Source organism: Ralstonia mannitolilytica (assembly GCF_000954135.1).
Lineage (GTDB): Bacteria > Pseudomonadota > Gammaproteobacteria > Burkholderiales > Burkholderiaceae > Ralstonia > Ralstonia mannitolilytica.
In genome coordinates this window covers 1,866,571-1,923,141 of the sequence record NZ_CP010799.1, presented here as the reverse complement: position 1 = coordinate 1,923,141, position 56,571 = coordinate 1,866,571, and the positions used below count along the sequence as shown (strand labels likewise).

Here is a 56,571-nt window from a genome sequence, read left to right as displayed (position 1 = left end):
GGAACTGCTCGCCGAGGTGTTTGGCGAGGCCGGCAAGCACGCCCGCAGCGCGTTCGGCGTCGCGCAGATTCCGCTGGGCGCGTGCGTCGAGATCGAGCTGATTGCAGAAGTCGCCTGAGCACCGCTTCGGGCCGGCAAGGCCGGGCCGTTGCCTGCTATCCTCCCCGTTTTGCCCACCTGTGGCGCCTGCTCACGAGGTGGGCGCTGCGCAACACTAGGACCACACCATGGACCACGCTTCCTGTACCTTCTCCAGCCGCGCTCAGAAGCTCACGAGCTCGGCGATCCGGGAAATCCTCAAGATCACCGAACGCCCCGAGGTGATTTCGTTTGCCGGCGGCCTGCCTGCCCCGGTCACCTTCCCGGTCGAAGCGATTCAGGCGGCGTGCGCCCGCATGTTTGCCGACAACCCGCAGGCGTCGCTGCAGTACACGCCCACCGAGGGCCTGTCGACATTGCGCGAATGGATTGCCCAGCGCCACGGCACGACGGCCTCGCGCGTGCTGATCACCACGGGATCGCAGCAGGGCCTGGACCTGCTGGGCAAGATCTTCATCGACCCGCAAAGCAAGGTGCTGGTCGAAACGCCCACGTATCTGGGGGCGCTGCAGGCGTTCTCGCTGTTCGAGCCGGCCTATGCGTCCGTGCCGACCGACGACAAGGGCCTGCTGCCCGACGCCCTGACGCCCGAACTGGCGGCCGGCGCACGCTTCTTCTACACGATCCCGAATTTCCAGAACCCGACCGGCCGCCGCCTGCCGCTGGACCGCCGCCACGCCCTGGTGGCCCGTGCGAAGGAACTCGGCGTGCTGCTGGTGGAAGACGACCCATACGGCGAACTGAGCTACACCGGCGACCAGCTGCCCTCGCTGCGCTCGCTCAACCCGGACGGCGTGATCTACATGGGCTCGTTCTCGAAGATCCTCGCGCCGGGTATGCGCCTAGGCTACATCATCGCGCCCGAGCCCATCCACTTCAAACTCGTGCAGGCCAAGCAGGCTTCCGACCTGCATACGCCCAGCTTCACGCAGCGCGTGGCATACGAAGTGCTGAAGACCGGGCTGCTCGACTCGCATATCCCGACGATCCGGGCGCTGTACGGCAAGCAGTGCGAAGCGATGCTCGAATCGCTCCAGCGCCACATGCCGGCCGGCGTGCACTGGAACCGCCCGGAAGGCGGCATGTTCATCTGGGTGGAAGTGCCCGAGGGCATCGACACCATGACCTTGCTGGAAAAGGCCGTCGCGCGCAATGTGGCGTTCGTGCCCGGTGCGCCGTTCTATGCCAACGCGCCGCGTCGCAATACGCTGCGCCTGGCATTCGTGACGGTGCCGCCGGAGCGCATCGAACAAGGTATTGCGGTGCTGGGCGAACTCATCCGCGCAGAAATCGCGGCGCTCACGCCGAAGGCCGCCTAAATTTACGTCACGACTTGAGAAAGGAGCCGTCGTCGATGTTGCGGATCTGGGGAAGACTCTCTTCGGTCAACGTGCAGAAAGTGGTCTGGTGCGCGCATGAGCTGTCGCTGGACCACGAGCGCATCGACGTCGGCGGCGCCTTCGGAGGCGTCAACACACCCCAATTCCTGGCAATGAACCCGAACGGCATGATCCCCGTCATTGAAGACGGCCTGGACGATGCCGGCGACAGCCGCTTCGTGCTGTGGGAATCGAACGCCATCGTGCGGTATCTGTCGGCGCGCTACGGCCCGGGCACGCTGTATCCGCTGGAGTTGCACGAACGCGCCGATGCCGACCGCTGGATGGACTGGCAGACCACGTCGTACAGCCCGGCGATGGTCGACGCGTTCATGCAACTCGTCCGCACGCCCGAGGATGAGCGCGACGCCGAACGCATCGAGCGCTCGCGCAAGTCGGCCGAACGCGCAACGGCCATCCTCGACACGGTGCTTGCCAAGCAGCCCTACGTAGCCGGCCAGCGCTTCACCATGGCCGACATTGCCTGCGGCTGCGCCACGCACCGCTGGCTGGGCTTGCCGATGGACCGCCCGTCCCGTCCCAACCTCGAACGGTGGATGGCCGAGCTGCGCGATCGGCGTGCAGCGCGTTCAGTGCTCGCGCTGCCGGTCGTGTAAGCGGCCCCCAAAGCAACTGCGGTAGCATCACCCACCGCGCACGGCACCCGGGCCGGCGCGGTTTTTTTTCGTTTTCACCGAGGGAAACCCGGATGCCACTGAACCGCCCTTCCACCACCGTCGCCACCGTCCTGTGGGGTGCGCTGTACCTGGTTGCCGCCATCGTGTCGCATCGGCTGAACGGGCCGGTCGACATGACGGGCTATCTCTGGCTGCCGGCCGGCGTGACCATGGCTGCGTTCATGCTGCGGCCGTACCGTGAATGGCCGGGACTGGGCGCCGCGTTTGCCGTGGCGCAGTTGGCGCTGGCGGCCATCGAGCGGACCAACCCCGCACACGCAATGCTGTTCGTGCTCGACGAGGCCGGCAGCGCAGCCCTGGCCGTGGCCCTGGTGCGGCTGGCGCGCGTGCCGCTCGAGGGCCTGTACTTCCTGCGCGCGATGCTGGCGGCCGGTGCGTTCAGCGCCCTGCTCGGTGCGCTGTTCGGCGCGGCATGGTTTGCGTGGTCGCAGGATGGCGCGTTCGGGCACGTGCTGCGCATCTGGGCGGCCTCGGACTTCCTTGGCGTGCTGATCGTCACGCCGGTGCTGGCCGCGTGGTCGCGCTTCCGCGCCTTCCGCTCGGGCGGCACGGACCGCACCGACTTCCTGCTCGGGCTGGCAGCGTTCATCGCGCTGGCGCTGTCGGCCTACCTGATCTTCGATGGCAACAGCGTCATGAAATTTGGCGCCGGCGTTGGCTTTGCGCTGACGTACGTGCCGCTGTTCTTTGCCGTGGTGGTGGCGCTGCTGTGGGGCGGACGCGGCGGCTCGCTGGCGGTGCTGCTGCTGACGTTGACGGCGCTGACGCAAACCGCCGAGGGCGACGGCCCGTTCGCCGTGCTGGACCAGCATTATGGCCAGTCGCTGCTGGAAGCGCAGCTGTATCTGGGCATCGCCGCGCTGCTGGTGCTGCTGGTGAGCGCGCTCAAGACCACGCGCGAGCAACTGCACGAGCAAAGCGCGCAATGGCAGAACCGTGTGGAACTGGCGCTGGCGGCATCGAGCCAGCTGGTGTACACCATCGACCCGGCCAGCGGCCGCATCGACTGGGGCGGCGACGTGGTGCTTGCCTTCGGGCACGACGCGGCCAGCATGGCCTCGGTGTCGACCGTGCTGCAGCTCGTGCATCCGGACGACCGTGATGCGCTGCGCGCACGCTGGCTCGGCGCGGCACCGCTGGACGATGAAGCGGCGACGCCCGCACGCCGCCAGACCCTGCGCATCACCGCCCGCGACGGCACGCTGCACACCGTCGTCGATACCGGCGGGCCGCTCACGGATGCAATGGGCAATACGGCGCTGGTGGCCGGCACGTGGTCGATTGAGACGGCGCTGTGACGATGCAGCGTGGCAGCACGGCGGTGCTGCTGATCCACGGCCTGGGCGGTACGGCCTATGACCTGGGCGTGCTACAGAAAGCGCTGCGCAGTGCCGGCGCGGCAACGCACGCGCCGACCCTGCCCGGACACGGCACGCATCCGCAGGACCTCGTCGGCACGGTGGCCGAAGCGTGGCTGGAAACACTCGCGCGAGCGTACCGCGAGCTCATTGCCGAGCATGCAACCGTACACATCGCGGGCATGTGCATGGGAGCGTTGCTGGCGCTCGTGCTGGCGCACCGTGTCCGCCACGGCATCGACCGGCCGCAGGACCGCCTCGCCTTGCTGGCCACGCCCATCCATATCGACGGCTGGTCGACGCCGTGGTATCGGGAGCTGCGGCACGCGGTGTATCGCATTCCCGGCATGGCAGCGCGCATGCGCGTGGAAGAAGACGAGCCGTTCGGCATCAAGAACCCACTGTTGCGGCGGATCATCAAGGCCAAGCTCGCGCGCGGCGACAGCTTCCACTACCCCTGGGTGCCGCTGGCCTGCATCCGGCAGGTCGACCGCCTGCGGCGCTGGGCACGGGACGCGGCGCCCGGCACGCGGTGCGAGACGCTCATCATCCACGCGCGCGAAGACGAACTCACCAGCCTGCGCTCCGCGCAGACGCTGCAGGCGGCGCTGCCCCGCGCGCGCACCGTGGTGCTGGAAAACAGCTACCACATGATCTGCGTGGACAACGACCGCGATCAGGTCGCAGCGGAGGTTCTCGGCTTCTTCGGCTTCGACCCAGCTGTAGGCACAGCCAGGCGCAAGAGCATCGCCACTGCCGAGTGATCAGGCCGCGGGCCCGCGCCCCGTCACCTCGTGCTCGTGTGCCGCATCGAGCCGGCGCTGCCGCTCGCTGCCCTCGAACACGCGCCGCACGACCACGAAGAACACCGGCACCAGGAACACCGCCAGCACCGTTGCCGTGATGATGCCGCCCAGCACGCCCGTCCCGATGGCCCGCTGGCTGGCCGATGCCGCGCCGCTCGCCATCGCCAGTGGCACCACGCCAAATGCAAATGCCAATGACGTCATCACGATCGGTCGGAAGCGCAGCCGCGCGGCCTCCAGCGTGGCTTCAATCAGGCCCATGCCTTGCGCCACCAGATCCTTGGCCACTTCGATGATCAGGATCGCGTTCTTGGCCGACAGGCCGATGGTCGCAATGAGCCCGACCTTGAAGTAGATGTCGTTGGGCAGGAAACGCAGCGTGGCGCCCAGCAGCGCCCCCAGCACGCCAAGCGGCACGACCAGCATGACGGCCAGCGGAATCGACCAGCTTTCGTACAGCGCCGCCAGGCACAGGAACACCACCAGGATCGACAACGCAAACAGCGCCGGCGCCTGCGCACCCGACAGGCGCTCTTCGAACGATTGGCCCGTCCACTCGTAGCCGAAGCCGTCGGGCAGCGCGCGTGCGATCGACTCCATCGCCGCCATGGCCTCGCCGGAGCTATGGCCGGGCGCGGGCGAGCCGGTGATCGTCATGGCGGGGAACCCGTTGTAGCGGTCGAGCTTGAGCGGCCCGACGACCCACTTGGCCGTGGTGAAGGCGGAGAGCGGCACCATCGCACCGGCCGCGTTGCGCACGTGCATGCGGCCGAGCTGCTCGACCGAGACGCGCTGCTTGCCGTCGGCCTGCACGATCACGCGGCGCACCTGGTTGCGGTAGACGAAATCGCCCGCATAGTCCGAGCCGAACATCACTGCGAGCGTGCGGTTGATGTCCTCGATCGACACGCCCATCGACAGCGCCTTCTTGCGGTCTACGTCGATCAGCACCTGCGGCGCATCGCCCTGGCCTGCAAACGTGACTTCGGCCAGCGCCGGGTGCTTCGCGGCTTCGGTGAGCATGCGCTCCCGTGCCTGCACGAGGCGCTCGTAGCCGGCGCCGCTGCGGTCCTGCAGGCGCAGGTCGAAGCCGGGCTTGCTGCCCAGCTCCGGCAGCGCGGGCGAGTTCATCGCCATGACGGTCGCGCTCTTGATCTTGCCGAAGGCGGCATTGGCGCGCTCGACCACGGCATCGACGTGCTGGTCAGCGCCGTTGCGTTGCTTCCAGTCCTTGAGCGTCAGGAACAGCATGGCCGCGTTCTGGCCGTTGCCGTACAGACTGAAGCCCGTGATGGCGAGCGTGGACGCCACCGCCGGCTCCTGCGTCATGAAGTAATGCTCCGCCTGCCGCACGACGTCGAGTGTCTGCGCCTGCGTGGCGCCGGTCGGCAATTGCACGATGGTCATGAACTCGCCCATGTCTTCCTCGGGCAGGAAGGCGGTCGGCAATCGCATGAAGAGCAGCACCGCCACGCCAATGACGGTTCCGTATGCGATGAGCGCGCGCCCCGTGCGGTTGAGCAGCCTGGCGACGCCGCCCTGGTAGCGGGCCGTCAATCGCGCAAAGCCGCGGTTGAACGCGCCAAAGAAGCCCTTGCGTTCGGCGCCATGCCCGTGCACGGGCTTGAGCACGGTCGCGCACAGCGCCGGCGTCAGCGTGAGCGCCAGGAAGGCCGAAAACACCATCGACACCGCCAGCGACAGCGAAAACTGCCGGTAGATATTCCCCACCGCGCCGCCAAAGAACGCCATCGGCACGAACACCGCCGTCAGCACCAGCGAGATGCCGACGATGGCCCCGCTGATCTGCCGCATCGCCTTGGCCGTCGCCTCGCGCGGAGAAAGCCCATCTTCATGCATCACGCGCTCGACGTTTTCCACCACCACGATGGCATCGTCGACGAGGATGCCGATGGCCAGCACCAGGCCGAACAGCGTCAGCACGTTGATGGAGAAGCCCAGCGGGAGCATCACGGCAAACGTGCCCAGCAGCGCGATGGGCACCACCAGCGTCGGGATGAGCGTCGCGCGCAGGTTCTGCATGAACAGCATCATCACCAGGAACACCAGCACCACGGCTTCGAGCAGCGTCTTGAGGACCTGCTCGATCGCGATGCCGACGAAACGGGAGCTGTCATAGGCGACCTCGTAGCGCACGCCGGGCGGGAAATGCGCCTGCGCTTCGTCCAGCACCGCGCGCACGCGCGTGGCGACGCCCACCGCATTGGCACCCGGCGCGAGCTTGATGCCGATGGTCGTCGCCGGCTTGCCGTTCAGGCGCGAGAGGTACAGGTAGTCGTTGCCGCCCAGCTCCACGCGCGCCACGTCGCGCAGCAGCACCATGCGGCCCTGCGCGTCGGCACGCAGCGGAATCTCGCCGAACGCCTCCGGTGTGGTCAGGCCGTCGTCGCCCGTCACGCTTGCGTTGATCGGCGCGCTGTTCGGCACCGCGCCACTGCCGATCTCGCCCACGGTGATGCGCGCGTTGTAGCGGCGCACGGCATCGCTCACATCCCCGGCGGTGAGGCCGAGTGCAGTCAGCTTGTCCGCATCGGGCCAGATACGCATGGCGTATTCGGCATCGAACAGCTGCGCGGTGCCGACGCCCGGCACACGGCGCAGTTGCGGGATCAGGTCGGACGACGCAAGGTCGCCCAGATCGATGCCGTCGAAGCGCCCGCGCTCGGCCGACAGCGACAGATACATCATGTAGTTCTCGGCCGCCTTCTCGATGCGGATGCCGTTGCGGCGCACCACTTCCGGCAGCCGTTCCTCGACGATCTTCAGCCGGTTCTGTACCTCCACCGCGGCAAGGTCAGGGCTCGTACCCTGCTTGAACGACAGGTTGATCGACACATTGCCCGCCGCATCGGACGACGACGACATGTACAGCAGCCCCGGCGCGCCGTTCATCTCGCGCTCGATGATGGCGGTCACGGCGCTTTCCACCGTGCGCGCGGAGGCGCCCGGATACGTGGCCGAAATGCTGACGTTGGGCGGCGCGATGTTCGGGTACTGCGCCACCGGCAGGCTCGGCAGCGCGAGCACGCCGGCCAGGATGATGGCCAGCGCAATCACCCAGGCAAAGACCGGGCGGTCGATAAAGAAGCGTGCCATGGTCAGCCCTTCTGCGGCTTGGCGCCCGTGCGCTCGCCTGTCGGCACCGGCTTGACCGCCATGCCAGCCCCCAGCGTCTGCATGCCGGGAATAGCGATACGTTCGCCGCCGGAGAGGCCGCTGGTCACGAGCCATTGGTCGCCGGCCAACGTTTGCGCAGTCACCGCGCGCATGGCCAGCGTGTCGTCGGCCTGCACGACGAACACCGATGCGCCGTGGCGATCGCGCTGCAACGCGCCCTTCGGGACCGCCACCGCGCCCTGCTGCACGGCATGCGACAGCCTCACGCGCACGTACATGCCCGGCAGCAGCAGGCCATCGGGGTTCGGCAGCACGGCGCGCATCGAGACGTTGTCCGTCGCGCGGTCCACAGCCAGGTCCGAGAACAGCAGCTTGCCCGGGCGCTCATAGGCCACGCCGTCGCTCAGGATGATCTGCACGCCGATGTCCTTGGCGGCCAGCGCGGCGGCCTGGCCGGTCTTGAGAGCGCGTTGCAGGGCCAGCACCTCGGCGGCGGGCTGCGCGAAATCGACGTAGATGGGGTCGATCTGTTCGACGGTGGTGAGCGGCGTGGCCGCGTCTTCCTTGACGAGCGCACCTTCGGTGACCTGGGCGCGACGCGAACGGCCCGTGATCGGTGCCGTCACGGTGGCGTAGCCGAGGCGCAATTGCGCCGTTTCCAGCGCAGCGCGCGCCGAGATGACTTCCGCCGCAGCCTGGCGCTCGGCGGCCTGCGCTTCGGCGTATTCGAGTTCACTGACGGCGTGCGTGGCGGCGAGGCCCTTGTAGCGCGCCGCCTTGTCACGGGCGATGGACAGCTGTGCCTGCGCACGGGCCAGCGCCCCTTGCGCGGCATCCACCTGCGCCTTGAGCGGTGCGGGATCGATGCGGAACAGCACCTGCCCGGCCTTGACGACCTGGCCTTCGTCATAGGTGCGCTTGAGCACGATGCCGTCCACACGCGCACGTACTTCGGCGGTGCGATACGGCTCGATGCGGCCGGGCAGTTCCGTCACCAGCGGAGCATCGGCGCGCTGCGCAACGGCAAACTCGATTTCCGGCGTGCCTGCCGGCCTGGCGGCTTCATCGGCATGCCTGCCGCACGCCTGCAGCGTGGCCAGCGCGCATGCGCACAGCAACGACGTGGACGAACGGACACCACGGGACAACACGGAGAACATCATGGGAGGGGGGCTGGGCGCGTCCGCGCCCGAGGTCTTGAGAAGCGAAGCGGAAGGCTAGCACGCACACCTGCCCCTGGCTGTCCGATTGATTTGCCAATCTGAACAAGACCTTACGATTGTCCACAATCAGGCAATGCCCGCCCGTTCCGGGGCGTCACGGCTTGCGTCAGAACACGCGGCCGAGCTGCAGATAGACGTTCCACACACCTTGCGGCGCCACGGCAAAACCGAAGTACAGCGGCCCGATCGGGCTGTTGCCGCCAACGAACAGGCTGCCACTCTTAAGGTAAGCCCCCCGGCCGAAGTTGTTGCGCAGCTGCCAGACGTTGCCGGCCTCGGCACTCGCTCCGAACACCGGCGCCCGCAAGCCGAGCAGATCGTTGATGCGCAGATCGTACAGATACGTCAGCCGGCCGTAGAGCAGGTACTGACCGTTGAACTGATCCTGCGCATAGGCAGAAAGGTGCTGGAAGCCGCCGAGATAGAAGCCTTCGTTGGCACCGCTGCCGCTGTTGCCGCCGTTCTCGCGCGTGGGGCTGTTCGCCCCGAACTGGCCGGCGCCCTCCAGCGCCACGTTGAAGGTATGGCGCCCGTAGCTGGTGGCCCACAAGCCCTTGGCCTGCGCGGTGTTGTACTTCTTGTCCAGCGAGCCGAAGCCGGCTTCCACGCTGCTGTACAGGTAGTAGCCGCTGCGCGGGAACAACGGATCGTCAAGTTGATCGAGCGTGAGCTGGGCGCGGAACGCCGGCTGTTTGGCGCGCACCGTCGGCAAGTCCATCGCACCCATCGGCACACCGGTTTCGTCGGTTTCCAGCAGCAGGTAATTGAACGTCGCGCTCTTGCTCACGTAGTTCACGCCCAGGCGCAGTTCGCCCTTGCGGCCCAGCGGAATGCCGAGGTCGACGCCAGCGCGCGCCGTCTCGATCGTCAGGTTGTTGAACGGCTTGACGTCCTTGGTGGGCGGCAGGTCGTCAAAGTAGATGTCCGAGCGGCGGCGCGAGTATTCGGCGTACGGCGCGATGTAGAAGCCGCGCGCCTGCCACAGCGGCTGCCGCAGCTCCGTGTGGACGCTCGCGCGGTTGCTGCCCAGCACGAGGTCGTTGCGCCATTCCAGCCCGCTCTGCGTGAGCCACGGATACCGATGCCCAAGGTTGACGTTGAACGCGCCGCGGCCATCGAAGTTGGTCGACATGCCGAGCCCGAACAGGAAGAACTGGTTGCCCCACGATTTCTCGTGCGCGTCGATCCGCAGCGTGTGCACGCCGTTCTCTTCCACCAGCCGCTGCGTCACGCTCTCGAAGTCCCCCGTGGTGGACAGCGCCGAGAGGTCGCGGTTGAGCTGTTCGGCGTCGTACGGGTCGCCCTCGTGCACGTTGAGCATCTGCCGCACGCGCGCGGCCGGCACGCGGCCGTTGGTCGTCACCGCAATGGCATCGATGCGCGTGCCGCTCGCCAGCGTGCCGCGCGGAGTGTGCTCGGCCCGGTAGGCGGCATAGGCCTGCGGCGAGAGCGACAGCGCGGCCAGCCGCGCCTGCACGCCCTGCGCGGCCTTCTCGCCCTGCAACACGCCCTGCGGGCCCTTGGCGAAATCGGTGAACGACAGATCGCGCAGCTGCGGCTCGATCAGCACGTCGTCGCCGCGCAGCAACGCCTTCTGTGCGCGCACGTTCTGGCCCACGAGGATGGTGATCATCTGCTGCGTCACGGCCGCTGGCGAGGCGAGGTCTTCCGGCCGCAGCAAGTCCGAGCCGATGTTCACGGCGATGATGATGTCCGCGCCCATGTCGCGCGCCAGCTGCACCGGCAGGTTGCTCACCAGCCCGCCATCCACGAGCGTGCGTCCGTCCACCTCGATCGGCGCGAACAGGCCCGGCACCGCCATGCTGGCGCGCATGGCCAACGGCAGCGAGCCGTGGTCCAGGATCACGGCGTCGCCGGTCGCAAGATCGGTCGCCATGGCCTTGAACGGAATCGGCAGGCGCGCGAAGTCCGTGTTGTCTGGCCACTGCGCCGTCCAGTTCTTGAGCAAGGCAAGCAGCCGGTTGCCCTGCACGAGCCCCGTCGGCAGCTTCAGGCGGCCGTCGCCGTAGCCCGCCGACAAGCCGATCGGATACTGGAAATCGTCTTCCCGCAGCGATTGCGGCAGCTTGGCGCGCTCGTTGCGGTCGAAGGCGATGTCGCTCAAGTCCACCTGCGAGAGCTTCTGCTCGAGTTCATCGGCGCGCAGTCCGCTGGCATACAGCCCGCCTACCACGGCGCCCATGCTGGTGGCGGCAATCACGTCCACGGGGACGTGCATGCGCTCGAGCATCTTCAGCACGCCGATATGCGCGTAGCCGCGTGCGCCGCCACCCGACAGCACCAGCCCGATGCGCGGCCGTGCGGCCTGTGCCCGGCTGCCGGCGGAGTCGGCCGCCTGCGCATGCACCGCCGGCGACAGCGCAATCAGCATCGCCAACATGGCGAGCGCCGCGGCGGCCCGTCGGGACGCGCAGCGGCAAAGCGAAAGAGCCAGGAAAGCCATAGACCGGGTGCGATGTTTTCTTGTTGGGCGACGTTGCAGGCGCAATGATTCCACAACCCGGATTTACCCGGTGCAATCGCGTGCGCCGCGCCACGGCGCCCTCGGGCACCGATGAATACTTTTCAGTATGAAAGTGACAGAATATTGCCCGGACCCGGACACGCTTGTTCCTACAATCCGCGAGTGTCCTTTTCACGGGGCAACAGAAGACGTTCGGTGACCGAAGCACCTTGCTCAAGAAACTGAAACGCCCAGAACCAGGAGGAGATCAAGATGTGGAATCAAGTCTATGACCCGCTCGGTAACGCGGTGTGGTCCACCATCGCCGCCGGGATACCGGTCGCGGTACTGCTGTGCTCGCTGGCATTTTTCCATGTGCAGGCCCATCTGGCCGCGGGGCTCGCGCTCATCGTCGGGGTGGGCATCGCCTCGTTCGTGTTCGGCATGCCGGCTGCCATGGCGGGCAAGGCGGCGGGGCTGGGCATCGTCTCCGGGCTGTTCCCGATCGGCTGGATCGTTCTCAACATCATCTTCCTGCACCGGCTCACGACGCTGAATGGATCGTTCAAGGTCTTGCAGAGCTCCATCTCGGGCATCACCGAAGACCGCCGCCTCCAACTGCTGCTGGTGGCGTTCAGCTTTGGCGCGTTCTTCGAGGGCGCGGCGGGCTTCGGCACGCCGGTGGCCGTGACGGGCGCCATCCTCATCGGCCTGGGTTTTTCGCCGCTGGCCGCATCGGGCCTGGCACTGATCGCCAACACGGCGCCGGTGGCCTACGGCGCGCTGGGCGCACCGCTGATCGGGCTGGCCTCGGTCACGGGGTTGGACCTGCTGCAGCTCTCGGCCATGGTGGGCCGGCAGCTGCCGTTCTTCTCGGTGCTGGTGCCGTTCTGGCTGATCTGGGCGTTTGCGGGCTGGCGCGGCATGCTGCAGATCTGGCCCGCGATTCTGGTGGCGGGCGTGTCGTTCGCCATTCCGCAGTATCTGGTCTCGAACTTCCACGGGCCGTGGCTGGTGGACGTGATAGCGGCGCTGGTGTCGATGGGCTCGCTCACGCTGTTCCTCAAGGTGTGGAAGCCCAAGACGATCTGGACGTCGACCGCCCTGCGCAACCGCGAAGACAACTCCCGCGTCGACCCCGAAGCCGCCGCGGAAGCCCGCGAAGCCACCACCTCCACCGACGGCAAGATCACGCGCGTGCAGGCGTGGCTGCCGTGGGTCATCCTGACCGTGTTCGTCTTCATCTGGGGCGTGCCGCAGTTCAAGGCGTTTGCCGACGGCCTGTGGGCGTTCAAGTTCGCCATCCCGGGCCTCGACAAGATGGTGCTCAAGGGCCCGCCGGTGGTGCCCAAGGTGATTGCCGAGGGCGCGGTGTTCAACTTCAACGTGCTGTCGATGGCGGGCACGGGCATCCTCGTGTCGGCCATCGTGGGCGGCCTGCTGATGGGCTATTCGGTGCCGCGCCTGCTCAAGGAGTACTGGAACACCATCAAGCTCACGCGCTATTCGCTGCTGACCATCTGCGCGATGTTCGGCATCGGTTATCTCACGCGCTATTCGGGTCTGGACGCCACGCTCGGGCTGGCCTTCGCCCACACGGGCGTGCTGTATCCGCTGTTCGGCACGATGCTGGGCTGGCTGGGCGTGGCGCTCACCGGCTCCGATACCGCATCGAACGTGCTGTTCGGCGGCCTGCAGAAGACCACGGCGGAGCAGCTCGGCCTGTCGCCGATCCTCATGTCGGCGGCCAACAGCTCGGGCGGCGTGATGGGCAAGATGATCGACGCGCAGTCCATCGTCGTGGCCTCCACCGCCACCAAGTGGTACGGCCACGAGGGCGACATCCTGCGCTACGTGTTCTTCCACTCGATCGCGCTGGCGTTCCTGGTGGGCCTGCTGATCACGCTGCAAGCCTACGTGGAGCCGTTCACGCGCATGGTCGTGCATTGACTAGGCCCCGCCTCACGGCAAGAGCCCCGCTCCACGCGGGGCTTTTTCTTTGCCTGGAGGCAGGGCTTAGGCCAAGCGGCGCCCCAGCGTTTCCGGCACCATCGCCAGGCCGATCAGCGACACCAGCCCGCAGCCGATGACATAGAGCGCCGGCGCATTCGCGTTGCCCGTCAGGTGGATCAGCTCGGTCGAGAAGAACTGCGCGAAGCCGCCAAAGATGGCGATGGCGACGCAATAGGCGATCGACAGCCCGGTCGCCCGCAAACGCTGCGGCAGCACCTCGCTCACCAGCACCATCGACGCGGGCGAGGTCATCGACATCGGCACCGAGAGGCAGCCGACCACGACCAGCAGCCGCGCAAGCGAGGGCTCGGCGTTGATCAGCGCGAAGGCCGGATAGATCATCGCCAGCAGCGCAACACGCGACCACAACACCACCTTCCGGCGCCCGATACGGTCCGCCAGCCTGCCGGCAGACGGCGACAGCAGCACCTGCACCAGCGCCGCAATGCACGCCGCCCAGATGCCCAGCGACAGCGGCATGTGCAGCACGCTCACGGCGTAGTTGCTGAGGTAGTAGACGATGATGTACGTCGACGAAGCCACGCCGATCATCAGCAGGATGCTGGCCACCAGCGCGCTGCGGTGCTCGCGCAGCAGCGGCAGCATCGCCCCGGTCTCATGCGTGCTCGGCGGTGCGGCCGTTTCTTCCAGCCGGCGGCGGATCACGAGGCCGACCGGAATGACAAGAATGCCGATCAGGAAGGCGAGCCGCCAGCCCCACGACTCCAGCGACGCCGGCGCCAGCACGTTGCTCAGCAGCAGGCCTACCAGCGCGCCGAAGAGCGCCGCCAGGCCCTGGCTGAACGGCTGCCAGCTCGTGTAGAAGCCGCGCGAACGGTCATCCGCGTATTCGAGCAGCAGCGCGGTCGAGGCGCCCATCTCGCCGCCGATCGCAAACCCCTGCACGAGCCGCGCCAGCACGACGAGCACCGGCGCCACGATGCCGATCTGCGCATACGTCGGCGTCACGACAAAGATCAGCGACGACAGGCCCATCAGCCACAGCGTCAGCGCCACGGCGGGCTTGCGGCCGGCGCGGTCCGCATACATGCCGATCAGCAGGCCGCCGAGCGGCCGCATCAGGAAGCCCACGCCAAATGTGGCGAACGACATCAGCAGCTGGCCGGTCGCGTTGCCGACCGGAAAGTACAGCCGGCCGATCAGCGTGGCAAAGAAGCTGTACACCACGAAATCGTAGAACTCGAGCCCATTGCCGATCGTGATGGCGGCAATGGCGCGCGTGCGCGAAAGTGGCCGAGCAAGCGCCGGCGCCCGAACATTGGCGGGGGCGCCGTAGGACGGGGCGGTCGTGTGGTTGGGCATGAGTGGTCTCCGGGCGTGCTTTCTGATGGGGCCGGCCGCGCGCCCCCCGGCCTGGCGGGATGAAAAAGACATCGCGGCACGGCTGTGATGACGGTTGCGTCGACGGGGCCGATTCAGGCGCCGCGCGGCTCTTCGGCGAGGCTGTCCGTTGCGGCCGGCCTCACGCGCACGTACCAGGCCGCAGACATGAGCGCGACCCAGCCGGCGCCGACGTACAGGGCCACGCGGGTGTCTTGCATGTAGCCGAGCACGCCGATCACGAACAGCATGAACGCGATGGCCAGCGCCGGGCCCACCGGCCACAAGGGCACCTTGAACTTGAGCGCGCGCAACTCTTCGGCCGACAGGCGGCGGCGCATGGCCACCTGCGACAGCAGGATCATCAGCCACACCCACACGGTCGCGAACGTGGCGATCGACGCGATGATGACGAAGACGTTCTCGGGAATCAGGTAGTTCAGCACCACGCCGCCCAGCAGCGCGCCCGCCATGGTGAGTACCGTGACCCACGGCACGCCGTGGCGCGACGTCGCCGCAAAGACGCGCGGCGCCTGGCCTTGCTCGGCCATGCCGTACATCATCCGGCCCGCGCCGAAGATGTTGCTGTTGATGGCCGAAATGGCCGCCGAGATGACGATCAGGTTCAGCACCGCCGCCGCAGACTGGATGCCCAGTCCCGAGAAGATCTGCACGAACGGGCTGCCCTGCCCGTCGATGCCGGTCCAGGGGAAGATCGCCATCAGCACGCACATCGTCAGCACGTAGAACAGCAGGATGCGCGCCGGCACGGCGTTGATCGCCTTGGGGATGACCTTGTCGGGGTCCTGCGCCTCGCCGCCGGTAATGCCGATGATCTCCACGCCGCCATAGGCGAACATGACGACGGCGAACGAGGCGATCAGGCCGCCCACGCCGTGCGGCAGGAAGCCGCCGTGCGACCACAGGTGGCTCAGGCCGGGCGCATGGCTGCCGTTCAGTTGCACGCCGAGGAAGAGGATCACGATGCCGCCGGCAATCATCGCGCCGATCGCCACGATCTTGATGAGCGCGAGCCAGAACTCCATCTCACCGAACACCTTCACGTTGCACAGGTTCAGGCCGCAGATGAGCAGGACGATGCCCAGCACCCAGATCCACTGCGGCACCTCCGGAAACCAGAAGCCCATGTAGATGCCGAAGGCGGTCACGTCGGCCAGGCAGACGATGACCATCTCCAGGATGTACGTCCACCCGGTCAGGAAGCCCGCAAGCGGCCCGAGGTTGTCCCGCGCGTAGCGGCCGAACGAGCCTGAGACCGGCTGCCGCACCGCCATTTCGCCCAACGCCCGCATGACCATGTACACGGCCGCGCCGCCAATGATGTACGCGAGGATGACCGCCGGCCCGGCCAGCTGGATGGCCGATGCGGACCCGTAAAACAGGCCCGTACCAATGGCCGAGCCGAGCGCGAGAAAGCGGATATGCCGCGCGCGCAGGTTGCGTTGCAGGTGGTTCAAACTGCCTCCTCTCTGGATGGGAGCCCCCCCGCGGGGCTCGTCGCCGGGGCGTGCGGATCTGCGTCCGGTGATGCCGGGGCGACGTGGGGCGTGAGCTGCGGTACGGCTGCGGGCGGCATGGCCTCCAAGCGATCGATCGCCGTACATACAACACATCGATAACGACAATCTTCTTGTATATACATATCGAGACAAATTAGGGCATTCCCGAAGTTGCGCGAACGGCAGCCCACTTCGGCCCTGCTGTGTGAGGGCCATGCATGCGGAAAAAGCGAAAGGAAATTGCCGCCCGGGAAGCGTCGGCGGCGCGGACGTCAGCCGGCCGTTGTCACACCCAGCCCAGCCCGCCGGCCAAGGCGCCAAGGCCTACCAGAATCAGCGGATGGACGCGGGTGAAGGTGCACGTCAGAACCGTGGCGACCGTCAGGGCGATGGTGCCGAAGCTGTTGTCGGCACCGCGCGCGAGGATCCAGCCGGTGGAGAACAGCAGCCCGATGGTGAGCGGCGCAAGGCCACGGCGCACCAGCGCGATCCAGCGCGCATCGGGGGAGCGGTGCATGACGCGCGCGATCACCGCCGCAATCACGCACGACGGAAGGCAGATGCCCACCAGCGAGGCGATCGCCCCCGCCAACCCCGCCGCCTGCCAGCCGAACAGTTCGACGAACAGCACGTTGGGGCCCGGTGCCGCCTGCGAGATGGCATACATGGCGCTCAACTGCTCGCTGGTCATGTAGTGGCGGGTATCGACCAGAAACCGGTGCATGTCGGGCAGCGTCGAACTGGCCCCGCCGATGGACAGGAACGACAACACCAGGAAGTGCCAGAACAGGTCGAAGGCGGTGGCGAGATGGCTCATCGCATCGCCCTCCACTCGAGCACGAGCGCGAGCGGGATCAGCACCAGCATCACCCACACCAGCGGCCACTGCAGCACGCCGATCGTCAGAAACACCGCCAGGCCGACACCGATGGCGCGCCACGTGCGCGACTGGCCCTGCGCCAGCTTGACGGCCGTGGACAGCACCAGCCCCGCCGCCACGGCCGCCATGCCCTTGAGCAGGTTCTGCACCAGCGACAGCCCGCTGAAATGGTCATACAGCAAGACGATCAGCAACAGCAGTACGGCCGGCGTGAACACCAGCCCGCTCAGGGCCGCCGCCGCACCGCGCACGCCGTGGTAGCGGTAGCCGAGCATCACCGAGAGGTTGACGACATTCGGGCCCGGCAGCACCTGGCCCAGGCTCAGCAACTCGGCGAACTCGGCATTGGAAAGCCAGCGGTTGCGATCGACGATGCCGGCGCGCGCAAACGGCAGCACGCCGCCAAAGCCCGACAGGCCCATGCGCGCAAACTCGGTGAAGAGCTTGCGGCAGGAAGGAGCATTGGCCGCCGGCTCGGCGTGCGGGTCGGTCATCGCGTCAGGCCGCTTCCGGTGCGGGCTTGGGCAGCGAGAGCTTCGGATCGCGCAGCTTCGGCTCGAGCACCTTGCCTTTGCGTGCACGCTTGCCGGCGTACGGCTCCTGGGCGCGCGTGGTCATCGTCGTTTCGCTGACCTTGCCGCCCCGCGGGCCGGCGCCCGTCAGCACGAACCCGGCTGGGCCGAAGGCGAGCGCCTGTGCGAGCGTTTCGTTCTTCTCGAGCTCCATCAGGATCACGCCGCGGCCGCCGCTGGAGAGCGTCTTCAGTTCGGCAATCGGGAACAGCAGCAGGCGCCCGTTCGCCGACAGGCACGCCACGCCGTACGCGTCTGCGGGCACCGGCGCCGGCTTGTTCGGCTGGTCGCCTTCGTCCAGCGTCAGGAACGCCTTGCCGGCCTTCTGACGGCCGACCATGTCGCCCACCTTGGCCATGAAGCCGTTGCCGCCGCGCGTGGAGATCAACACGTTCTGCTCGACGTTGCCGGCGAAGGTGTGGGCGATGTGCGTGCCTGGCGCGAGCTCGATCAGCGTGGTCAGCGGCACGCCATCGCCACGGCCGCCGGGCAGGTTCGCCACGGCCACGGAGTAGACGCGGCCGGTGCCCTTGTCGTCGCGCGTGCCGAAGATGAGCAGCGCATCGGTGGTTCGGCACTCGAAGGTGTCGTACAGCGCATCGCCCGCCTTGAAGCCGAACTGCGTGGCGTCGTGGCCATGGCCCTGGCGCGTGCGCACCCAGCCCTTCTGCGAGACGATGACCGTGACGGGTTCGTCGATCACCTTCACTTCGGCGGCGGCGCGGCGCTCCTCCTGGATGAGTGTGCGGCGGTCGTCGCCGTATTGCTTGGCGTCGGTCTCGATCTCTTTGATGATGCGACGGCGCATCATGGTTTCGGACTTCAGCAGCACGTCGAGGTCGGCCTGTTCTTCGCGCAGGCTCTTCAGCTCCTGCTCGATCTTGATGGCTTCCAGGCGCGCGAGCTGGCGCAGGCGGATTTCCAGGATGTCCTCGGCCTGACGCTCGGTCAGGTTGAAGGCCTGGATGAGCGCAGCCTTGGGCTCGTCGCTCTCGCGGATGATGCGGATGACCTCCTCGATGCGCAGCAGCACCATCTGCCGGCCTTCCAGGATGTGGATGCGGTCTTCCACCTTGCCCAGGCGATGGCGCGTGCGGCGCGTGACCGTGGCGAAGCGGTAGCTGATCCACTCGCGCAGGATCTCGGCCAGGCCCTTCTGGCGCGGCCGGCCGTCCATGCCGATCATCACCAGGTTGATGGCCGCCCCCGACTCCAGCGACGTGTGCGCCAGCAGCGCGTTGGCAAACTCCTGCTGGTCGATGTTCTTGCTCTTGGGCTCGAACACGAGGCGCACCGGCGCATCCTTGCCCGACTCGTCGCGCACCGCATCGAGCAGGCCGAGCATCGTCTGCTTCATCTGCAACTGGTCCGGCGACAGCGACTTCTTGCCCGCGCGCACCTTCGGGTTGGTCAGCTCTTCAATCTCTTCAAGCACCTTCTGCGACGAGGTGTTCGGCGGCAGCTCCGTCACCACGAGCTGCCACTGGCCGCGCGCGAGGTCTTCGATCTTCCAGCGCGCGCGCACCTTGAGGCTGCCGCGCCCGGTCTCGTACACCTGTGCAATATCCGTCGCCGACGAGATGATCTGCCCGCCGCCCGGAAAGTCCGGGCCCGGCATGTACTGCATCAGGTCGGTGCTGGTGAGCTTGTCGTCGCGGATCAGCGCCACGGCAGCATTGGCGACTTCGCGCAGGTTGTGCGACGGAATCTCGGTGGCCATCCCCACCGCAATGCCCGATGCACCGTTGAGCAGCACGAACGGCAGGCGCGCCGGCAGCAACTTCGGCTCTTCCATCGAGCCGTCGTAGTTCGGCACGAAGTCGACCGTGCCCTGGTCGAGCTCCTCGAGCAGCAGGCGCGAGATGGGCGTGAGGCGTGCTTCTGTGTAGCGCATCGCCGCCGCGCCATCGCCATCGCGCGAGCCGAAGTTGCCCTGGCCGTCGATCAGCGGATAGCGCAGCGAGAAATCCTGCGCCAGGCGCACCAGCGCGTCGTAGGCCGACTGATCGCCGTGCGGGTGGTATTTACCGAGCACGTCACCGACCACGCGCGCGGATTTGACGGGCTTCGCGTCGGCGCGCAGACCCATCTCGTGCATCGCAAACAGGATGCGGCGCTGCACCGGCTTCTGGCCGTCGGCCACCTCGGGCAGCGCGCGGCCCTTGACCACGCTGATGGCGTAGTCGAGGTAGGCGCGCTCGGCATAGGCGCCAAGGGTGAGCGCTTCGGCCGGCTCGCTGGGGTCGAAGAGGATGTCTTGTTGTTCCATGGAGGCTCAAGCGAAAGCGGCGCGCTTCAACGTGGCGGCGCCGCCAGGATCAATGTTGGGGAATGTTCTTGGCCACGCCGGTGGCCGGGTCGAGTACGAGTTCGATGCGCGCCGGGCGCCCCGTCCGGCCGGGCTTGCGCGTGGCCATGACGCCGTCGGCGCTCGCGTTCATCATCCCGGGCGCGGCGCCCACCGGGTTGTAGTAACGATAGAACTGCAGCACCGTCTTCACGTAGTTCTGCGTCTCGGCGTACGGCGGGATGTCGTTGCCATGCTTCTGCACCGCGCCCTCGCCGGCGTTGTAGGCAGCGAGCACGAGTTCGAGGTTGCCCGAGAACATGCGCAGCAGGTCGCTCAGGTAGCGCACGCCGGTGGTGATGTTGGTCTTGGGGTCGGCCAGCTTCTGTGCGGCGCTGCGGCGCGCGTCGCTCGTCACGCCGTAGCGTGCGCCGGTGTCCGGGATCACCTGCATCAGGCCGATCGCGCCCTTGGGCGACATGGCCTGCGGGTTGAAGCCGGATTCGGCGGCAATCACGGCCTTCACCAGGGCGGGATCGACGCCGTGCCTGCTTGCGGCTTGGCGAATCAGCGGCTCGACCGTCGGCACGTTGGGGTGCTGCAGCACGGCGCGCACGAGGCGCTGCCGCATGCCGGTGCCGTTGTCGAGCGCATCGCGCTTGCTGGCGTTGAGGTAGGCGTCGGCATCAGGCAGTTCCGTGGCGGGCAGCGCGATGGCGGTGTCGGCCTTGTCGCCGGCCTTGTCAGCATTGCCGCCCACGGCGGCGCCCTTCATGAACAGCACGTAGCGGTCGTCCAGCCGCTCGGACGCGAAATGCGCAAGACCGTTTTCGTCGATGTAGCCGTAGACGTCTGCGCGCGCCGGCTGGCCGGCCAGCAGGGCCAGCGCCGTGAGCACATAAGCGAAACGTCGGAACAGCATCATCGTTGTCGGTTGGCTATCAGATATCGGCTTCGACCTCGTTGCCGCGTGCCTCGAGCCATGTGCGGCGCGCGCCGGCTTCACCCTTGCCCATGAGCATGTTCATCACGCCCACGGTCTGCTCCATGCCCAGGTCGCCCAGCGACACGGGCAGCAGGCGGCGCGTATCGGGGTTCATGGTCGTTTCCCAGAGCTGCTCGGCGCTCATCTCGCCCAGGCCCTTGAAGCGGGAGATCTGCCAGGCGCCTTCCTTGACGCCATCCTTGCGCAGCTTGTCTTCAATGGCTTCGAGCTCGCCGTCGTCCAGCGCGTAGAGCTTCTGCGCGGGCTTCTTGCCGCGCGCCGGGGCATCGACACGATACAGCGGCGGACGGGCCACGCACACGTGCCCGCGATCGATCAATTGCGGGAAGTGCTTGAAGAACAACGTGAGCAGCAGCACCTGGATGTGCGCGCCGTCCACGTCCGCGTCGGACAGGATGCAGATCTTGCCGTAGCGCAGGCCCGACAGGTCGACCGCCTCGTTCGGACCGTGCGGGTCCACGCCGATGGCGACTGCAATGTCGTGCACTTCATTGTTGGCGAACAGGCGGTCGCGCTCGGTCTCCCAGGTGTTCAGCACCTTGCCGCGCAACGGCAGGATGGCCTGGAATTCCTTGTCGCGGCCCATCTTGGCCGACCCGCCGGCCGAGTCGCCTTCCACCAGGAAGAGCTCGTTGCGGGTGACGTCGTCCGATTCGCAATCGGTCAGCTTGCCGGGCAGCACGGCCACGCCGGAGCCCTTCTTCTTCTCGACCTTCTGCGCCGCGCGCGTGCGCGCTTGCGCCTGCTTGATGACGAGTTCGGCCAGCTTCTTGCCGTGTTCGACATGCTGGTTCAGCCACAGCTCCAGCGCCGGACGGCTGAAGGTCGACACGAGCCGCACCGCATCGCGGCTGTTCAGGCGCTCCTTGATCTGGCCCTGGAACTGCGGGTCGAGCACCTTGGCCGAGAGCACGAACGAGGCACGCGCAAACACGTCTTCGGGCATCAGCTTGACACCCTTGGGCAGCAACGCATGCATCTCGACGAAGCTCTTCACGGCCTGGAACAGGCCTTCGCGCAGGCCGGATTCGTGCGTGCCGCCGGCGGGCGTCGGGATCAGGTTGACGTAAGACTCGCGCACGGGCGAGCCCTCTTCCGTCCAGGCCACCACCCACGACGCGCCTTCTCCGTAGGCGAAACCCTCTTCGCCGGGCTTGTCGGGGTCGGCAAAATGTTCGCCCTCGAACAGCGGGATGACGGGCTCGGCACCGCTGCCCTGTGCGAGCGATTCGACGAGGTAGCCGCGCAGGCCCTGGTCGTATTGCCATTCGAGCGTCTCGCCGGATTTTTCCAGCGTGAGCGTGACCTTCACGCCCGGCAGCAGCACGGCCTTGCTGCGCAGCAGGCGCTGCAGCTCGGCCTGCGGGATGTTCTCGGAATCGAAGTACTTGGCGTCGGGCCACACGCGCACCCGGGTGCCGCTCTTCTTCTCGCCGCGCTCGGCTTTGCGGGTCGTCAGCTTCTCGATAACGTCACCGCCCGAGAACGCAAGCGTCGACACATTGCCGTCGCGCCACACCGTCACTTCGAGCCGCGTCGACAGGGCGTTCGTCACCGACACGCCCACGCCATGCAGGCCCCCGGAGAACGCGTACGCGCCGCCACGGCCCTTGTCGAACTTGCCGCCCGCGTGCAGCCGCGTGTAGACGATCTCGACCACCGGCACGCCCTCTTCCGGGTGGATGCCGACGGGAATGCCGCGCGCCTCGTCTTCCACCGTCACGCTGCCGTCCTTGTGCAGCGTCACGGCGATCAGCTTGCCGTAGCCGCCCAACGCCTCGTCGGCGGCGTTGTCGATCACTTCCTGCACGATGTGCAGCGGGTTGTCGGTGCGTGTGTACATGCCCGGCCGTTGCTTGACCGGTTCCAGGCCCTTGAGGACCTTGATCGACGATTCGCTGTATTGGGAGGTTTTGCTCATGGAAGGCGGAAAGACAGGCAGGCTCAGGGTTGCCCCGAGCACCGGAATGCAGCGCGCATTGTAAAGGAAGCTGTCTTTGACAATGCGGAGGGATGGTCAGCGCCCAAATGCGACCCCGAGCCGACATTGGGCCGACATCCCGCTGACATCCAGGCGGTTTACACGTTGCCGGCGCGCTTGCCTTCGAGAGCTTCCCAGCGCTCCAGCGCCTCCAGCAGTTCCAGCTCGATGGCTTCGTGGCGTTCGGCCAGCTTCTGTGCGCGTTCCGGGTCGCGGGCGTAGATCGTGCCGTCCTCGAGTTCGGCGCCGACCTGCTTCTGCTCGGCTTCCAACGACTCGATCCGTGCCGGCAGCGCATCCAGCTCGCGCTGCTCCTTGTAACTGAGCTTGACGGTGGCGCGCTCGCGCGGCTTGGCGGCCTCGGGCTTCTTCTCCTCGGCGACGGGCCTGGCGGCCTGCACGATCTGCGCCGAACGCGCCGACTGCGTCTGCCAATCCGAGAACCCGCCCACGTATTCGCGCCAGCGGCCTTCGCCCTCCGCCGCAATCACCGACGTGACGACGTTGTCGACGAACGCGCGGTCGTGCGAAACCAGAAACACCGTCCCGCTGTATTCCTGCAGCAGTTCTTCGAGCAGTTCGAGCGTGTCGATGTCCAGATCGTTGGTCGGCTCGTCCAGCACGAGCACGTTGGCCGGCCGCGCAAACAAGCGCGCGAGCAGCAGCCGGTTGCGTTCACCGCCCGACAGCGATGCCACCGGCGAGCGCGCCCGTTCCGGCGGAAACAGGAAGTCGCCCAGGTAGCTCATCACGTGCTTGCGCTGGCCGTTGACTTCGATCCAGTCGCTGCCTGGGCTGATGGTGTCGGCCAGCGAACGGTCGAGATCGAGCTGCGCGCGCATCTGGTCGAAATACGCCACCTGCAGGTTGGTGCCGTTGCGCACCGTGCCGGAGTCGGGCGGCAATTCGCCGAGGATCAGCTTGAGCAAGGTCGTCTTGCCGACGCCGTTGGCGCCCAGGATGCCCACCTTGTCGCCGCGCAGGATGGTGGCGGAGAAATCGTCGACGACGGTCTTGTCGCCGTAGCGCTTGGTCACGTCGATCAGCTCGGCGACGATCTTGCCGGAGCGATCCCCCTGCGAGACCTCGAGCTTGACGTTGCCCTGCACCTCCCGGCGCGCGGCGCGCTCGACGCGCATCTGCTCCAGGCGTGCCACGCGGCCAACGCTGCGCGTGCGCCGCGCTTCCACACCCTTGCGGATCCACACCTCTTCCTGCGCGAGCAGCTTGTCGAAGCGGGCATTTTCGAGCGCCTCGGCTTCGAGCTGCTGCGCCTTGCGCGTCTGGTACGCCGTGAAGTTGCCTGGATACGAGCGCAGCTTGCCGCGATCGAGCTCGATGATGCGCGTGGCAACGCGGTCGAGGAACGCGCGATCGTGCGTGATGAACAGCACGCTGCCGCGAAACGCGAGCAGCAGGTCTTCGAGCCAGCGGATGGACTCGTAGTCGAGGTGGTTGGTCGGCTCGTCCAGCAACAGGATGTCGGGCGCGCCCACCAGCGCCTGCGCCAGCGCGACGCGCTTGGTCAACCCGCCCGACAGCGAGCCGATGCGTGCGCCAGGCTGCAGGCCGAGTTGCGCGATGGTGGTTTCGACCCGCGTACGCAGTTGCCACGCGTCGGCGGCTTCGAGTTGCGCGTGCAGGGCATGCAGCGTGTGCAGCGCGGCTTCGTCGTGCGAATCGCCCATCGACGTGATGAGGGCTTCGTATTCCGCCAGCAGGCCCGCCGCATGCGGCACACCCATCGCGACGGCTTCGGCCACGGTCTGGTCCGGATCGAACACGGGCTCCTGGGGCACGTAGGCCGAGGTCACGCCGCTCTGGCGGGCGATCAGGCCGTCGTCGGGCGCGGTCGTGCCGGCCACGATCTTGAGCAGCGACGATTTGCCCGTACCGTTGCGGCCGATCAGGCCAACACGCTCGCCAGCTTCCAGCGAGAAATCGGTGTGATCGAGCAGCGCCACGTGGCCGAACGCCAGTTGCGCATCGGTAATGGAAAACAGGGCCATGCCGGATAGAAGAAAGATGCGGGCCGTGTGCGGCCAGAAGGCGCGTATTGTAGTCGCCCCGCCCGGTATTGGGCCGGTGGCGCATTGCGCTCGGACATCGCGGTGCTATAACGCTTGTGCCGCCGGGCGCGCTTTGCCGCTCCGGCCGAGGCCACCCACTCGTCATCCAAGGAAACACGATGCGCGGACTATTCGGCTTGTTGATCGCCCTGATCATCGTAGGCATTCCGGTGCGGCAGATCCTGTTGCGGACCGGCTTTTCACAATGGTGGGCGCTGCTGGTGCTGGTTCCGGTGGCCAACCTGGTCGGCCTGTGGATCTTCGCGTTCTCCAAATGGCCGCGGCAGTCTGCGCAGCCGAACGACGTGCTGCCCCACCAGGGCTGAATCCGGGATACCAAAGAAAACGGCCCGCTTTCGGCGGGCCGGAAGAGTCTCTCCTCGATGCCTTGCGAACAAGACATGGGCGGAGCATAGCGCCCCTTCTCCATCTCGGGCAGTCAGGACAAACCCGGTAAGGACAAACGCGTAACGCCAAGGCCGGCGCGGCTTCGCACCGCAACAACGCATGCTGCGTCAACGATGGGCAGCATGCACCGCAGGGCTCGCCTGCGCAGCGGGTCGATGGTGCAACCCATCCCGATACGCACATCGGGTGTGCGTCGCGCACCACTGGAATGCACATCCGCGCCGCGGCATCTCAGCGCAAACGATCCGCACCTGCTGCCTGCTTACAACACCCCGGCCAGGCCCGGCCTCCACATGGCCCCATCGCACCGTATCATGCGGCAGGCCCTTCCGGTCACGAGCCGGACATAACGATAAGGCGGGCCGCGATTTTTCTCCGGGGGATACAACCATGCTGTTCTTCAAGCGCACGCTGCCCGCCGCAGCGCTGCTCTCTGCCGTGCTGTCCACGCTGGTGCCGGGCACTGCCCTGGCCTCTTCCACACCGGTGCTGGACCGCATCCGCGATACGGGCACCGTGCGTGTCGCATATCGCGAAAGCTCCGTGCCGTTCTCGTTCTACGACGCCGACAGGAAACCCGTCGGCTACGCGATGGACCTCTGCCTGCGCGTGATCGACAAACTGCGCGCCGACCTCAAGCGGCCCGACCTGAAAGTCCAGTACGTGATGGTCACCTCGTCCAACCGCATTCCGACGATCACCGAAGGCAGGGCCGACCTCGAGTGCGGCTCGACGACGAACAACCGCGAACGCCGCGAAAAGGTGGCCTTCACCATCCCGCACTACATCGCCGGTATCCGCATGATCGTCAAGACGTCATCGGGCATCCGCAAGTGGGAGGACCTGCGCGACAAGACCATCGTCACCACCAAGGGCACCACCAGCGTGGCCGAGCTGCGCAAAATGAACGACGTGCGCGTGCTGAACATGAAGTTCATCGAGGCGAAGGATCACGCCGAATCGTTCGCGATGGTCGAGGCCGGCAAGGCCGATGCCTTCCCGATGGACGACGTGCTGCTCTACGGCTTTCGCGCCAACGCCAAGAACCCCGGCGACTACGCCGTGGTGGGCGACATGCTGACGGTCGAGCCCTACGCGATCATGCTGAGCAAGGACGACGCCGAGTTCAAGCGCCTCGTCGATCGCGCGATGACCAACATCATCCTCGACTACGAAGCCGAGAAGCTCTACAAGAAGTGGTTCCAGCAACCGATTCCGCCGCATGGCGCGAAGCTGGACATCCCGATGAGCTTCCTGCTGCGCGATTCGTTCAAGTACCCGAGCGACAAGGTCGCCGACTGATCGAGAACGTCCGAAGCTCCACGCCGCCGTCTTGAACGGCGGCGTTTTTGTTTGCGGTCGGTCAGTGCCGCGGAAGCATCGGTCTGCCGAGCATGCGCGAGAGCACGGCCTCCGGCGAGTGCGTGCGGTCGGCAATCGCGGCCGGGTCCAGGTAGAACGTCTGCTCCACCATCGCGCGGCCGCGCATGGCCGCGTGCAGCGCCTGATCGCTGAAGACGACCCACGTGGCACCCGGCGCGAACTCGAAGGTCTGCTGCGGGGCGCTGCGCTGGTATTGCAGGTCGGCCTTGGCCAGATCGTGCAACTGGAGCATGCGATGGTCGTATTCCGAGCGCGGGCGCTTGGTGATGTGCAGCTTGTCCATCAGCCACGACTGGCCCGGCCACATCCCATGCGTCTTCGGCACGAAGCGCTGGGCAAAATCGGCAAACGGCTCGCCGATGCGCCATACGCGCGGCGCATCCGGGTCGACGTTGTGAAACACGCGCAAGAGCCGCTGGCCGTGCAGCGGGTTCGACGGAAAGGAATCGACATGCAGGCGCGTATCGTCCTTGCGCCAGCTCACGGGGCGGCCGGCAATCTGCGCCGGGCGCAGCGACGTGCCCGCCCGCTTCAGGTGCGGGCCGTAATCTGGAAACAGCGTGAGGACGAGGCGCTCCGCGGCATCGGCATAGCGGCGGATCAGCGCTGCGAGATCAGCCAGGTCTGCCGGTTCGCCCACCGCGCCGCGCACGGCGGTCTCGTTGGCGCGCAGGTTGATGTTCTTGGTTTTGCCGTCAGACCAGCGCGCGTCGAGAAAGCGCTGCTCGCGCGCATCGAGCGGAAAATCCAGATCGGGAAAATGCAGCACGTTGCCGCGCTCGAGCGCAGCGCGCATGGCAACGGCTTCATCGGCCGTGACATGGGGCGCCCATTCCCGCACCGGCCAGGGCACCACCATGTCGAGGCCGGCGGCTCGGCGGACGTTGCCTGGGCGGGATGGCGATGCTGTACCGACGCGTCCGTCGGCATCAAACCCTGCTGCGTGCTTCTCATGACCTGATCAATCGCTGATTGAAATAATCGCGAATGATAGAACGGCGGCCTGCTCAGCGCATCGTCAGCGAATGCAACGTCGTATGTCATACGGCCGTATTGGGCGGCCGGGGTTTAGGTCAACAGTAAAGCCGGAGCCGTTACAGGAAGTGCTTGACGACCTGTTCTTCCAGCCCGACAAACCGCACGAGCTGGCGCGAGCCGTCGGGAAACTGCTTGATGACGTGGCCGTCCGGCGTGTCGGTGTGGCGGAAGTAGATGGGGCGATCGACCGTCGCTGCGCGATGGGCCGGCAGGAAGCCTTGCAGCGATGATTCCACCGTCCACGGATCGTCCCGTTCTTCGGAAATCAGCATGTTGGTCGCCTGGAGGTTTCTTGCTTGGGAAAGGAAGCATAACGTTCGGCCACAATCGTGCAAAGTTCGTAATACTTAAATCTGGCTTCTTCGACCGATCGTTCGTTCGATTTACCGTTTGCGGCGGGGCGCGCCCGCGCACATTGTGGGGCGCGCCCGACAAAACCCATGCCATCATCAATGTTTCACAGTGTTCTGATCGCAGCCCGCGCCGGCGGGCTTGCCGCCCTCGATGCGTGACGCCTCCCGCTCCTGGTTTTCCGCCGTGCGTGTTCGCATGTTGCGCGCGTTCGAGCGCAAGCTCCGGCAAGCGTCGCGCATGTCGCGCAATGGACTGCGGTTCACGATCTTCCTGGCCGGCGCGATGGCCGTCGCGGTGTTTTCGCTCGTGTTTTCATGGCTGGCAGACACTGCGCTGGCGTGGCAACGCGCGTTGCACACGCACACAGCGTGGGTCGCGTGGGCCTTGCTGCCGCCGGGCCTGGCCGCGGTGCGTTGGCTGACGCTCCGGGTGGCGCCGCAGGCGCGCGGCAGCGGCATTCCGCAGGTCATCGCCACCCAGCACCTGCCGCCGTTTGGCCTGGCGCAGACCACGCTGGCGTCCTTTCCGCAGGCGCTCTGGAAGATCGCGCTGACAGCCGTGGCGCTGTTCCTCGGGGCCTCGGTGGGACGCGAGGGGCCGTCGGTGCAGGTCGGCGCGGCGGCCATGCTGGCGTGGGGCCATTGGTGGCAGCACCGCGCCGGCGTGCGTGTCGGCTTCCATGCCCAGGCGCTCCTGACGGCCGGTGCGGCCGGCGGCCTGGCGGCGGCGTTCAATACACCGCTGGCCGGGGTGGTCTTTGCCATCGAGGAGCTGGGCAAGGGCGCTGCGCTGCGGTGGGACCGGCTGGTGCTGGCCGGCGTGCTGGCCTCGGGCTTCCTGTCGCTGGCGGTGGTGGGCAACAACCCGTACTTCCGCGTGCACGAACCGATTCTTTTTCTGCGCGAGGCGTGGCCGTGGATCGTCATGGCGGCGCTCGTCTGCGGCGTGTTCGGCGGGCTGTTCGCCAAGCTCTTGCTGAGCGGCGTGGCGGGTGTGCTCCCTGTGGCCATCGGCCAGCGCGCGCAGCGTCATCCGGTCTGGACGGCGTTCGGATGCGGTGTGCTGATCGCCTGCATCGGCGCCGCCACCCACGGCGACACCTACGGCACCGGCTACGAGCAGGCGGCCGCGCTGCTCAACGGACAGCCGATCGAGACCCACTGGTTTGGCGTGGCCAAGCTCGCGGCGGCGGTCGTGTCGTACTTTGCGGGCATTCCAGGCGGCATCTTCACGCCGTCGCTGGCGATTGGTGCGGGCCTCGGCCAGCATCTGTGGCTGCTCACGGGCGGCCTGGCCGATGAACGGGTGCTCGCGCTGGTGTCGATGGCAGCCTTCCTGGCCGCCGCCACGCAGGCCCCCATCACCGCCAGCGTGATCGTCATGGAAATGACGCGCAGCCAGAACATGATGTTCCATTTGCTCGCCGCCACCCTGCTCGCTTCGTTCGTGGGCCGCCAGTTCTGTCCGCGACCGTTCTATCACGCGGCGTCGCGCGGTTTCCGGCGGGAAGCGCTGGCCGTCGAAGCCGCCTCCGAAAAGGCCGCCAAGGCCTAGCCCGGCTGGCCTTGGCGGCCCAAATTGCGTAGAATCGCCGCTCGCTCGGGCGGCCGTTGGCGTCACCCGGCATAGGTCACTCGCCGTAGCACAATGGATAGTGCACGCGCCTCCTAAGCGTGAGATACAGGTTCGATTCCTGTCGGCGGGACCACCGGATGCGGCAAAGCCAGGCAGCGTGCCTGGCTTTTTTGCTTGCTGGGTGCACAACGAACGACGAGGCCCGCCACCAGCGGGCGGGCCTATGGCTGCGGATGGCCCCGGGCCGTCTAGGTCAGCACCGGCAGAGCTTCGAGCACGAGCAGCCCGATCAGCACCCCGATGACCGTCAGCAGCACGCGGATCCCTACCCGCGCGCCTCGGATCACCAGTGGCGCAGACGCCAGTCCGATCACGCCCGCAACGCACACGGCGAGCAACAGATAAAGGTTGGAGAAGGCCATCGGGAATTCCATCATCCGCCCCTTTCCCGGCCGTGAGCGTGGCCGGTGTTTCGAGTATAGGACGCGACCCCGATCCGGCAAGCGGTGTCACGGCGGTTTGACGCACTGCAAAAAATCGTGCTATAGTTCGTGACTTGGCTGCTTACTGCCCATTGCGGTTGGCCGATGTGCTGGCTCAGGCCTGCGTCCATCGCCCATGACTCTGCCCCAAAAGCATGCGCAGCCGATTGCCATTGTGCTTGGCATCGTCTCCGATCTCCCGCGTGGATTTACATCACGCCGAAGGGACCGCCGCCCCACCTCGCTGATCCATGTGATCCACATTCAGCTTGAGGCCGGCCCACTCCCCCGCCTTGTCCGTTCTGCAGCCCGTCTGTCGAACCGGCCTTATTCGATTGGCGCCGACGCCCGTGATTAACCGGTCGCCGTATCCCCTTTCCGTCGTTCGCGTCAGTTGATGCGGCCGGCGCGGCAGCCTTACTTAAAAGCTATTCGACATGACGCAGCCTCAAGACGGCAGCGGCGCCATTGCGCACGCTGAAACCGCCACCACCACCGATCTCATCGCCAACGCCGCCACCCGTGCCAGCGCTTTTGCACAGCTGGGCCTGGACGAACGCATCGTCCGCGCGCTGGGCGAAGTGAACTACACCACGCCGACGCCGGTGCAGGCGCAAGCCATTCCGGCCTGCCTGCTGGGCCGCGACCTGCTGGTCACGAGCCAGACCGGTTCGGGCAAGACCGCAGCCTTCATGCTGCCGGCCATCCAGCGCATCAGCGAGCAGCCCGAGCCGCACCGTCCGCGCATGGACGGCCCGCCGCAGCGCATGAAGGGCCGTCGCCCCCGCCCGGCCCCAGCCAAGCCGTCGCTGCTGGTGCTCACGCCCACGCGTGAACTGGCCCTGCAGGTGACGACCGCCGCGTCGCAATACGGCCGCCACATGCGTCGGATCGTCTGTGCGAGCATCCTGGGCGGCATGCCCTATCCGAAGCAGCTCGACATGCTGGCACGCATGCCGGACATCATCATCGCCACGCCGGGCCGCCTGCTCGACCACATCGACTCGGGCCGCATCGACCTGTCGGCGCTGAACATGCTGGTGTTCGATGAAGCCGACCGCATGCTGGACATGGGCTTCGCCGACGACATCGAAGCCATCGTCGGCGCCACGCCGCAGTCGCGCCAGATGCTGATGTTCTCGGCCACCATGGACCGCCGCATCGAGCAGCTCGCCGAACGCATGATGCGCGACCCGCAGCGCATCGAGATCGCCGCCGCCAAGGTCGACCAGAGCCACATCGAAGAGCGTCTGCACTTTACCGACGACGTCTCGCACAAGGAGCGCCTGCTCGACCACCTGCTGCGCGATGCCACGCTCAAGCAGGCGATCGTGTTCACGGCCACCAAGCGCGATGCCGACTCGCTGGCCGAACGCCTGACCGAGACGGGCTTCTCCGCCGGCGCGCTGCATGGCGACATGCACCAGGGCGCCCGCAACCGCACGCTGACGGCGCTGCGCCGCGGCCAGCTGCGCGTGCTGGTAGCCACCGACGTGGCAGCACGCGGCATCGACGTGCCCGACATCACGCACGTGGTGAACTTCGACCTGCCCAAGCAGGCGGAAGACTACGTGCACCGCATCGGCCGTACGGGCCGCGCCGGCCGCAGCGGCATCGCCATCAACCTGGTGAACCACAACGACACGTTCCAATGGCGCCGCATCGAGCGCTTCGTGGACCGCCGCATCGACGCCAGCGTCATCGAAGGCCTCGAGCCGAAGCGCACGCCCAAGCCGCGCACCGGCGGCCCGCGTGCCGGCGGCGACCGTGGCGGCTATCGCGGTGGCAACGGCGGCGGCAACTGGCGCGGCCAGCGCGACGGCCATGCCGCGCGCCAAGGCAGCGGCGGCAGCAACGAAGGCCGCTTCCAGCGCAGCTTCGGTGGCGACCGCGATGGTTTCGCACCGCGTCGCGACGATCGCGGCGACCGCAACGGCGGCTACCAAGGCGGCCAGCGTGAATGGAACCGCGACGACCGCGCCCCGCGCCAGGCGTACGGCCAGCAAAACCGCGGCGACTGGCAACAGCGCCCGGCCCGCACGCAAGACGGCAACCGCGGCTACGGCAACGGTGGCGGTTATGGCAGCCGCGACGGCAACCGTGACGGCGCACCGCGTCGCTTCGGCGACAGCAACGGCAACCGCTTCGGCAACGACAACGGCAGCGGCGCCCCGCGTCGCGGCTACGGCAATCGCGATGGCAACCGTGACAGCTACGGCAGTAAGGGCCGCTCGCGCGACTTCGACCGTTGATCGGCTGAACACACCGCCGCCATGAAAAAACCCCACGTTCAAGAACGTGGGGTTTTTGCTTTCTGGGACGAGACCGATCTCCCTGCCGCGCGACCGCGCTCAGAGCGCACAGGTTCGGAAGCCGACAAAGATGTCGTCACGCTCGGGCAGCAGGAAGCCGCGGAAGCGCGGATGGCGTGCACGCTGCGGCGTATGCGCGGCGGCCCCGCGCACGGTCTGCATCGTCATGAAATGCGGCGCCGACAGGCTCGCCACGCGGCCGCGCGGCACGCCGGGCACGAAGTCCGGATACGGCTCGAATGGCGATGACGTCCATTCCCACACCTGGCCCCAATGGAAGCCGGCCCGGCCCTGCACCGCGGCCATCTCCCATTCGTCTTCGGTCGGCAGGCGGCGTCCGGCCCAGCGGCACCACGCCTGCGCTTCGTACAGGCTCACGTGGCGCACGGGTTCGTCGCGGTTGAGCGTGCGCGCCTGGCCGTAGCGCTGTACCTGCCACGCACGCGTGGCCGGTTCCCGCTGCCAGCCGAGAGGCGCGGAGCGCTCCTGCATCATCAGCCACTCCATGCCGGCTGGCGACCACCATTGCGGATGGTCATACCCGCCATCCTCGATGAACTCCAGATACTGGCCGTTGGTGACCGGCTGCGCGTCGATCTCGAACGCGGGCACATACGTCCGATAGGGCGGGCACTCGTTGTCGAAGAAGAAGCCGTCGGCATCCGGCCAGCCCATCTGGAATCGACCGCCGGGCAGCGACAGCATCTGCGCGGCCGGCACGGGAACGGCAGCCAGCGGCGGCTGCCCCGCCGGTTGCAGGCCAAGTATCTGCAGCAGGCCGTGCAGGTGCTCGGCGCGCAGGTCTTCATGGAAGACCGCCCACCGGAACGGCTCCAGCGCCGCATCATCGTCGGTGCCGAGCGTCGCGAGCTTGCGCAGCACGCGGTCGAGCACGTCATGTGCGTATTGCTTGACCGCGGCGATGCCGGGCAGCGTGAGTTCCCAGCAGGCGTCAGGCGGCATGCGGTCCATGTCGAAGAAGGTATCGGCGCCGTCCAGTGCGGCGGGCAGCGTGGCCTGCCAGCGCGCGAGATCCCACTCCGTACCGGCACCGTCTTCGATGGTGTCGCTGCCGCTGCGGCGCGGCTCGCGCAGGCACCAGAATTCGGCAAACCAGGCCAGTTGGCCCAGTGTCCAGAGCGGCGGCGCGTGGTGCGGCACGCGCTCGATCTGCCAGCCGCGCTGCGTATCGCCGAAGGCCGACAGCAGCGCAAGCGTGCGATTGCGTGCATCGACCAGGCTGTGCGCGATGCCCTGGCGTGGCAGGCGGCGGCCGTCGGTCCAGTCGGGAAGCGATCCAATGAAGGTCGGATCGGGAAGCATGAAGAATTCAGCCATCGCGGCACACCTCGGGCGGGAATCGATCCATTATCGCACCGCCCTCCGGGCTCGCGAGCCGCGCTAGCGGCTGATGCTCGCATGGCACACGGCAAAGTCGCTGGCGGCATCGGTCCATGCGTGCAGGTCGTCGAAGCCGGCATCCGCAAACAGCTTGCGCAGGCGGGGCAGATCGTATTTGACCGAATTCTCGGTATGGATGCGCTCGCCGGCGGCAAAGGCGCGCGTGTGCTTGCCCCACCGCACCGTCACATCGCGACGGGCTTCGAGGTGCATCTCGATCCGGTGCACGTCGTTGCGGTACAGCGCGAGATGGCGCCAATCCCGCACATCAAAGTCGGCACCGAGCAGCCGGTTCAGGTTGCGCAGGATGTTGAGGTTGAACGCGGCCGTCACGCCCAGCGGGTCGTCGTACGCGGCTTCCAGCCGGCGTGGATCCTTGATCAGGTCGATCCCGATCAACATGCTGTCCCCCGGCGATGAAGCCTCGCGCAGGCGACCGAGGAAGGCGCAGGCTTCGTCAGGCGTGAAGTTGCCCAGGCTCGATCCCGGATAGAACCACACGCGCCGGCCCGAACCCACGGCGTCGGGCAGGGCCAGCGGCGCGCACAGGTCTGCGCCGATACCCACCATCGGCAGATGCGGATGCTGACGCGCCAGCGCGCGCAGCGTGTCGCGCAGAAAATCCGCCGAGATGTCGATCGCCACATAGCGCGAGGGCGCCAGCGTGCGGAACAGGCGCGCGGCCTTCTCGCAATTGCCGGCGCCCAGGTCGACGAGCGTGGCGCCGCGCCCCACGCGCAAGGCGATCTCGGCGGCATGCAGGCTGAAGATCGCGGCTTCGGTGCGGGTCGGGTAGTACTCCGGCAGATCGGTGATCGCCTCGAACAGGCGCGAACCGAGCGCGTCGTAGAAGAACTTCGGGCTCACGCTGGCCGTGGGCGCGAGCAGGCCGGCTTCGGCCTCGGCACGCAGCGCAGCATCGTCTTCGGTAAAGAGTTGGTAGAACGTCAGGCCTGCGCCGACGGCGTCGACGGTGGCCGGCGGCTGGATCAGTCGGGCCAGCGCGCGGCGGGCATAGGCATCGGCGGACGGCTTGGTGGCCTGCATGGTGTCTCCCGTTGGAGTGGAACGGCACGGTGCTGCATGGTCTGAAAGCCGTAGGCAGCGAGAAATGTGCCATGGGCTCCGCACTGGTGACGCATCGACGAGTTTGCAGCGTAGACGCCGCTTTGTGACAGCGCCACCGTTCTTTCACCCGAGCCCCTGGCAATGCCGCATCCCGCCGAACGTAAAAATCACCTGCCTCGCTGAAAAAACCGCGCATGTGGCGATGCGACGCCATGGCTACGCTTGCGCACCGCAACATGGCAGGAGTGCGCTACAATGCGGGCTTCCTCAAAGGGGAGTAGCTCGGGGGTTCTTCAGCCCCAGGCACGATCGTCATGACGAAGCATGCGCTTCCGGTCGTGCCGGCATCGGCAGGTTGCCAGCCTGCCCGTGTCGAGCAAGACCTTTGCAACCGGATTCATGGTCTGCAAAGCGTCTCGCCCCAGCATTCCATGCGGTTCGGTCCACCGGTTTTTCACTGTTGTTTGACCTGGAGCCACCATGGAATGGTTGTCTGACATCTTCACCATGCAGTTTGCCGCGGCGCTGGCATCGATCATCGTGATCGACCTCGTGCTTGCAGGCGATAACGCCATCCTCATCGCGCTGGCCGCGCGCAACCTGCCGGCCGAGTTGCAGAAGAAGGCCATCCTCTGGGGCGCCGCCGGTGCCATCATCGTGCGGGCGCTGATGACGCTGGCGGTGGTGTGGCTGCTGAAGATCCCAGGCCTGATGCTGGTGGGCGGCCTCGCGCTGGTATGGATTGCGTGGAAGCTGCTCGCTGACGAAGGTCAGGGCGATGACGAACACGGCCCCGGCAGCACCACGCTGATGGGTGCCATGAAGACCATCATCATCGCCGACGCCGTGATGGGCATCGACAACGTGCTCGCCATTGCGGGCGCATCGCACGGCAGCTTCCTGCTGGTGGTGCTCGGCCTCCTGATCAGCGTGCCCGTGGTCGTGTGGGGCAGCGGCGTGGTACTGCGCCTGATCGAGCGCTTCCCGATCATTGTCTACGGTGGTGCGGCGGTGCTGGCCTATACCGCCGCGCACATGATCGTGGCGGAGCCCGTTCTCAAGCCGTTCTTTGCGGAACGGCGGCCGCTGATGTGGGCCGTGTACGCGCTGGTGTTCGCGATCGTGCTGGGCGGCGGCTGGCTCGTCCAGCGCCGCCGCCAGCAGGCCGCCTAAGCCTGGATCGGCTGGCCGGCGAGGACTCGCGCCAGCATGGCGCGGTCGATGTTGCCGCCGGTCAGCGGCAGGCCGATGCGCAACCCGGCCAACTGGTCCCGCTGCTGCCATGCGCCCGCCAGGGCCGCGGCGGCAGCGCCCTCGGCCACATTGTGCGTGGTGGAGAAGTACAGGCGGATGGCCTCGGCCACTGCATCGTCCGTCACGGAAACGACCGCGTCGACGCCGGCCCACATCACCTCCAGCGCCGGGGCGTCCGGCGTGCGGACGGCCAGCCCATCTGCGAGCACCGTCGACACTGGCGCCGAGACCGGGGCGCCACTCGCGAACGAATGCGCATAGCACTGTGCGTGCGCAGACACCACGCCCACGATGCGGGTCGACAACCCCAGCGCATCGCGCGCCCGCACCGCCGCGCAAATACCCGAGCCCATGCCGATCGGCACGTAGACGACGTCCAGCGGCACGGCCTCGAAGAACTCCAGCCAGTAGCTCGCCACACCCACGACCAGGTCTTCGTGATACGAAGGCACGTAGTGCAAGCCTCGCTCGGCCGCGAGTTGCGCAGCCACCTCGCGGCTGGCCTGGAAGTCCTCGCCCACCTCGATCAGCTCGGCACCCAGGCCGCGCATGGCGGCGTTCTTCTCGACGCTGTTGCCATGCGGCACGACGATGGTGGCGGCCAGGCCGCTTCGGCGTGCGGCCAGGGCGATCGACTGACCGTGATTGCCACGCGTTGCGGCAATCACACCGCGCAGCCTGGGCTCGCGGCTGCGCAAGGCGTGCAGATAGGTCAATCCGCCGCGCACCTTGAACGCACCCACCTCCGTATGGTTCTCGTGCTTGACCCACACGGCGGCTCCCAAGGCTTGCGACAACAGAGGCCAGCCATATTGGGGCGTCGGCGGAATCACCGCGTGGACGACACGTGCGGCGGCGCGCAGGCGACGCAGTTCAGCGGCACGGTCGAGCGAGGGGGCGGGGTTCACGGGCGACATGGCAATCTCCGGCAGACAGTTGGCAGCGATGAGCGCATCTTCCCAGGCGATTCTGCCCCGCAACATCGACAATTCCGCGGTTTGTCAGTCCAACTGTTCCGCCCCGCCAGCCGGGCCAGTTTGCGGACACCGCCAGTACAGTCGGGCCGTGGCCGCCCACGTTACAATGCGGCTCAACCGATTTCCGACGCCCTGCTCCACGAATGCAGCCCTATCTCGATCTGATGCGCCATGTCTACGAACATGGCACCGACAAAGCCGACCGCACCGGCACCGGTACGCGCTCCGTGTTCGGCTACCAGATGCGCTTCAACCTGCAGGACGGCTTCCCGCTGGTGACCACCAAGAAGGTCCACATCAAGTCCATCGTCTATGAACTGCTATGGTTCCTCCAGGGCGCGACCAATGTGCGCTGGCTGCAGGACAACGGCGTGACGATCTGGGACGAGTGGGCCGATGCCGACGGCGAGCTGGGCCCCATCTATGGCTATCAGTGGCGCTCGTGGCCGACGCCCACCGGCGAGCACATCGACCAGATCGCCGAGCTGATCGCGCAGATCAAGCGCAATCCGGATTCGCGCCGATTGATCGTCTCGGCCTGGAACGTGGCCGACATTCCGCGCATGAAGTTGCCGCCCTGCCATGCGTTCTTCCAGTTCTACGTGGCCGACGGCAAGCTGTCGTGCCAGCTGTACCAGCGCAGCGCCGACATCTTCCTCGGCGTGCCGTTCAATATCGCCAGCTATGCGCTGCTCACGCACATGATCGCGCAGCAGACCGACCTGGACGTAGGCGACTTCGTCTGGACCGGCGGCGACTGCCACCTCTACAACAACCACTTCGAACAGGTCGAAACGCAGCTCGCGCGCGAGCCGCTGCCGCTGCCCAAGCTGCACATCAAACGCAGGCCCGAGAGCATCTTCGATTACCGGTACGAAGACTTCGAGATCGTCGGCTACCAGAGCCATCCGGCCATCAAGGCGCCTGTGGCGGTGTAACGGCATGACGATCCTCACGCTCATCGTCGCCCGCGCCCGCAATGGCGTCATCGGCCGCGACAACGCCCTTCCCTGGCGCCTGCCCGAAGACCTCGCGCATTTCAAACGCACCACCATGGGCGCGCCCATCGTGATGGGCCGCAAGACGTACGAGTCGATCGGCCGACCGCTCCCGGGCCGCCGCAACATCGTCGTCACGCGCAATGCCAAGCTGGAGTTGCCGGGCTGCGAGATCGCATATTCGATGGAAGACGCGCAGCGCCTGTGCGTGGGCGCCGAGCAGATCTTCCTCATCGGCGGCGCGCAGCTGTATGCGGATGCCCTGCCGAGCGCCGATCGCCTGATCGTGACCGAGATCGACGCCGACTTCGAAGGCGATGCGTACTTTCCGGCGCCCGATCCCAAGGTGTGGCGCGAAGTCGCGCGCGAGACGCACCACGCCACACCGCCCAACGATTTCGACTACGCCTTCGTGACATACGAACGGCCTCCCTCGGACGAGCAATAAGCCAGTAGCGGCCACAAAGAAAAACGCGCTCAGTTACGAGCGCGTTGTTTGTTCCTCGCTGCGGCAATTCACTCGCCGGCAATCGTCATCTGCTCGATCAGGATGGAGCCGGTTTCCTTCGTGCCGCGCACCAGTGCATCCGCGCCGATGGCGACGATCTGGCGGAACATGTCACGCAGGTTGCCCGCGATGGTGATCTCTTCCACGGGGTATTGGATCACACCGTTCTCCACCCAGTAGCCCGACGCACCGCGCGAGTAGTCGCCCGTCACGTAGTTCACGCCCTGACCCATCAGTTCAGTCACCAGCAGGCCCGTGCCCATGCGGCGCAGCATGCCTGCAAAGTCGTCTTCAGGCCCGGTCTTGTCGGAGAACAGCGTCAGGTTGTGCGAGCCCCCCGCGTTACCCGTCGTCTGCATGCCGAGCTTGCGCGCGGAATACGTCGACAGGAAGTAGCCCTCCACCACGCCGTTCCTGACCACATCGCGGCGCTGGGTACGCACGCCTTCCTCATCGAACGGCGCGCTGCCCATGCCGTTCAGAACGTGCGGGTCTTCCTTGATCTGCACGTGCGGCGCAAAGACTTCCTTGCCCAGCGAATCGAGCAGGAACGTCGATTTGCGATACAGTGCGCCGCCCGACACCGCCTGCACGAACGCACCCAGCAGGCCCGCCGCCAACGGTGCCTCGAAGAGCACCGGGCACTTGCGGGTGGTCAGCCGGCGCGCGCCCAGGCGTGCCAGCGCACGCTCCGCGGCGTACTTGCCGATGGCCTCGGGCGCAGCGAGATCCTTGGGCGATCGCTTGGAGGAATACCAGTCGTCGCGCTGCATATGCGCGCCCGAGCCGGCAATCGGCGCGGCCGAAATGAAGTGCCGCGAATACGGATAGCCGCCCATGAAACCACGCGAAGTGGCCAGCACGAAGTGCGAATGCTGCGCCGAAATGCTCGCGCCGTCGCTGTTGCGGATCTTCGGGCTCACGGCAAAGGCGGCGGCCTCGGCGGCGCGGGCGATCTCGACGGCGGCTTCGGCATCGATCGTCCACGGGTGGTAGAGCTGCAGGTCTTGCGGGTGCTTCTCCAGCAGTTCCTCTTCTGCCAGGCCCGCGGCATCGTCATCGGCCGTAAACCTAGCGATGTTGTAGGCTGCTTCCACCGTTGATCGCAGTGCGGCCGGCGAGAAATCCGACGTGCTGGCGTTGCCGCGCTTCTTGCCCAGCATGACCGTCACGCCGACGACCTTGTCGCGGTTCTGTTCGATGGTCTCGATCTCGCCCTTGCGCACCGTGACCGACAGGCCCTGCCCTTCGGAGATTTCCGTTGCGGCGTCGGTGGCGCCGAGCTCGCGTGCAATGCGCAGCACATCGGTGGCCATCTCCTGGAGCTGTTCGCGGCGATACGCGAAAACGGAACCGGTGGTGGAATCGAGCGTTTGAGACATAGGCGAAGAGGAGAGAAACTTGGGCCCGTGCGGGGCCGTTTTTGGCGGAAACGCCCATCATAGCAAGATACAATGCGCGCCATGAGCCGAGCATCCCGACACAACCCCACGTATCTGCAGCCTGTCGTGCGCACCGACATCGGTGACGAGGACGACCCGGATACGCCCAAGAGCAAATCGCAGCGCAAGCGCGAGGTCAACGCCCTCCAGGACCTCGGCAGCGCACTGGAAGCGCTGCCCAAGGACAAACTCGCCAAGGTGCCGCTGCCCGAAACGCTGGCCGACGCCCTGCGTGAGGCCAAGCGCATCACGAGTCACGAGGGCAAGCGCCGCCAGATGCAGTACATCGGCAAGCTGATGCGCGCTCTCACCGACGAAGACGTCGAAGCCATCCGCCGCGTGATGGCCACGTTCGTGGGTGCTTCCAAGGCGGAAACCGCGCGCCTGCACGCCATCGAGCGCTGGCGCGACCGGCTGATCGCAGGCGACGATGCTGTCACCGAGTTCATCGCCGCGCATCCAGATACCGACGTGCAGGCTCTGCGGACACTGGTGCGCAACGCGCGTAAGGAAGTGCAACTGGCCAAGCCGCCCAGGTCGTCGCGCGAGTTGTTCCAGATGGTCAAGCAGACGCTGGCCGGCAATGACCGCAAAGACGAATCCGACCAACCCGAAGCCGAAGACGACCGCGCATGACTGCCTCCGCCCCGCTCACCCGCCGGCACGCCGACGAACTGATCGTCGGTTTTGTATCGATTTCGGACCGCGCCTCAGCCGGCACGTACCAGGACGAAGGGATTCCGGCACTGCGCGACTGGTTTGGCACCGCGCTGTCGTCGCCATGGCAAGGGGTGGAACGACTGATTCCGGACGATCGGGCGACGATCTCCGAAACGCTGATCGACCTCGTCGACCACGCCGGCTGCGACCTGGTGCTCACCACTGGCGGCACCGGCCCCACGCGCCGCGACGTCACGCCCGAGGCCACGCTCGCTGTCGCCACGAAGGAGATGCCCGGTTTCGGCGAGCAGATGCGCCAGATCAGCCTGCAGTTCGTACCGACGGCGATCCTGTCGCGGCAGGTGGCAGTCATCCGCGAAACGCCGACCCGCGCAGCGTTGATCATCAACCTGCCTGGCCAGCCGCGCGCCATCAAGGAAACGCTCGAAGGCCTGAAAGATGTGGAGGGCCGCGCTACGGTGCCGGGCATCTTTGCCGCCGTGCCGTACTGCATCGACCTGATCGGCGGCCCGTACATTGAAACGTACGACAGCGTGGTCAAGGCCTGGCGACCCAAGCACGCCGTCCGCGCGAAGCCGCTGCAGGCTTAAGGCGCGACCGACGAGGCCAGCGCCTCGGCCTCCGGCGTCTGGCGCTCATCGCGGATGAAGTGCTCGCGGTAGTAGCGCAGCTCCTCGATCGACTCGATGATGTCCGCATACGCGGTGTGCTGCTGACGTTTCACGAAGCCCTTGGCAATGGCCGGCTGCCAGCGCTTGCAGAGCTCCTTGAGCGTGGAGACGTCCAGATTGCGGTAATGGAAGTACGCCTCGAGCTTGGGCATGTAGCGCGCCATGAACCGGCGGTCCTGGCAGATGGAGTTGCCGCACATCGGCGATTTGCTTTTCGGCACCCACTTCTTGAGGAATTCGAGCAATTCGGCTTCGGCTTCGGCTTCCGTCGTGGTCGAAGCCTTGACCTTGTCGATCAGGCCCGAGCGGCCGTGCGTGCCCTTGTTCCATGCGTCCATGCCGTCGAGCAGCTCGTCGGACTGGTGAACCACGAGCACCGGACCTTCCGCGAGCACGTTCAGTTCCGAATCGGTCACCACCACGGCCACTTCGATGATGCGGTCGTTCTCGGGGCTCAGGCCGGTCATCTCCATGTCGACCCAGACCAGGTTGTTGTCGCTCTTGGCGGCAATCCTGGCGGGGGCGGCGCTGGTGGAGGATGCAACGGGCTGGGAAACAGGGTTACTCACGCGAAGGCCTTGAGAAAATGACTGAAGGCTATAATTTTCGCATATTCGATAGGGTTTCCCCCACATGCCAGCCTTTACCGTTGTCTTTCTGGTCGCTCTCGCCCTGATGTCCGCCACACGCCTGTGGCTCGCGGCCCGGCAGATTCGCCACGTGGCGCGTCACCGCAACGCCGTGCCCGCGCAGTTTGCCGAGGCGATCACGCTCGACATGCACCAGAAGGCCGCCGACTACACCATCGCCCGTACCCGCCTGGCGATGCTCGAAGTGCCGGTGCAAGCCGCGCTGCTCATCGCGCTGACCCTGTTCGGCGGGCTGAACTGGATCAACCAGGCCTGGCTCGGCGTGTTCGGCCCCGGCTATGCGTATGCGGTCGCGCTCATTGCGTCGGTCATCGTCATCAGCAGCGTGGTCGAGCTGCCATTCTCGCTGTACGCACAATTCGTCGTCGAGGAACGCTTCGGCTTCAATCGCATGACGTGGAAGCTCTGGGCGGTCGACCTGATCAAGGGCATCCTCATCGGCACCGTGCTGGGCCTGCCGCTGCTGCTCGCCGTCCTCTGGCTGATGGACAAGATGGGCGCGCACTGGTGGCTCTACACCTGGATCGTCTGGATGGCGTTCATGCTGTTCGTGCAGGCCATCTACCCGAACGTCATCGCCCCGCTCTACAACAAGTTCACCCCGCTGCAGGACGAAGAGATGCGTACGCGCATCGAAAGTCTGCTCAAGCGGTGCGGGTTCGCCAGCAAGGGCCTGTTCGTGATGGATGGCAGCCGCCGCAGCGCGCACGGCAACGCCTACTTCAGCGGCTTCGGCGCGACCAAGCGCATCGTCTTCTTCGATACGCTGCTCGAGCGCCTGAATGCTTCCGAAATGGAAGCCGTCCTGGCGCATGAGCTCGGGCACTTCAAGCGCCACCACATCACGAAGCGCATCGCCGTCACGTTTGTGTTGAGCCTCGGTGCGCTCGCGCTGCTGGGCTGGCTGATGACGCGGACGTGGTTCTACCTCGGCCTTGGCGTCGCCCCCAATCTTGGCGCCGACAACCACGCGCTGGCGCTGATGCTGTTCTTCCTGGTGCTGCCGGTGTTCACGTTCTTCGTGTCGCCGCTGGCGAGCCTGTCGTCGCGCAAGGACGAATACGAGGCCGACGCGTTTGCCGCCGAGCACGCGGATGCCAAGCAACTCGTCTCGGCCCTCGTCAAGCTGTTCCAGGACAACGCCTCGACGCTGACGCCGGACCCGGTGTACTCGACCTTCTACTACTCGCACCCGACCGCGTCGCAGCGCGTGGCGCGTCTCGTGCAGGCCGGGGCATGACGCGCGGCAAACCGGGCCGCGCCCACAAGCAGGCTGCGACGGGCGAGCGCGGGCTTGTCATCGCCGCGCACGGCCGTCACTACCTGGTCGAACGCGAAGGCGGCGGCTTGCTGCAGTGCTTTCCGCGCGGCAAACGCAGTGAATGCGCCGTCGGCGATCACGTCATCTATGAGGCGACCGCGGTCGACCAGGGTGTCGTCGTGCGCGTGGAAGAGCGGCGCAATCTGCTCTATCGGTCCGACCAGTTCAAATCGAAAATGCTGGCGGCCAACCTGGACCAGGTCATCATCATGCTCGGCACCGAACCGAGCTTCTCCGAAGACCTGCTCGGCCGCGCGCTCGTTGCGGCGGAGTCCCTCGGCATCGCGCCGCTGATCCTGCTCAACAAGATCGACCTGACGGCGCGGCTCGAGACAGCACGCTCGCGGCTCGCGCTGTATCGGGAGCTCGGCTACACGATCGTGGAACTGTCCGTGCACGGTGCCGCCGAAGCCGCACACGCGGCACTGCAGCCGCATGTGGCCGGGCGCGCGTCCATCCTCATCGGGCAATCCGGGATGGGCAAGTCATCGCTGCTGAATCTGCTGATTCCGGGCGTCGATGCGCAGACGCGCGAGATCTCCGAAAAGCTCGATTCCGGCAAGCACACGACCACGTTCACGCGGCTCTACCATCTCCCTGCAGACTGGGGCCGCGACGGTGTGCTGATCGATTCGCCCGGCTTTCAGGAATTCGGCCTGCACCACCTGACCGAAGGCATGCTCGAGCGGGCCTTCCCGGAATTCCGCCCGCATCTGACCGCATGCCGCTTTTACAACTGCCGCCACCTGCAGGAACCTGGCTGTGGCATTCTGGGAGCGATGGAGGAAGGCAAGATTGATCCGCGCCGACACCAGCTCTACGCGCAGTTGCTGCACGAATCGGAGCAGCAGAAGCCCTGGTAGCGGCAGATGGACGTTCGGGGAGGCTGTGAGATGAAACTGTTGATCAGCAGTCCGTCGCTCGGCATGGCCGCGCATTGGCAGAACGTGCTGACCGCGGCCGGCATCCGCACCGAACTGCGCAACATTTACCTCAGCAGCGTGGCGGGTGACGTTCCGCCGCAGGATTGTGCGGCCCAGGTGTGGCTCGTGAACCCGGCGCAGGAAGCCCAGGCGCAGGCAGTGCTCGACCAGGCGCAACATCCGCCCCCCGGCTCGGCCTGGCGCTGCACGCACTGTGGGGAAATGCACGAACCGCAGTTCGCCCAGTGCTGGCGCTGCGGAAAAGACCGCGAGGACGCGGCCTGACGGGTCAGATACCGTGCCCGGTCAACCGAGCCACACGGCTATCGACAGCATCGCGAGCAGCAGCATCCACAGCACCACCGCACGCCACACCAACCCCACCGCGGACTGCAGGGTGCGCACGTTCGGCTCTTGGCCGACTTCCATCGGATACGCCGCGTCTTCGTCGGCGAGGCTGTCTGCCGAATCGCGTTGCGGAATCGGCGTGCCAAGGCGTACGCCCAAGGCCCCCCCGCCAGCGGCCAGCAAGATACCGTTGACCTCGTCGCTCCATTTGGCCGCCCGATTGCGCCAGGCGTAGATGGCGTCTTCAAAATTACCGACGATGGCGAAGCCGATAGCGGTCAGGCGCGAGGGAACGTAATCGATGACGAAGAACGCCTGGCGCGCAAACAGGCCAAGGGCGGGGCTGCGCGTCGACGAGGTATCGCTCCAGTGGCGGGCAAGATATTCTGCGCCGCGATACAGCACGACACCCGCCGGGCCGATCGGCACCAGAAACCAGAAGAACACCCCAAACACATGGCGATGCGCCGCCACGATCGCGCATTCGAGCGTGTGACGGACGATCTCGTTTGCCGGCATATCCGTCGTGTCGCGCCCCGACCACTCGTTGAGCAACAGGCGCGCGGTGACCACGTCATCGCTGCGCAGCGCCTCGTGGATATCCGTGAAATAGTGGCTGAACTGGCGGAAGCCGAGGGTCAGGTAGACCATCAGCACGTTCCACAGAAAGGCGAGCACGAGGCTGATCGACGACAGCAGGTAATGCACCAGCGCAACCACCACCACGGCAGGCAGCGTGACCACACACCAGGCCAGCACAGCATCGCGGCGATTGCCGGTATCGAACCATTCTTCCGCCCGCGCGGCCAACGCACGCACGACATCGTAGATGGGGTTGTCGCGGCTGAGCGCACGGAACTGTTCGACGATCAGCGCGCAGAGTACGGAGAAGAAAGTCATTGGAGGGGCGTTGCGAAGGCGTTGATCACGCCGTGAAGGCGATGTGCAAGACGATAGCACACAGCGTGCGCGCAACAGCGCACCGTGACACGGACGCTACGCCGCCAGCAGGTGATACAGGTTGCGGAGCATGCCCGCCGTCGCGCCCCAGATGAAGTGGTATGCGCCGTCGGGCCGACGATATGGCATGGCATAGAAGCGGCGCACGCGGTCTTCCCAGCGCAACTCGCGCACCTCGTGGTTGGCCGGGTCCATCAGGAAGGCGAGCGGCACTTCAAAGACTTCGGCGACTTCACTCGGATCCGGCCGCAGCACAAAATCCGGTGTGAGCAGCCCCACCACGGGGCTCACGTGAAAACCCGTGCCGGTGATGTAGTCCGGCAGGCGGCCGACCACCTCGATGTGGTCGCCCGCGATGCCCACTTCCTCGTCCGTCTCGCGTAGTGCGGTATCAACGGCGTCACGGTCAATGGCTTCGCGCCCGCCGCCCGGAAAGCTGATCTGCCCCGCATGCTGGCTGAGCGACGCATTGCGTTGCGTCAGCAGCACCGTCAATCCCGCGTCACGCTGTACCAGAGGCACCAGGACGGCAGCCTCGCGCAGCTTGAGCGACGCGTCGATCAGACGCGACTCGTCCGTATGCTCCGGCTCCCAGTCGGGCGGCGTACGCAGACGATCGCGCACGAACTCGGCCGTCAGCCGCTCCGCCCCGAGCGCCGGCAACGATGCCTCGGACGGCACCACGGGCAACTGCTGGGGATCGAACACGGGACGGCGCATGAAGGGAAACAATGAGTGGTGGGCGGAAGGCAGCCAGCGCGTCCATCTTCCACCCCGAAAGAGAAAAAAGGCACCCGAAGGTGCCTTTTCGCAATGCGCGCAGATTACTCCGCAGCGGCTTCCTTGCGCTTGAAGGTCAGCTTCTCCTTGATGCGTGCCGACTTCCCCGAGCGCTCGCGCAGGTAGTACAGCTTGGCACGGCGAACATCGCCGCGACGCTTCACTTCGATGCTGGCCAGCAGCGGCGAGTACAGCTGGAACGTACGCTCCACGCCTTCGCCCGAAGAAATCTTGCGAACGATGAACGACGAGTTCAGGCCGCGATTGCGCTTGGCAATCACCACGCCTTCATACGCCTGCACACGCTTGCGGTTGCCTTCCACGACGTTCACGTTGACGATCACGGTATCGCCAGGGGCGAACGGGGGGATCGTCTTGTTGGCCGTCAGGCGCTTGATTTCTTCCTGCTCGATTTGCTCGATGAGATTCATCTTTTTCTCCTTGACCATCATGCCGGCGTTTTGCCCGGTACCAACCGTGGCCCCGGTAGAGGATGGGAACTTCAATCGGCCGAGGCTTCCGGTGTGGAAACTTCCGACCCCTTTGCCGTTATCGCCGCGGCAGCGAGGAAAGCCTCATCGCTGCGGGACAACAAACCTTGCCTGCGCGCAGCGTCGATCAGATCGGGCCGCTTGCGCATCGTATTCAACAGCGCCTGCTGGCGGCGCCACTTCTCGATCTCGGCGTGGTGGCCGCCCAGCAATACATCGGGCACACGCACACCTTCGTACTCTTCCGGCCGTGTGTAGTGCGGACAGTCGAGCAGGCCGTTGACGAAACTGTCCTGCACCGCCGACTGCGCGTCGCCCAGCACACCGGGCAACTGCCGCACGACCGCATCGATGATGGCCATCGCCGCGATCTCGCCGCCAGACAGCACGAAATCGCCGAGGCTGATTTCCTCATCGACCCGGCGATCGACCAGGCGCTGGTCAATCGCCTCATAGCGCCCGCACAGCAGCGTGAGGGCCGGCAGCTGCGCCAATTCCATCACTCGCCGGTGCGTGAGCGGCTTGCCTTGCGGCGACAGCAGCACCACATGCGAAGCTACCGGTGCCTGCGCGTCACGGATCGCATCGAGCGCGGCTTCCAGCGGCTTGGCGAGCATCACCATGCCCGGGCCACCGCCATAAGGCCGGTCATCCACGGTACGGTAATTGTCCGTCGTGAAGTCGCGCGGGTTCCAGGTACGCAACGTGTACACCTGCTGCTTGGCTGCCCGGCTGGTGATACCCCAGTCGGTCAGCGCCCGGAACATCTCCGGGAACAGCGAGATGACATCGAACTGCATCGCCGAATTCTCCGGCCGCATGTTCAGTAATCCAGACCCCAGTCGACGACGATGCGCTTGCCCGCAACATCCACCGACTTCACGTAGACCTCGACAAACGGCACCAGCCGCTCGACGTCGTCTTCTCCAACGACCCGCAAGATCTGATGCGCGCCGTTGTCGATCAGGCCAGCCACCGTACCGAGCGTTTCCTGCTGTTCGTTGACGACAGTGGCGCCGATCAGGTCGACCCAATAGAACTCGTCGTCATCCGGCTCGGGAAACTCTGCCCGGCTGACCCACACGGCACAGCCACGCAGCGCCTCGGCGACATTGCGGTCCGGCACCGCAGGCGAACCTGCCACCACCGTACCGCTGTGCTCGCGCGATGTGCCGACCGAGAACACCCGCCATTCCGCAGATGCAGCCGGCACAGCAGCGGCCGGCTTCAGCCACCACGTACGCGCATTCAGCAACGCGTCGGCATCCCCATGCGGCTGCACCTTGATCCAACCGCGAATGCCATAGGCACCGCCCACATAGCCGACCTCGACAAGATCATCGGGCAGCGCCGGGTTGCCGCCGACCTGCGGCCGCATGGCCTGCAAGCGTTCGGCCACCTTTTGCGAGGCGGTCTCGGCAGCTTTGGTCACGGGGCTTTTACGTGCCCCCGACGGTGTCGATACCGGGCGCGTCACGGCAGGAAGTGCTCGGACGGCACCGTCGATCGACGCATGCTAAAACTCAGGCAGCCGCCTTCTTGGCGCCCTGCTTCACCAGACGGGCGACCGTCGGCGACAGTTGCGCGCCCACGCCTTCCCAGTAGCTCAGACGGTCTTGAGCAATGCGCAGACCTTCTTCGCCTTCGGAGGCGAGCGGATTGTAGAAACCGACGCGCTCGATGAAACGGCCATCACGGCGGTTACGCGAGTCGGTCGCGACGATGTTGAAGAACGGGCGCTTCTTGGAGCCACCGCGGGCCAGACGGATCACGACCATGGATCTTTTCCTTGAAAAACTGGGTATGCGTACAGAGAAACACGCGATTATAGCTCAATTTTCCAGACCAAACAAACACTTAGGAGCATCGCAACCACGCTGCTGTCGGCGCGACCTGGTACAGAGGTTCGCCGGCTGGGCGATTATGCTTGCCGCGTGGCTTGGCGCCGGGTCCTCAGCGGGAGCCAAACCCTTGCTGGACACGCTGCGCGTGCCGTCCGGCTTCCGGGTCGAATTGCTCACCGACGCGATGCCCGCCGCGCGCGAGATGGCGCTGTCTCCCGCGGGCATCCTGTATGTTGGCAGCCGCGCGGGCAACGTGTACGCGCTGCCGCTGCAGACGCCAAACGCGCACGTGCGGATCGTGGCGTCGGATTTGAAATTGCCGGTGGGGGTGGCCTGGCACGGCGGCAGCCTCTATATCTCGGCGGTGTCGCGCGTGGTGCGGCTTGACGGCATCGACGAGCGGCTCGACCGACCGCCCCCGCCCGTCGTCGTCAACGACAAACTGCCCACCGAGGCGCAACACGGCTGGAAATTCATCGCGTTCGGCCCGGACGGCAAGCTGTATGTGCCGGTGGGCGCACCTTGCAACATCTGCCGCCCGGATGAAAACCGCTACGCCAACCTGATGCGCATGAACGCAGACGGCAGCGGACTCGAGGTCGTTGCGCGAGGCATCCGCAACACGGTCGGTTTCGACTGGCACCCGGTCACGCACGAACTGTGGTTCACCGACAACGGCCGCGACTCGATGGGCGACGACCAGCCGGACGACGAACTGAACCGCATCGCGCAGCCGAACCCGCATTTCGGCTTTCCGTTCTGCCATGCGGGAGATATTCCCGACCCCGACTTCGGCGCGGGACACCCGTGCAAGGACTACGTACCGCCGGTGGCCAGACTCGGGGCACACGTGGCTGCGCTAGGCATGCGTTTCTACACCGGCACGAGCTTCCCGCCGGAGTATCGCAACAACATTTTCATTGCCGAGCATGGCTCGTGGAACCGCTCGTCCAAGGTCGGCTATCGCGTCGTGCGTGTGGTGCTGGACGCCACGGGCAAGGTCACGAAGCAGGAGCCGTTTGCGCAAGGCTGGCTCCAGGACGACCGCGCGCGGGGACGCCCGGCCGATGTGCTGGTCGCGCCCGATGGCAGCTTGCTTGTCAGCGACGACGAGGCCGGGGCGGTGTATCGCATCCGCTACATCGGCAGATGACGTACAGGCCCCCTTCAACCAGGGCCCCGGGCGTGAGGGAAACATCTCGTTACACAGGAAACCTTTGGACAGTGGATGCACCCTCACTGAAGCCGTACATTGACAGGCATGAACACGCGTTGCTGCTCTGTCTCCCCCGTACCAACAATGCCTGCGGCGCGTGGTGCTTTTGAACCTTCGCCCGACAGGAGATAGCCATGCCGATCCGCGCATTGCTTCGCCCGTTGGCGGCGGGTGTTCTGATCGTCGCCTCTGCGGGCGCCTTGGCTGCCAGCGCAACGGCGCGTCAGGCGGCCGTCGCCTTCGCCGAGCCCCCCATGCCGGCATGGCCGATGACCGCCGGCACAGTCGCGCACTCTCGTCCGCTGGTCGCGCAGTTCTTCGCCGGCGCGCGCGAAGACCAGGCGGCCCGGATCCGCGCGCAGATGGAGCGGATGGAAGCCCGTGCACGCGCCGATGACCGCCTGAACGGCCGTGTGCAGCCCCGCGAAAGCGGCGGCCGCGGCGACTGGCAACAGCAGGAGCGCATGCGCCAGGAACGCGGCAACGCCGATCAAGGCAACTGGCGCAGTTCGCGCCGGGGCTGATGCAAAGCGCGCACCGCTTCACCGTCCGGAACTTGCCCTCGGACAGCCTTGTCGTACTGGATGACGCGCCGCGCCTCGACGTGCGCGCGTCATCACACCGATCACAACGACAACAGGTGCTTCAATGCTGTCCAATCTCTACCGCCATGTGCGGCTCATCCTCGGTCTGATATGGACCTCCGCCTTCATGCTGATGCTCGTTCACCTGCTCTATGGTGAAACCAGCCTGCGCCACCAGGCGCCGCAAATGCTGCAAGACCTGACGGCTTCGATGGGTGTGCCGTCGCTGCGTCCGGTCCCGATTTAGCTCCGCTCCCCCCTCCACCGCAGCGCCTGCCCAGGGCTGTGCGCGTCCGGCCGAATTGACGGCCCATTCCCCAGATTGCTGATGTGTCTTTAAGACGCGTGCGCGGCGCCGCTCGTTGGCTGCGCCGCGGTTTGTGTTGGGCGTAGAATGCGCGGCGCTGTGTCCTCTTGCCGTGCCGTGAGTTCTACGCCCCGCCATGCCTTCCACCACCCTCGAAAAAAAATCCAAGCTGCTGACCGTGCTGCTCGCCTTTCTGTTCGGAAGCGTGGGCGCGCACCGCTTCTACCTGCGGGGCGTGCGGGACTTCTGGGCGTGGGCCCAAGTCATGGCGATGGTGCTCGGCGCGATCGGCGTGGCGCTGCTGTGGTCGACGCAGCGCGCCAGCGTGCCGGGGTGGGTATGCGCCATCATCGGCGCATCTTCCGTGCTGGCGGGGTTTCTTTCGGCGCTCGTCTACGGCCTGCGACCCGATGACAGATGGGACGCGCAATTCAACGCGGGCGGCACGCCCACCCGCTCGGGCTGGCCTGTGGTGGTGCTTACCATCCTGACGCTGATGATCGGCACGGGCCTGCTGATGGCGGGGCTCGCCATCACGTTCCAGACGTATTTCGAATCGCAGGTGCAGGCTGCGAAGGAACTGTCGCAATAAGCCGGTCAGAACAGGCTGCCCTGGCGCTCGTCGGGGGGCTTTCTTGGCTTGGCCGCGCGCGCAGGCGGTTTGAACTGCGATGTGTCGAGCACCCGTTCGTTGTAGCGGTGGTAGCTGAAGCCGAGCCTGTCGGCGGCCTTGTAGAAGCGCTGGCGCAGCAAATCCGCCCAGATGCCGGTGCCGCGCATGCGCGTGGCGAAGTCGGCCTTGTAATCCTGACCACCGTGCAGATCGCGAACGCGGTTCATCACGCGTTGCGCTCGATCGGGGAAATGCGCCGTCAGCCAGTCCTGGAACACGGCGTTCAACTCGTTCGGCAGCCGCAGCACGATGTAGCTCGCGTACGTGGCGCCGGCCTCGCGTGACGCTTCGAGAATCTGCTCCATGTGGTCGTCGGTGATGAAAGGGATCATCGGCGCGACGCTCACACCCACCGGAATGCCCGCTTCCGCCAACGTGCGTATCGTGCGCAGCCGCCGCGACGGCGTGGCCGCGCGGGGCTCGAGCTTGCGCGCGAGGTCAGCATCGAGCGTGGTGATCGTCACGGCCGCCACGACGAGGTTCTTGGCGGCCATCGGCGCTAACAGGTCGATGTCGCGCTCGATCAATGACGACTTGGTGATGAGCCCCACAGGGTGGTCGCAATCGTGCAGGACCTGCAGCACGTCGCGCGTGATGCGCAGTTCGCGCTCGATGGGCTGGTAGGCGTCGGTGTTGACGCCAAGCGCGATCGGCTCGCAGCGGTAGCTCGGCTTGGCGAGCGTTTCGCGCAGCAGCTCGGCGGCATTCGTTTTGGCAAACAGCTTCGTCTCGAAATCGAGCCCGGGAGACAGTTCGAGATACGCATGCGTGGGCCGCGCGAAGCAATACACGCAACCATGCTCGCAACCGCGATACGGATTGAGCGACACGCTGAACGGAATGTCGGGCGACTGGTTGTGGCTCAGGATCGAGCGCGCGCGTTCGATGGAGACGCTCGTCTGCAGGCGCGGCGGCGCGTCGGCGGCGTCGAACTGGCCGACGAGGGGTTGCCAGCCGTCATCGACGCGTGTGCGTTCATCGCGTTCGAAACGGCCTTGCAGATTGGAGGTGGCGCCGCGTCCCTTGCGCGGGACGTGGCGGTCGGACATATCGGGCACAGCGGAATGGAGTCGTATGCGGGGGCCGGGCTGATCCTATCGCATCCGCCCGCGTTCCGCTGGGGTGGCGCCGGCTACGCTTCCGGGTCGAGCGTCACTTCCCAGAGCGATTTGCCGTCAAGGTCGTGCAGCGACACGTGCATCGTGCGCGTGGCGGGATCGATCCTCGCGCGGCCGTAGTACTGCTGCAGCGCGGCGGGCGACTGGTTCTGCGCATTGTCCTTCGGGATGCTGACGTAACGCACATCCGGCCCGAAGGTTTGGTCGACCTCGTTGGGCCCGAACGTGCCCGCGTTGATCGGGCCGCCGACAAATTCCCAGAACGGTTTGAACTCCGTGAACTTCGCGCGCGACGGGTGATAGTACGTGGCCTGCGCGTAGTGCACATCGGCCGTCACCCACACCACGTTCTGGATGTTCTCGTGCTTGATGAAGCGCAGGAGCTCGGCCAGTTCCAGCTCGCGGCCGGACGGCCCGCCGTCATCGGCGTTCGCCCACGCTTCGTAGGTGCCCTTGGGTACGTCCGGGTTCAGGTCGGGCACCACCAGCGAGATCGGCATGTCGCTGGCAATCACTTTCCACGTCGCCTTCGATTGCTTGAGTGATTGCTTGAGCCACGCCGTCTGGGCTGGGCCAAGGAAGGCAGAGTCTGCATCGAGCGTGGTCTGGCGATTCGGCGAATTGCGGCCGCGATAGCTGCGCTCATCGAGCATGAAGACGTCGAGCAGCGGGCCGTATTGGAACGCGCGGTAGATCTGCTCCGGGTCGAGCGGGTTGAAGCGGAACGGGTTGTATTCGAACATCGCCTGCTTCGCCCGCGCGGCGAGCAGCGACGCGCTGCGCTCCTGGTAGCGCTTCTCTTCCGGGCCGATCTGCTGACCGGGATACCAGTTGTTGCGCACCTCGTGGTCGTCCCATTGCACGAGGAACGGCACTTCGGCGGCGAAGCGACGCTTGTTCCTGTCGAGTTGGTTGTAAGCGAAGGCGCCGCGGTAATCGTCCAGCGTTTGCGCGACGTGCGACTTGGCTTCGGTGACGAGATTGGTCCACAGCGAGCCGTCCGGCAGCTTCACCTCTGCCTGGATGGGGCCGTCGGCGTAAATCTGGTCGCCGGAGTGGATGAAGAAGTCGGGCGATTCGCGGCGCATCGCTTCGTACAGGCGGTAGCCGCCGAAGCGCTCATTGATGCCCCAGCCCTGCCCGGCTTCATCGCCGGAGAAGACGAAGCAGATCGGCCGATCGGCCTGCACGGGCGCGGTGCGGAGGCGGCCGCTGACGGGCCCGCTGAATGCCTTGTCGTGCACGAGATCCTGAAAGCGGACGCGGTAGAACACATCGGCACCGGCGGGCAGGCCGGTCAGGTCAACGCGGGCCGTCAGGCCGTTGCCCTCGATGGCAGCGGGGCCCACGCGGCGGGCGACGTGCTTGAAGGCGGCGTCGGTCGAATATTCGACGATCATGCGCGCCGGACGGTCGGTCCGGCTCCACACGATCGCGCTGTCCGTGGTGATATCACCGCTCATCACGGCGCCGGGCACTTGCGGACGCAGTCGCTCGGACGTCACCACGGCAGGCGCGACGCCCTGCGCGAGCACTTCCCCGATTCGCGCGCCCAGCAACGCGGTGCCGCCGGCGGAAACAAGACCCTTGATCAGCGTGCGGCGGGTCGGCTTGAAGATCGGCTGGTCGGACATGGCATCGGCATACGGGATCGAAATGCCGGCCAGCGTAAGGCGCTTCCGTGACAGTGCGACGTCACCCGCCCTCTTCCGTGACGTCGATGGCGAGCGTCTCCTTGATCTCCTCCATCACGATGTAGCTCTTTGACTGCACCGCGCCGGGCAACTGCAGCAGGATGTCGCCCAGCAGGCGCCGGTATTCGCTCATCTCGCGGATGCGCGCCTTGATGAGGTAGTCGAAATCACCCGAGACGAGGTGGCACTCCAGCACCTCGGGAATGCGCAGGACCTCGCGCCGGAACTGCTCGAACATGTTGCCGGATTTGCTGCCCAGGCTGATCTCGACGAACACGAGGAGCGAAGCCCCGAGCATGGCGGGATTCAGCCGCGCGTAATAGCCGAGGATGAAGCCTTCGCGCTCCAGGCGTTTGACGCGCTCGATGCACGGCGTGATGGTCAGGCCGACGGCCTCCGACAGTTCCTTCATGGAGAGCCGCCCGTCCTTCTGCAGCAGGTCGAGGATGCGGCGGTCGAGCTTGTCGAGGGCCCGCACGGGCTTGCGCTGGGTTCGCATGATCAAGGGGAGCCGCAGCCGGGCCCAAAATCGAAGTTGTTCCTGTTTCCCGAGAATATACAGAAACAATTGCTGGAAATGTACGAATACGATAGCGGCATCTATCGTCTACGTATCCCCGGGGAGTATCAGCATGCGCGTGCTCGTTCTTGGCAGCGGCGTGATCGGCGTTACCAGCGCCTATTACCTGGCCCGCGCCGGCCATGAAGTCACCGTCGTCGACCGCGAAGCCGGCCCGGCGCTCGAGACCAGCTTTGCCAACGCCGGCCAGATCTCGCCCGGCTATGCGTCGCCGTGGGCTGCACCCGGCGTGCCGCTCAAGGCCATCAAATGGATGTTCCAGGAGCACGCACCGCTCACCATCCGCCCGGACGGCACCCTGTTCCAGCTCAAGTGGATGTGGCAGATGCTGCGCAACTGCGACGCGGCCAGCTATGCGCAGAACAAGGAGCGCATGGTCCGCCTGGCCGAGTACAGCCGCGACTGCATCCGCGAGCTGCGCGCCGACACCGGCATCGCCTACGAAGGCCGCCAGCAAGGCACGCTGCAGATCTTCCGCACCCAGCAGCAGCTCGACAGCGCCGCGAACGACATCGCCGTGCTGGAGCGCGCCGGCGTGCCGTACGAACTGCTTTCGCGCGACGACCTCGTGCGCAGTGAACCGGGCCTGGCCTCGACCCGCCACAAGCTGGCCGGTGGCTTGCGCCTGCCCAACGACGAAACGGGCGATTGCCAGCTCTTCACCACGCGCCTCGCTGCGATGGCGGAACAGCTCGGCGTGCGCTTCCGTTTCAACAGCACCATCAACAGCCTCATCTTCAAGAACGACGCCGTGCGCGGCGCGCTGGTCGACGGCCAGCCGATCGATGCCGACCTCGTGGTGGTGGCGCTGGGCAGCTACAGCACGCCGTTCCTGAAGAACCTTGTGAACGTACCGGTGTATCCGCTCAAGGGTTTCTCGATCACCGTGCCGATGACGGACGCCGAGAAGAGCCCCGTCTCGACCATTCTCGACGAGACGTACAAGGTGGCCGTCACGCGCTTCGACAGCCGCATCCGCGTGGGCGGCATGGCGCAGATCGTCGGTTACGACAAGCGGCTGGACCCAGGCAAGCGCAAGACGCTGGAATTCGTGGTGAACGATCTGTTCCCGGGTGCCGGCGATGTGTCGCAGGCCTCGTTCTGGACCGGCCTGCGCCCGATGACGCCGGACGGCACGCCGATCGTCGGCCAGACGCCGGTGCGCGGCCTGTGGCTCAACACCGGCCACGGCACGTTGGGGTGGACCATGGCGTGCGGCTCAGGCAAGTTGCTGTCGGATCTGGTGTCGGGTCGTTCGCCCGCCATTCGCGCGGATGACCTCTCGGTGTATCGCTACCTTGGCGGTTCGCCGATGCCGGCAGGCAAGCCTGCGCTGGCCTGAGCGCCGTCGCACCAACGCAAAAGGGAGGCCGAGGCCTCCCTTTTTTCATGCCGGTCGATGCTGCCCGGCAGTGCGGTTTAGAACTGCGCTTCCGGCACGGCGCCGATGGTCTCGCCACCGGTGAGAATGCTCTGCGCAATGCCAGGCGCCTGCGTAAGCAGCACGTCGGCAAACACGCGTGCCGTGGCGATCTTCGCGCCGTAGAAGTTCGGGTCGTCGCTTTCGCGGTCGATGGCAACGAGCAGCGCACGGGCCATCTGCCAGCCCGACAACACGATGCCGCACAGGCGCAGGTACGGCACGCTGCCCGCAAAGACGGCGTTCGGCTGCGCCTTGGTTTGCGCGACCACAAAA

51 protein-coding genes, 1 tRNA gene and 1 pseudogene (2 of these 53 cut by a window edge) are annotated in these 56,571 nt (G+C 66.3%); 24 read left to right on the top strand and 29 right to left on the bottom strand.

Annotated features, from left to right (window positions below; all coding sequences use genetic code 11):
* The 5 genes from TK49_RS09145 to TK49_RS09125 all read left to right on the top strand — a co-directional run.
* Window positions 1-118, top strand: partial view of a RidA family protein gene (locus tag TK49_RS09145; RefSeq protein ID WP_045786397.1) — the 3' end only. The gene continues 353 nt to the left of window position 1, outside the view; the window shows 118 of its 471 coding nt (coding positions 354-471); its start codon lies off the left edge, out of view; its stop codon occupies window positions 116-118.
* A gap of 109 nt (window positions 119-227) precedes the next feature.
* Window positions 228-1,418: an aminotransferase-like domain-containing protein gene (locus TK49_RS09140; RefSeq protein ID WP_045786396.1), complete on the top strand. Its 1,191-nt coding sequence runs from the start codon at window positions 228-230 to the stop codon at window positions 1,416-1,418.
* Window positions 1,419-1,453: 35 nt separating this feature from the next.
* Window positions 1,454-2,095, top strand: a complete 642-nt coding sequence (locus tag TK49_RS09135) for a glutathione S-transferase family protein (protein WP_045786395.1) — start codon at window positions 1,454-1,456, stop codon at window positions 2,093-2,095.
* Window positions 2,096-2,187: 92 nt separating this feature from the next.
* Window positions 2,188-3,474 (top strand): MASE1 domain-containing protein, encoded by a 1,287-nt coding sequence (locus tag TK49_RS09130; protein ID WP_045786394.1) that lies wholly within the window; start codon window positions 2,188-2,190, stop codon window positions 3,472-3,474.
* 2 nt (window positions 3,475-3,476) lie between these two features.
* Window positions 3,477-4,298, top strand: coding sequence for an alpha/beta hydrolase (locus tag TK49_RS09125; protein WP_045786393.1), 822 nt, complete (start codon window positions 3,477-3,479; stop codon window positions 4,296-4,298).
* Here the strand turns inward: TK49_RS09125 and TK49_RS09120 are convergent, their stop codons facing one another.
* From TK49_RS09120 to TK49_RS09110, 3 genes are all read right to left on the bottom strand, one after another.
* Window positions 4,299-7,457, bottom strand: a complete 3,159-nt coding sequence (locus TK49_RS09120; protein ID WP_045786392.1) for an efflux RND transporter permease subunit — start codon at window positions 7,455-7,457, stop codon at window positions 4,299-4,301.
* Between the two features lie 2 nt (window positions 7,458-7,459).
* Window positions 7,460-8,641 (bottom strand): efflux RND transporter periplasmic adaptor subunit, encoded by a 1,182-nt coding sequence (locus TK49_RS09115; protein WP_045786391.1) that lies wholly within the window; start codon window positions 8,639-8,641, stop codon window positions 7,460-7,462.
* 166 nt (window positions 8,642-8,807) lie between these two features.
* A complete protein-coding gene (locus tag TK49_RS09110; protein ID WP_045786390.1) occupies window positions 8,808-11,165 on the bottom strand; it encodes a patatin-like phospholipase family protein in 2,358 nt (785 codons plus the stop codon).
* A 273-nt stretch (window positions 11,166-11,438) separates the two neighbouring features.
* On the opposite strand from TK49_RS09110, the gene TK49_RS09105 reads away from it, so the two are divergent.
* Window positions 11,439-13,115: an L-lactate permease gene (locus TK49_RS09105; RefSeq protein ID WP_045786389.1), complete on the top strand. Its 1,677-nt coding sequence runs from the start codon at window positions 11,439-11,441 to the stop codon at window positions 13,113-13,115.
* 66 nt (window positions 13,116-13,181) lie between these two features.
* On the opposite strand, the gene TK49_RS09100 is transcribed toward TK49_RS09105, so the two are convergent.
* The 8 genes from TK49_RS09100 to TK49_RS09065 form a co-directional block, all read right to left on the bottom strand.
* Window positions 13,182-14,501, bottom strand: coding sequence for an MFS transporter (locus TK49_RS09100; protein WP_045786388.1), 1,320 nt, complete (start codon window positions 14,499-14,501; stop codon window positions 13,182-13,184).
* A 113-nt stretch (window positions 14,502-14,614) separates the two neighbouring features.
* Window positions 14,615-15,997 carry an amino acid permease gene (locus tag TK49_RS09095; protein ID WP_045786387.1) on the bottom strand — a complete coding sequence of 461 codons (1,383 nt, stop codon included), beginning with the start codon at window positions 15,995-15,997 and terminating at the stop codon, window positions 14,615-14,617.
* 328 nt (window positions 15,998-16,325) lie between these two features.
* On the bottom strand, window positions 16,326-16,856 hold the full coding sequence (locus TK49_RS09090; protein WP_045786386.1) for a chromate transporter: 531 nt from the start codon (window positions 16,854-16,856) through the stop codon (window positions 16,326-16,328).
* Window positions 16,853-17,413 (bottom strand): chromate transporter, encoded by a 561-nt coding sequence (locus TK49_RS09085; RefSeq protein WP_045786385.1) that lies wholly within the window; start codon window positions 17,411-17,413, stop codon window positions 16,853-16,855. Before TK49_RS09085 ends, TK49_RS09090 begins: the two co-directional genes overlap by 4 nt.
* Window positions 17,414-17,417: 4 nt before the next feature.
* On the bottom strand, window positions 17,418-19,760 hold the full coding sequence (parC, locus tag TK49_RS09080) for a DNA topoisomerase IV subunit A (RefSeq protein WP_045786384.1): 2,343 nt from the start codon (window positions 19,758-19,760) through the stop codon (window positions 17,418-17,420).
* A gap of 49 nt (window positions 19,761-19,809) precedes the next feature.
* A complete protein-coding gene (locus tag TK49_RS09075) occupies window positions 19,810-20,703 on the bottom strand; it encodes a lytic transglycosylase domain-containing protein (protein WP_045786383.1) in 894 nt (297 codons plus the stop codon).
* Between the two features lie 16 nt (window positions 20,704-20,719).
* Window positions 20,720-22,705: a DNA topoisomerase IV subunit B gene (locus TK49_RS09070; RefSeq protein WP_045786382.1), complete on the bottom strand. Its 1,986-nt coding sequence runs from the start codon at window positions 22,703-22,705 to the stop codon at window positions 20,720-20,722.
* A 158-nt stretch (window positions 22,706-22,863) separates the two neighbouring features.
* Complete coding sequence (locus tag TK49_RS09065) at window positions 22,864-24,774, bottom strand: ATP-binding cassette domain-containing protein (protein WP_045786381.1); 1,911 nt, start codon at window positions 24,772-24,774, stop codon at window positions 22,864-22,866.
* A 179-nt stretch (window positions 24,775-24,953) separates the two neighbouring features.
* On the opposite strand from TK49_RS09065, the gene TK49_RS09060 reads away from it, so the two are divergent.
* Window positions 24,954-25,160: a hypothetical protein gene (locus tag TK49_RS09060; protein WP_045786380.1), complete on the top strand. Its 207-nt coding sequence runs from the start codon at window positions 24,954-24,956 to the stop codon at window positions 25,158-25,160.
* A gap of 472 nt (window positions 25,161-25,632) precedes the next feature.
* Window positions 25,633-26,544 carry an amino acid ABC transporter substrate-binding protein gene (locus tag TK49_RS09055; protein ID WP_045786379.1) on the top strand — a complete coding sequence of 304 codons (912 nt, stop codon included), beginning with the start codon at window positions 25,633-25,635 and terminating at the stop codon, window positions 26,542-26,544.
* A 61-nt stretch (window positions 26,545-26,605) separates the two neighbouring features.
* Here TK49_RS09055 and TK49_RS09050 read toward each other — a convergent pair whose 3' ends face one another.
* The gene (locus TK49_RS09050) at window positions 26,606-27,484 is read right to left on the bottom strand and encodes a Kdo hydroxylase KdoO (RefSeq protein ID WP_045786378.1); all 879 of its coding nucleotides are present in this window, start codon (window positions 27,482-27,484) and stop codon (window positions 26,606-26,608) included.
* 235 nt (window positions 27,485-27,719) lie between these two features.
* Window positions 27,720-27,935, bottom strand: a complete 216-nt coding sequence (locus tag TK49_RS09045; protein WP_045786377.1) for a hypothetical protein — start codon at window positions 27,933-27,935, stop codon at window positions 27,720-27,722.
* 223 nt (window positions 27,936-28,158) lie between these two features.
* Between TK49_RS09045 and TK49_RS09040 the strand changes: the two are divergent.
* Window positions 28,159-29,571 (top strand): annotated as a pseudogene (locus TK49_RS09040) (chloride channel protein); the annotation flags it as partial.
* A 79-nt stretch (window positions 29,572-29,650) separates the two neighbouring features.
* Window positions 29,651-29,725 (top strand) — tRNA-Arg (locus tag TK49_RS09035).
* A gap of 115 nt (window positions 29,726-29,840) precedes the next feature.
* On the opposite strand, the gene TK49_RS09030 is transcribed toward TK49_RS09035, so the two are convergent.
* A complete protein-coding gene (locus TK49_RS09030) occupies window positions 29,841-30,029 on the bottom strand; it encodes a hypothetical protein (protein ID WP_045786375.1) in 189 nt (62 codons plus the stop codon).
* A gap of 482 nt (window positions 30,030-30,511) precedes the next feature.
* Between TK49_RS09030 and TK49_RS09025 the strand changes: the two genes are divergently transcribed.
* Window positions 30,512-32,326, top strand: coding sequence for a DEAD/DEAH box helicase (locus tag TK49_RS09025; protein ID WP_045786374.1), 1,815 nt, complete (start codon window positions 30,512-30,514; stop codon window positions 32,324-32,326).
* A gap of 99 nt (window positions 32,327-32,425) precedes the next feature.
* Here the strand turns inward: TK49_RS09025 and TK49_RS09020 are convergent, their stop codons facing one another.
* Window positions 32,426-33,724, bottom strand: coding sequence for an ergothioneine biosynthesis protein EgtB (locus tag TK49_RS09020; RefSeq protein ID WP_045786373.1), 1,299 nt, complete (start codon window positions 33,722-33,724; stop codon window positions 32,426-32,428).
* Between the two features lie 63 nt (window positions 33,725-33,787).
* Window positions 33,788-34,834 (bottom strand): L-histidine N(alpha)-methyltransferase, encoded by a 1,047-nt coding sequence (gene egtD / locus TK49_RS09015; protein ID WP_045786372.1) that lies wholly within the window; start codon window positions 34,832-34,834, stop codon window positions 33,788-33,790.
* Window positions 34,835-35,335: 501 nt separating this feature from the next.
* Between egtD and TK49_RS09010 the strand changes: the two genes are divergently transcribed.
* Entirely contained in the window at window positions 35,336-36,028 is a 693-nt protein-coding gene (locus TK49_RS09010) for a TerC family protein (protein ID WP_045786371.1), read from the top strand.
* Here the strand turns inward: TK49_RS09010 and TK49_RS09005 are convergent.
* The gene (locus TK49_RS09005) at window positions 36,025-37,026 is read right to left on the bottom strand and encodes a threonine dehydratase (protein ID WP_045787825.1); all 1,002 of its coding nucleotides are present in this window, start codon (window positions 37,024-37,026) and stop codon (window positions 36,025-36,027) included. The genes TK49_RS09010 and TK49_RS09005 overlap by 4 nt on opposite strands.
* Before the next feature lie 203 nt (window positions 37,027-37,229).
* Here TK49_RS09005 and TK49_RS09000 point away from each other — a divergent pair, with 203 nt between their 5' ends.
* Both TK49_RS09000 and TK49_RS08995 read left to right on the top strand, forming a co-directional pair.
* Window positions 37,230-38,024 carry a thymidylate synthase gene (locus TK49_RS09000; protein WP_045786370.1) on the top strand — a complete coding sequence of 265 codons (795 nt, stop codon included), beginning with the start codon at window positions 37,230-37,232 and terminating at the stop codon, window positions 38,022-38,024.
* 4 nt (window positions 38,025-38,028) lie between these two features.
* Window positions 38,029-38,532 carry a dihydrofolate reductase gene (locus TK49_RS08995; RefSeq protein ID WP_045786369.1) on the top strand — a complete coding sequence of 168 codons (504 nt, stop codon included), beginning with the start codon at window positions 38,029-38,031 and terminating at the stop codon, window positions 38,530-38,532.
* 68 nt (window positions 38,533-38,600) lie between these two features.
* Here TK49_RS08995 and pmbA read toward each other — a convergent pair whose 3' ends face one another.
* The gene (gene pmbA, locus TK49_RS08990) at window positions 38,601-39,974 is read right to left on the bottom strand and encodes a metalloprotease PmbA (RefSeq protein WP_045786368.1); all 1,374 of its coding nucleotides are present in this window, start codon (window positions 39,972-39,974) and stop codon (window positions 38,601-38,603) included.
* A gap of 81 nt (window positions 39,975-40,055) precedes the next feature.
* Here pmbA and yjgA point away from each other — a divergent pair, with 81 nt between their 5' ends.
* Both yjgA and mog read left to right on the top strand, forming a co-directional pair.
* The gene (gene yjgA / locus TK49_RS08985) at window positions 40,056-40,670 is read left to right on the top strand and encodes a ribosome biogenesis factor YjgA (RefSeq protein ID WP_276203700.1); all 615 of its coding nucleotides are present in this window, start codon (window positions 40,056-40,058) and stop codon (window positions 40,668-40,670) included.
* On the top strand, window positions 40,667-41,305 hold the full coding sequence (mog, locus tag TK49_RS08980) for a molybdopterin adenylyltransferase (RefSeq protein ID WP_045786366.1): 639 nt from the start codon (window positions 40,667-40,669) through the stop codon (window positions 41,303-41,305). Before yjgA ends, mog begins: the two co-directional genes overlap by 4 nt.
* Here the strand turns inward: mog and orn are convergent.
* Window positions 41,302-41,955, bottom strand: a complete 654-nt coding sequence (gene orn / locus TK49_RS08975; RefSeq protein ID WP_045786365.1) for an oligoribonuclease — start codon at window positions 41,953-41,955, stop codon at window positions 41,302-41,304. The genes mog and orn overlap by 4 nt on opposite strands.
* Before the next feature lie 64 nt (window positions 41,956-42,019).
* Here orn and TK49_RS08970 point away from each other — a divergent pair, with 64 nt between their 5' ends.
* From TK49_RS08970 to TK49_RS08960, 3 genes are read left to right on the top strand one after another with little or no spacing between them, the layout of a single operon-like run.
* A complete protein-coding gene (locus TK49_RS08970) occupies window positions 42,020-43,276 on the top strand; it encodes a M48 family metallopeptidase (protein ID WP_045786364.1) in 1,257 nt (418 codons plus the stop codon).
* A complete protein-coding gene (gene rsgA / locus TK49_RS08965; RefSeq protein WP_045786363.1) occupies window positions 43,273-44,220 on the top strand; it encodes a ribosome small subunit-dependent GTPase A in 948 nt (315 codons plus the stop codon). Before TK49_RS08970 ends, rsgA begins: the two co-directional genes overlap by 4 nt.
* Window positions 44,221-44,250: 30 nt before the next feature.
* Window positions 44,251-44,565 (top strand): hypothetical protein, encoded by a 315-nt coding sequence (locus TK49_RS08960; RefSeq protein ID WP_045786362.1) that lies wholly within the window; start codon window positions 44,251-44,253, stop codon window positions 44,563-44,565.
* A gap of 21 nt (window positions 44,566-44,586) precedes the next feature.
* Here the strand turns inward: TK49_RS08960 and TK49_RS08955 are convergent, their stop codons facing one another.
* The 6 genes from TK49_RS08955 to rpsP all read right to left on the bottom strand — a co-directional run bounded on the left by TK49_RS08955 (window position 44,587) and on the right by rpsP (window position 48,637).
* A complete protein-coding gene (locus tag TK49_RS08955) occupies window positions 44,587-45,528 on the bottom strand; it encodes a CobD/CbiB family protein (RefSeq protein ID WP_045786361.1) in 942 nt (313 codons plus the stop codon).
* A gap of 96 nt (window positions 45,529-45,624) precedes the next feature.
* Window positions 45,625-46,308 carry a CoA pyrophosphatase gene (locus TK49_RS08950; protein WP_045787824.1) on the bottom strand — a complete coding sequence of 228 codons (684 nt, stop codon included), beginning with the start codon at window positions 46,306-46,308 and terminating at the stop codon, window positions 45,625-45,627.
* Window positions 46,309-46,412: 104 nt separating this feature from the next.
* Entirely contained in the window at window positions 46,413-46,799 is a 387-nt protein-coding gene (rplS, locus tag TK49_RS08945; protein ID WP_045786360.1) for a 50S ribosomal protein L19, read from the bottom strand.
* A gap of 71 nt (window positions 46,800-46,870) precedes the next feature.
* Window positions 46,871-47,659, bottom strand: coding sequence for a tRNA (guanosine(37)-N1)-methyltransferase TrmD (trmD, locus tag TK49_RS08940; RefSeq protein ID WP_045787823.1), 789 nt, complete (start codon window positions 47,657-47,659; stop codon window positions 46,871-46,873).
* Window positions 47,660-47,682: 23 nt separating this feature from the next.
* A complete protein-coding gene (rimM, locus tag TK49_RS08935) occupies window positions 47,683-48,237 on the bottom strand; it encodes a ribosome maturation factor RimM (RefSeq protein WP_045787822.1) in 555 nt (184 codons plus the stop codon).
* A gap of 145 nt (window positions 48,238-48,382) precedes the next feature.
* A complete protein-coding gene (gene rpsP, locus TK49_RS08930; protein ID WP_045786359.1) occupies window positions 48,383-48,637 on the bottom strand; it encodes a 30S ribosomal protein S16 in 255 nt (84 codons plus the stop codon).
* Window positions 48,638-48,782: 145 nt separating this feature from the next.
* Here rpsP and TK49_RS08925 point away from each other — a divergent pair, with 145 nt between their 5' ends.
* The 4 genes from TK49_RS08925 (at window position 48,783) to TK49_RS08910 (ending at window position 51,402) form a co-directional block, all read left to right on the top strand.
* A complete protein-coding gene (locus tag TK49_RS08925; protein WP_045786358.1) occupies window positions 48,783-49,856 on the top strand; it encodes a PQQ-dependent sugar dehydrogenase in 1,074 nt (357 codons plus the stop codon).
* Window positions 49,857-50,053: 197 nt separating this feature from the next.
* On the top strand, window positions 50,054-50,443 hold the full coding sequence (locus TK49_RS08920) for a hypothetical protein (RefSeq protein ID WP_045786357.1): 390 nt from the start codon (window positions 50,054-50,056) through the stop codon (window positions 50,441-50,443).
* Between the two features lie 124 nt (window positions 50,444-50,567).
* Window positions 50,568-50,750: a hypothetical protein gene (locus TK49_RS08915; protein ID WP_045786356.1), complete on the top strand. Its 183-nt coding sequence runs from the start codon at window positions 50,568-50,570 to the stop codon at window positions 50,748-50,750.
* Window positions 50,751-50,946: 196 nt separating this feature from the next.
* Entirely contained in the window at window positions 50,947-51,402 is a 456-nt protein-coding gene (locus TK49_RS08910; RefSeq protein WP_045786355.1) for an NINE protein, read from the top strand.
* A gap of 5 nt (window positions 51,403-51,407) precedes the next feature.
* Here the strand turns inward: TK49_RS08910 and TK49_RS08905 are convergent, their stop codons facing one another.
* The 3 genes from TK49_RS08905 to TK49_RS08895 form a co-directional block, all read right to left on the bottom strand.
* The gene (locus TK49_RS08905; RefSeq protein WP_045786354.1) at window positions 51,408-52,532 is read right to left on the bottom strand and encodes a PA0069 family radical SAM protein; all 1,125 of its coding nucleotides are present in this window, start codon (window positions 52,530-52,532) and stop codon (window positions 51,408-51,410) included.
* Between the two features lie 83 nt (window positions 52,533-52,615).
* Window positions 52,616-54,235, bottom strand: coding sequence for an alkaline phosphatase D family protein (locus TK49_RS08900; RefSeq protein WP_045786353.1), 1,620 nt, complete (start codon window positions 54,233-54,235; stop codon window positions 52,616-52,618).
* A 61-nt stretch (window positions 54,236-54,296) separates the two neighbouring features.
* Complete coding sequence (locus tag TK49_RS08895; protein WP_045787821.1) at window positions 54,297-54,794, bottom strand: Lrp/AsnC ligand binding domain-containing protein; 498 nt, start codon at window positions 54,792-54,794, stop codon at window positions 54,297-54,299.
* A 133-nt stretch (window positions 54,795-54,927) separates the two neighbouring features.
* Here TK49_RS08895 and TK49_RS08890 point away from each other — a divergent pair, with 133 nt between their 5' ends.
* On the top strand, window positions 54,928-56,217 hold the full coding sequence (locus TK49_RS08890) for a D-amino acid dehydrogenase (protein ID WP_045786352.1): 1,290 nt from the start codon (window positions 54,928-54,930) through the stop codon (window positions 56,215-56,217).
* A 77-nt stretch (window positions 56,218-56,294) separates the two neighbouring features.
* Here TK49_RS08890 and TK49_RS08885 read toward each other — a convergent pair whose 3' ends face one another.
* Window positions 56,295-56,571, bottom strand: the 3' portion of a protein-coding gene (locus tag TK49_RS08885) for an acyl-CoA dehydrogenase (RefSeq protein WP_045786351.1). It continues 1,508 nt past the right edge of the window; the window shows 277 of its 1,785 coding nt (coding positions 1,509-1,785); its start codon lies beyond the right edge, outside the window; the stop codon is at window positions 56,295-56,297.

Bases quoted from the DNA above. Each gene is read 5' to 3' on its own strand.
- TK49_RS08915 (WP_045786356.1), top strand. From the start codon at position 50,568: ATGCTGTCCAATCTCTACCGCCATGTGCGGCTCATCCTCGGTCTGATA.
- TK49_RS09075 (WP_045786383.1), bottom strand. From the start codon at position 20,703: ATGATGCTGTTCCGACGTTTCGCTTATGTGCTCACGGCGCTGGCCCTG.
- TK49_RS09065 (WP_045786381.1), bottom strand. From the start codon at position 24,774: ATGGCCCTGTTTTCCATTACCGATGCGCAACTGGCGTTCGGCCACGTG.
- rsgA (WP_045786363.1), top strand. From the start codon at position 43,273: ATGACGCGCGGCAAACCGGGCCGCGCCCACAAGCAGGCTGCGACGGGC.
- TK49_RS08950 (WP_045787824.1), bottom strand. From the start codon at position 46,308: ATGCGCCGTCCCGTGTTCGATCCCCAGCAGTTGCCCGTGGTGCCGTCC.
- TK49_RS09090 (WP_045786386.1), bottom strand. From the start codon at position 16,856: ATGAGCCATCTCGCCACCGCCTTCGACCTGTTCTGGCACTTCCTGGTG.
- rimM (WP_045787822.1), bottom strand. From the start codon at position 48,237: ATGCGGCCGCAGGTCGGCGGCAACCCGGCGCTGCCCGATGATCTTGTC.
- TK49_RS08890 (WP_045786352.1), top strand. From the start codon at position 54,928: ATGCGCGTGCTCGTTCTTGGCAGCGGCGTGATCGGCGTTACCAGCGCC.
- TK49_RS09055 (WP_045786379.1), top strand. From the start codon at position 25,633: ATGCTGTTCTTCAAGCGCACGCTGCCCGCCGCAGCGCTGCTCTCTGCC.
- TK49_RS09025 (WP_045786374.1), top strand. From the start codon at position 30,512: ATGACGCAGCCTCAAGACGGCAGCGGCGCCATTGCGCACGCTGAAACC.
- TK49_RS08920 (WP_045786357.1), top strand. From the start codon at position 50,054: ATGCCGATCCGCGCATTGCTTCGCCCGTTGGCGGCGGGTGTTCTGATC.
- TK49_RS08905 (WP_045786354.1), bottom strand. From the start codon at position 52,532: ATGTCCGACCGCCACGTCCCGCGCAAGGGACGCGGCGCCACCTCCAAT.
- TK49_RS09085 (WP_045786385.1), bottom strand. From the start codon at position 17,413: ATGACCGACCCGCACGCCGAGCCGGCGGCCAATGCTCCTTCCTGCCGC.
- TK49_RS09000 (WP_045786370.1), top strand. From the start codon at position 37,230: ATGCAGCCCTATCTCGATCTGATGCGCCATGTCTACGAACATGGCACC.
- TK49_RS09020 (WP_045786373.1), bottom strand. From the start codon at position 33,724: ATGGCTGAATTCTTCATGCTTCCCGATCCGACCTTCATTGGATCGCTT.
- TK49_RS09135 (WP_045786395.1), top strand. From the start codon at position 1,454: ATGTTGCGGATCTGGGGAAGACTCTCTTCGGTCAACGTGCAGAAAGTG.
- TK49_RS09120 (WP_045786392.1), bottom strand. From the start codon at position 7,457: ATGGCACGCTTCTTTATCGACCGCCCGGTCTTTGCCTGGGTGATTGCG.
- TK49_RS08955 (WP_045786361.1), bottom strand. From the start codon at position 45,528: ATGACTTTCTTCTCCGTACTCTGCGCGCTGATCGTCGAACAGTTCCGT.
- TK49_RS09110 (WP_045786390.1), bottom strand. From the start codon at position 11,165: ATGGCTTTCCTGGCTCTTTCGCTTTGCCGCTGCGCGTCCCGACGGGCC.
- TK49_RS09070 (WP_045786382.1), bottom strand. From the start codon at position 22,705: ATGAGCAAAACCTCCCAATACAGCGAATCGTCGATCAAGGTCCTCAAG.
- rpsP (WP_045786359.1), bottom strand. From the start codon at position 48,637: ATGGTCGTGATCCGTCTGGCCCGCGGTGGCTCCAAGAAGCGCCCGTTC.
- trmD (WP_045787823.1), bottom strand. From the start codon at position 47,659: ATGCAGTTCGATGTCATCTCGCTGTTCCCGGAGATGTTCCGGGCGCTG.
- TK49_RS09100 (WP_045786388.1), bottom strand. From the start codon at position 14,501: ATGCCCAACCACACGACCGCCCCGTCCTACGGCGCCCCCGCCAATGTT.
- TK49_RS08970 (WP_045786364.1), top strand. From the start codon at position 42,020: ATGCCAGCCTTTACCGTTGTCTTTCTGGTCGCTCTCGCCCTGATGTCC.
- TK49_RS09010 (WP_045786371.1), top strand. From the start codon at position 35,336: ATGGAATGGTTGTCTGACATCTTCACCATGCAGTTTGCCGCGGCGCTG.
- TK49_RS08995 (WP_045786369.1), top strand. From the start codon at position 38,029: ATGACGATCCTCACGCTCATCGTCGCCCGCGCCCGCAATGGCGTCATC.
- TK49_RS09105 (WP_045786389.1), top strand. From the start codon at position 11,439: ATGTGGAATCAAGTCTATGACCCGCTCGGTAACGCGGTGTGGTCCACC.
- TK49_RS08900 (WP_045786353.1), bottom strand. From the start codon at position 54,235: ATGTCCGACCAGCCGATCTTCAAGCCGACCCGCCGCACGCTGATCAAG.
- egtD (WP_045786372.1), bottom strand. From the start codon at position 34,834: ATGCAGGCCACCAAGCCGTCCGCCGATGCCTATGCCCGCCGCGCGCTG.
- TK49_RS08960 (WP_045786362.1), top strand. From the start codon at position 44,251: ATGAAACTGTTGATCAGCAGTCCGTCGCTCGGCATGGCCGCGCATTGG.
- TK49_RS09130 (WP_045786394.1), top strand. From the start codon at position 2,188: ATGCCACTGAACCGCCCTTCCACCACCGTCGCCACCGTCCTGTGGGGT.
- TK49_RS08910 (WP_045786355.1), top strand. From the start codon at position 50,947: ATGCCTTCCACCACCCTCGAAAAAAAATCCAAGCTGCTGACCGTGCTG.
- TK49_RS08925 (WP_045786358.1), top strand. From the start codon at position 48,783: ATGCTTGCCGCGTGGCTTGGCGCCGGGTCCTCAGCGGGAGCCAAACCC.
- TK49_RS08895 (WP_045787821.1), bottom strand. From the start codon at position 54,794: ATGCGAACCCAGCGCAAGCCCGTGCGGGCCCTCGACAAGCTCGACCGC.
- TK49_RS09140 (WP_045786396.1), top strand. From the start codon at position 228: ATGGACCACGCTTCCTGTACCTTCTCCAGCCGCGCTCAGAAGCTCACG.
- mog (WP_045786366.1), top strand. From the start codon at position 40,667: ATGACTGCCTCCGCCCCGCTCACCCGCCGGCACGCCGACGAACTGATC.
- TK49_RS09050 (WP_045786378.1), bottom strand. From the start codon at position 27,484: ATGGTGGTGCCCTGGCCGGTGCGGGAATGGGCGCCCCATGTCACGGCC.
- yjgA (WP_276203700.1), top strand. From the start codon at position 40,056: ATGAGCCGAGCATCCCGACACAACCCCACGTATCTGCAGCCTGTCGTG.
- TK49_RS09030 (WP_045786375.1), bottom strand. From the start codon at position 30,029: ATGATGGAATTCCCGATGGCCTTCTCCAACCTTTATCTGTTGCTCGCC.
- pmbA (WP_045786368.1), bottom strand. From the start codon at position 39,974: ATGTCTCAAACGCTCGATTCCACCACCGGTTCCGTTTTCGCGTATCGC.
- TK49_RS09060 (WP_045786380.1), top strand. From the start codon at position 24,954: ATGCGCGGACTATTCGGCTTGTTGATCGCCCTGATCATCGTAGGCATT.
- TK49_RS09115 (WP_045786391.1), bottom strand. From the start codon at position 8,641: ATGATGTTCTCCGTGTTGTCCCGTGGTGTCCGTTCGTCCACGTCGTTG.
- TK49_RS09005 (WP_045787825.1), bottom strand. From the start codon at position 37,026: ATGTCGCCCGTGAACCCCGCCCCCTCGCTCGACCGTGCCGCTGAACTG.
- parC (WP_045786384.1), bottom strand. From the start codon at position 19,760: ATGGAACAACAAGACATCCTCTTCGACCCCAGCGAGCCGGCCGAAGCG.
- TK49_RS09125 (WP_045786393.1), top strand. From the start codon at position 3,477: ATGCAGCGTGGCAGCACGGCGGTGCTGCTGATCCACGGCCTGGGCGGT.
- TK49_RS09045 (WP_045786377.1), bottom strand. From the start codon at position 27,935: ATGCTGATTTCCGAAGAACGGGACGATCCGTGGACGGTGGAATCATCG.
- rplS (WP_045786360.1), bottom strand. From the start codon at position 46,799: ATGAATCTCATCGAGCAAATCGAGCAGGAAGAAATCAAGCGCCTGACG.